Source organism: Rhizobium sp. X9, assembly GCF_018873185.1.
GTDB classification, from domain to species: domain Bacteria; phylum Pseudomonadota; class Alphaproteobacteria; order Rhizobiales; family Rhizobiaceae; genus Agrobacterium; species Agrobacterium oryzihabitans.
This window is the reverse complement of the sequence record NZ_CP071312.1, coordinates 634,386-691,245: the sequence shown is the minus strand read 5'-3', so window position 1 is coordinate 691,245 and position 56,860 is coordinate 634,386. Positions and strand designations below refer to the sequence as shown.

At 60.2% G+C, this 56,860-nt stretch carries 52 protein-coding genes (1 of these 52 running past the window's edge); 23 read left to right on the top strand and 29 right to left on the bottom strand.

The annotated features are described in order from the left end of the window. The 5 genes from JZY08_RS18085 to JZY08_RS18065 form a co-directional block, all read left to right on the top strand. Nucleotides 1-754 carry the 3' portion of an enoyl-CoA hydratase/isomerase family protein gene (locus tag JZY08_RS18085; RefSeq protein ID WP_216332977.1) on the top strand. 317 nt of this gene lie to the left of the window's left edge, so 754 of the gene's 1,071 nt are visible here — the last part of the coding sequence; the start codon falls outside the window, past its left edge; its stop codon occupies nucleotides 752-754. Nucleotides 755-1,074: 320 nt separating this feature from the next. Continuing rightward, on the top strand, nucleotides 1,075-2,061 hold the full coding sequence (gene cysP / locus JZY08_RS18080) for a thiosulfate ABC transporter substrate-binding protein CysP (RefSeq protein WP_216332976.1): 987 nt from the start codon (nucleotides 1,075-1,077) through the stop codon (nucleotides 2,059-2,061). Between the two features lie 74 nt (nucleotides 2,062-2,135). Next, entirely contained in the window at nucleotides 2,136-2,957 is an 822-nt protein-coding gene (gene cysT, locus JZY08_RS18075) for a sulfate ABC transporter permease subunit CysT (RefSeq protein ID WP_216332975.1), read from the top strand. A 3-nt stretch (nucleotides 2,958-2,960) separates the two neighbouring features. Then, nucleotides 2,961-3,848 carry a sulfate ABC transporter permease subunit CysW gene (gene cysW / locus JZY08_RS18070; protein ID WP_216332974.1) on the top strand — a complete coding sequence of 296 codons (888 nt, stop codon included), beginning with the start codon at nucleotides 2,961-2,963 and terminating at the stop codon, nucleotides 3,846-3,848. A gap of 5 nt (nucleotides 3,849-3,853) precedes the next feature. After that, complete coding sequence (locus JZY08_RS18065; protein WP_216332972.1) at nucleotides 3,854-4,879, top strand: sulfate/molybdate ABC transporter ATP-binding protein; 1,026 nt, start codon at nucleotides 3,854-3,856, stop codon at nucleotides 4,877-4,879. Nucleotides 4,880-4,894: 15 nt separating this feature from the next. Here the strand turns inward: JZY08_RS18065 and JZY08_RS18060 are convergent, their stop codons facing one another. Together JZY08_RS18060 and JZY08_RS18055 are read right to left on the bottom strand one after the other, a co-directional pair. Beyond that, nucleotides 4,895-5,992, bottom strand: coding sequence for a DNA alkylation repair protein (locus tag JZY08_RS18060; protein ID WP_216332970.1), 1,098 nt, complete (start codon nucleotides 5,990-5,992; stop codon nucleotides 4,895-4,897). A gap of 326 nt (nucleotides 5,993-6,318) precedes the next feature. Beyond that, nucleotides 6,319-7,755: an NAD-dependent succinate-semialdehyde dehydrogenase gene (locus JZY08_RS18055; protein ID WP_035243597.1), complete on the bottom strand. Its 1,437-nt coding sequence runs from the start codon at nucleotides 7,753-7,755 to the stop codon at nucleotides 6,319-6,321. A 628-nt stretch (nucleotides 7,756-8,383) separates the two neighbouring features. Here JZY08_RS18055 and JZY08_RS18050 point away from each other — a divergent pair. The 4 genes from JZY08_RS18050 (at nucleotide 8,384) to JZY08_RS18035 (ending at nucleotide 12,797) form a co-directional block, all read left to right on the top strand. Further along, nucleotides 8,384-8,890, top strand: a complete 507-nt coding sequence (locus JZY08_RS18050; protein ID WP_082185603.1) for an oxidoreductase — start codon at nucleotides 8,384-8,386, stop codon at nucleotides 8,888-8,890. 21 nt (nucleotides 8,891-8,911) lie between these two features. Continuing rightward, a complete protein-coding gene (locus JZY08_RS18045; RefSeq protein ID WP_003500272.1) occupies nucleotides 8,912-10,834 on the top strand; it encodes a bifunctional diguanylate cyclase/phosphodiesterase in 1,923 nt (640 codons plus the stop codon). 157 nt (nucleotides 10,835-10,991) lie between these two features. Continuing rightward, nucleotides 10,992-11,687: an FkbM family methyltransferase gene (locus JZY08_RS18040; protein ID WP_216332968.1), complete on the top strand. Its 696-nt coding sequence runs from the start codon at nucleotides 10,992-10,994 to the stop codon at nucleotides 11,685-11,687. A 273-nt stretch (nucleotides 11,688-11,960) separates the two neighbouring features. Further along, nucleotides 11,961-12,797 carry an alpha/beta hydrolase gene (locus tag JZY08_RS18035; RefSeq protein WP_216332967.1) on the top strand — a complete coding sequence of 279 codons (837 nt, stop codon included), beginning with the start codon at nucleotides 11,961-11,963 and terminating at the stop codon, nucleotides 12,795-12,797. Between the two features lie 197 nt (nucleotides 12,798-12,994). On the opposite strand, the gene JZY08_RS18030 is transcribed toward JZY08_RS18035, so the two are convergent. From JZY08_RS18030 to JZY08_RS18000, 7 genes are all read right to left on the bottom strand, one after another. Beyond that, nucleotides 12,995-14,377: an FGGY-family carbohydrate kinase gene (locus JZY08_RS18030; RefSeq protein ID WP_216332966.1), complete on the bottom strand. Its 1,383-nt coding sequence runs from the start codon at nucleotides 14,375-14,377 to the stop codon at nucleotides 12,995-12,997. Continuing rightward, the gene (gene rhaM / locus JZY08_RS18025) at nucleotides 14,374-14,697 is read right to left on the bottom strand and encodes an L-rhamnose mutarotase (protein WP_216332965.1); all 324 of its coding nucleotides are present in this window, start codon (nucleotides 14,695-14,697) and stop codon (nucleotides 14,374-14,376) included. The genes JZY08_RS18030 and rhaM overlap by 4 nt, the downstream gene beginning before the upstream one ends. Nucleotides 14,698-14,700: 3 nt before the next feature. After that, on the bottom strand, nucleotides 14,701-15,711 hold the full coding sequence (locus JZY08_RS18020) for an ABC transporter permease (protein WP_216332964.1): 1,011 nt from the start codon (nucleotides 15,709-15,711) through the stop codon (nucleotides 14,701-14,703). Next, the gene (locus tag JZY08_RS18015; protein ID WP_216332963.1) at nucleotides 15,708-16,709 is read right to left on the bottom strand and encodes an ABC transporter permease; all 1,002 of its coding nucleotides are present in this window, start codon (nucleotides 16,707-16,709) and stop codon (nucleotides 15,708-15,710) included. Before JZY08_RS18015 ends, JZY08_RS18020 begins: the two co-directional genes overlap by 4 nt. Nucleotides 16,710-16,721: 12 nt before the next feature. Beyond that, nucleotides 16,722-18,257, bottom strand: coding sequence for a sugar ABC transporter ATP-binding protein (locus JZY08_RS18010; protein WP_216332962.1), 1,536 nt, complete (start codon nucleotides 18,255-18,257; stop codon nucleotides 16,722-16,724). A 210-nt stretch (nucleotides 18,258-18,467) separates the two neighbouring features. Further along, nucleotides 18,468-19,478: a rhamnose ABC transporter substrate-binding protein gene (gene rhaS, locus JZY08_RS18005; RefSeq protein WP_216332961.1), complete on the bottom strand. Its 1,011-nt coding sequence runs from the start codon at nucleotides 19,476-19,478 to the stop codon at nucleotides 18,468-18,470. A gap of 46 nt (nucleotides 19,479-19,524) precedes the next feature. After that, nucleotides 19,525-20,355, bottom strand: coding sequence for a DeoR/GlpR family DNA-binding transcription regulator (locus tag JZY08_RS18000; protein ID WP_003522575.1), 831 nt, complete (start codon nucleotides 20,353-20,355; stop codon nucleotides 19,525-19,527). Between the two features lie 212 nt (nucleotides 20,356-20,567). Here JZY08_RS18000 and JZY08_RS17995 point away from each other — a divergent pair, with 212 nt between their 5' ends. Both JZY08_RS17995 and rhaI read left to right on the top strand, forming a co-directional pair. Continuing rightward, complete coding sequence (locus tag JZY08_RS17995; protein ID WP_216332959.1) at nucleotides 20,568-22,664, top strand: bifunctional rhamnulose-1-phosphate aldolase/short-chain dehydrogenase; 2,097 nt, start codon at nucleotides 20,568-20,570, stop codon at nucleotides 22,662-22,664. A 188-nt stretch (nucleotides 22,665-22,852) separates the two neighbouring features. After that, nucleotides 22,853-24,145 (top strand): L-rhamnose catabolism isomerase, encoded by a 1,293-nt coding sequence (rhaI, locus tag JZY08_RS17990; RefSeq protein ID WP_216332958.1) that lies wholly within the window; start codon nucleotides 22,853-22,855, stop codon nucleotides 24,143-24,145. 198 nt (nucleotides 24,146-24,343) lie between these two features. On the opposite strand, the gene panB is transcribed toward rhaI, so the two are convergent. From panB to JZY08_RS17950, 8 genes are all read right to left on the bottom strand, one after another. Next, the gene (panB, locus tag JZY08_RS17985; RefSeq protein WP_216332956.1) at nucleotides 24,344-25,180 is read right to left on the bottom strand and encodes a 3-methyl-2-oxobutanoate hydroxymethyltransferase; all 837 of its coding nucleotides are present in this window, start codon (nucleotides 25,178-25,180) and stop codon (nucleotides 24,344-24,346) included. Beyond that, nucleotides 25,177-26,055, bottom strand: a complete 879-nt coding sequence (panC, locus tag JZY08_RS17980) for a pantoate--beta-alanine ligase (RefSeq protein ID WP_216332955.1) — start codon at nucleotides 26,053-26,055, stop codon at nucleotides 25,177-25,179. The genes panB and panC overlap by 4 nt, the downstream gene beginning before the upstream one ends. Nucleotides 26,056-26,173: 118 nt before the next feature. Beyond that, complete coding sequence (locus tag JZY08_RS17975; RefSeq protein ID WP_216332954.1) at nucleotides 26,174-26,950, bottom strand: enoyl-CoA hydratase-related protein; 777 nt, start codon at nucleotides 26,948-26,950, stop codon at nucleotides 26,174-26,176. After that, entirely contained in the window at nucleotides 26,940-27,866 is a 927-nt protein-coding gene (locus JZY08_RS17970; protein WP_216332953.1) for a hydroxymethylglutaryl-CoA lyase, read from the bottom strand. Before JZY08_RS17970 ends, JZY08_RS17975 begins: the two co-directional genes overlap by 11 nt. Nucleotide 27,867: 1 nt before the next feature. Continuing rightward, the gene (locus JZY08_RS17965; RefSeq protein ID WP_216332952.1) at nucleotides 27,868-29,853 is read right to left on the bottom strand and encodes an acetyl/propionyl/methylcrotonyl-CoA carboxylase subunit alpha; all 1,986 of its coding nucleotides are present in this window, start codon (nucleotides 29,851-29,853) and stop codon (nucleotides 27,868-27,870) included. Nucleotides 29,854-29,860: 7 nt separating this feature from the next. After that, nucleotides 29,861-31,462 carry a carboxyl transferase domain-containing protein gene (locus JZY08_RS17960; protein ID WP_216332951.1) on the bottom strand — a complete coding sequence of 534 codons (1,602 nt, stop codon included), beginning with the start codon at nucleotides 31,460-31,462 and terminating at the stop codon, nucleotides 29,861-29,863. 8 nt (nucleotides 31,463-31,470) lie between these two features. After that, nucleotides 31,471-32,643 carry an isovaleryl-CoA dehydrogenase gene (locus JZY08_RS17955; protein WP_216332950.1) on the bottom strand — a complete coding sequence of 391 codons (1,173 nt, stop codon included), beginning with the start codon at nucleotides 32,641-32,643 and terminating at the stop codon, nucleotides 31,471-31,473. 81 nt (nucleotides 32,644-32,724) lie between these two features. Further along, on the bottom strand, nucleotides 32,725-33,198 hold the full coding sequence (locus JZY08_RS17950; protein ID WP_003500312.1) for an Lrp/AsnC family transcriptional regulator: 474 nt from the start codon (nucleotides 33,196-33,198) through the stop codon (nucleotides 32,725-32,727). Between the two features lie 307 nt (nucleotides 33,199-33,505). On the opposite strand from JZY08_RS17950, the gene JZY08_RS17945 reads away from it, so the two are divergent. From JZY08_RS17945 to gpmI, 6 genes are all read left to right on the top strand, one after another. After that, complete coding sequence (locus JZY08_RS17945; protein ID WP_253204167.1) at nucleotides 33,506-34,621, top strand: acetyl-CoA C-acyltransferase; 1,116 nt, start codon at nucleotides 33,506-33,508, stop codon at nucleotides 34,619-34,621. A gap of 12 nt (nucleotides 34,622-34,633) precedes the next feature. Further along, the gene (locus JZY08_RS17940) at nucleotides 34,634-35,761 is read left to right on the top strand and encodes an acyl-CoA dehydrogenase family protein (protein ID WP_216332948.1); all 1,128 of its coding nucleotides are present in this window, start codon (nucleotides 34,634-34,636) and stop codon (nucleotides 35,759-35,761) included. Between the two features lie 44 nt (nucleotides 35,762-35,805). Then, on the top strand, nucleotides 35,806-37,044 hold the full coding sequence (locus tag JZY08_RS17935) for a 3-methyl-2-oxobutanoate dehydrogenase (2-methylpropanoyl-transferring) subunit alpha (RefSeq protein ID WP_253204135.1): 1,239 nt from the start codon (nucleotides 35,806-35,808) through the stop codon (nucleotides 37,042-37,044). A gap of 1 nt (nucleotide 37,045) precedes the next feature. Then, complete coding sequence (locus tag JZY08_RS17930) at nucleotides 37,046-38,059, top strand: alpha-ketoacid dehydrogenase subunit beta (protein ID WP_137039023.1); 1,014 nt, start codon at nucleotides 37,046-37,048, stop codon at nucleotides 38,057-38,059. 2 nt (nucleotides 38,060-38,061) lie between these two features. Beyond that, nucleotides 38,062-39,309, top strand: coding sequence for a dihydrolipoamide acetyltransferase family protein (locus JZY08_RS17925; protein ID WP_216332947.1), 1,248 nt, complete (start codon nucleotides 38,062-38,064; stop codon nucleotides 39,307-39,309). 373 nt (nucleotides 39,310-39,682) lie between these two features. Then, nucleotides 39,683-41,200 (top strand): 2,3-bisphosphoglycerate-independent phosphoglycerate mutase, encoded by a 1,518-nt coding sequence (gene gpmI, locus JZY08_RS17920; protein WP_216332946.1) that lies wholly within the window; start codon nucleotides 39,683-39,685, stop codon nucleotides 41,198-41,200. Between the two features lie 68 nt (nucleotides 41,201-41,268). Here the strand turns inward: gpmI and JZY08_RS17915 are convergent, their stop codons facing one another. The 7 genes from JZY08_RS17915 to JZY08_RS17885 all read right to left on the bottom strand — a co-directional run bounded on the left by JZY08_RS17915 (nucleotide 41,269) and on the right by JZY08_RS17885 (nucleotide 46,077). Beyond that, nucleotides 41,269-41,706, bottom strand: coding sequence for a YeeE/YedE family protein (locus JZY08_RS17915; protein WP_137039020.1), 438 nt, complete (start codon nucleotides 41,704-41,706; stop codon nucleotides 41,269-41,271). Next, a complete protein-coding gene (locus JZY08_RS17910; RefSeq protein WP_216332945.1) occupies nucleotides 41,703-42,110 on the bottom strand; it encodes a YeeE/YedE family protein in 408 nt (135 codons plus the stop codon). Before JZY08_RS17910 ends, JZY08_RS17915 begins: the two co-directional genes overlap by 4 nt. Beyond that, nucleotides 42,107-42,460 carry a sulfite-sensing transcriptional repressor BigR gene (bigR, locus tag JZY08_RS17905; protein ID WP_137039018.1) on the bottom strand — a complete coding sequence of 118 codons (354 nt, stop codon included), beginning with the start codon at nucleotides 42,458-42,460 and terminating at the stop codon, nucleotides 42,107-42,109. The genes JZY08_RS17910 and bigR overlap by 4 nt, the downstream gene beginning before the upstream one ends. After that, nucleotides 42,454-43,749 (bottom strand): bifunctional sulfur transferase/dioxygenase Blh, encoded by a 1,296-nt coding sequence (gene blh / locus JZY08_RS17900; RefSeq protein WP_216332944.1) that lies wholly within the window; start codon nucleotides 43,747-43,749, stop codon nucleotides 42,454-42,456. Before blh ends, bigR begins: the two co-directional genes overlap by 7 nt. Nucleotides 43,750-43,932: 183 nt before the next feature. Then, the gene (locus tag JZY08_RS17895) at nucleotides 43,933-44,418 is read right to left on the bottom strand and encodes a hypothetical protein (protein WP_216332943.1); all 486 of its coding nucleotides are present in this window, start codon (nucleotides 44,416-44,418) and stop codon (nucleotides 43,933-43,935) included. Between the two features lie 13 nt (nucleotides 44,419-44,431). Further along, the gene (locus JZY08_RS17890; RefSeq protein ID WP_216332942.1) at nucleotides 44,432-45,223 is read right to left on the bottom strand and encodes an SDR family oxidoreductase; all 792 of its coding nucleotides are present in this window, start codon (nucleotides 45,221-45,223) and stop codon (nucleotides 44,432-44,434) included. 26 nt (nucleotides 45,224-45,249) lie between these two features. Next, nucleotides 45,250-46,077: an alpha/beta hydrolase gene (locus tag JZY08_RS17885; RefSeq protein ID WP_216332940.1), complete on the bottom strand. Its 828-nt coding sequence runs from the start codon at nucleotides 46,075-46,077 to the stop codon at nucleotides 45,250-45,252. 128 nt (nucleotides 46,078-46,205) lie between these two features. Between JZY08_RS17885 and JZY08_RS17880 the strand changes: the two genes are divergently transcribed. Beyond that, nucleotides 46,206-47,192, top strand: coding sequence for a GlxA family transcriptional regulator (locus JZY08_RS17880; protein WP_216332938.1), 987 nt, complete (start codon nucleotides 46,206-46,208; stop codon nucleotides 47,190-47,192). 97 nt (nucleotides 47,193-47,289) lie between these two features. Continuing rightward, a complete protein-coding gene (locus JZY08_RS17875) occupies nucleotides 47,290-48,021 on the top strand; it encodes a FadR/GntR family transcriptional regulator (RefSeq protein WP_003500343.1) in 732 nt (243 codons plus the stop codon). Between the two features lie 17 nt (nucleotides 48,022-48,038). Here JZY08_RS17875 and JZY08_RS17870 read toward each other — a convergent pair whose 3' ends face one another. After that, the gene (locus JZY08_RS17870; protein ID WP_216332936.1) at nucleotides 48,039-48,674 is read right to left on the bottom strand and encodes a LysE family translocator; all 636 of its coding nucleotides are present in this window, start codon (nucleotides 48,672-48,674) and stop codon (nucleotides 48,039-48,041) included. A 330-nt stretch (nucleotides 48,675-49,004) separates the two neighbouring features. Here JZY08_RS17870 and JZY08_RS17865 point away from each other — a divergent pair, with 330 nt between their 5' ends. The 4 genes from JZY08_RS17865 to JZY08_RS17850 are packed head-to-tail and all read left to right on the top strand — an operon-like array spanning nucleotide 49,005 to nucleotide 52,513. After that, entirely contained in the window at nucleotides 49,005-50,027 is a 1,023-nt protein-coding gene (locus JZY08_RS17865) for an ABC transporter permease (protein ID WP_003500347.1), read from the top strand. Then, nucleotides 50,027-50,914, top strand: coding sequence for an ABC transporter permease (locus JZY08_RS17860; protein ID WP_003500348.1), 888 nt, complete (start codon nucleotides 50,027-50,029; stop codon nucleotides 50,912-50,914). The genes JZY08_RS17865 and JZY08_RS17860 overlap by 1 nt, the downstream gene beginning before the upstream one ends. A 4-nt stretch (nucleotides 50,915-50,918) precedes the next feature. Beyond that, nucleotides 50,919-51,755, top strand: a complete 837-nt coding sequence (locus JZY08_RS17855; protein WP_216332934.1) for an ABC transporter ATP-binding protein — start codon at nucleotides 50,919-50,921, stop codon at nucleotides 51,753-51,755. Then, a complete protein-coding gene (locus tag JZY08_RS17850; protein ID WP_020012029.1) occupies nucleotides 51,755-52,513 on the top strand; it encodes an ABC transporter ATP-binding protein in 759 nt (252 codons plus the stop codon). Before JZY08_RS17855 ends, JZY08_RS17850 begins: the two co-directional genes overlap by 1 nt. 172 nt (nucleotides 52,514-52,685) lie before the next feature. On the opposite strand, the gene JZY08_RS17845 is transcribed toward JZY08_RS17850, so the two are convergent. The 4 genes from JZY08_RS17845 to JZY08_RS17830 form a co-directional block, all read right to left on the bottom strand. Next, the gene (locus JZY08_RS17845) at nucleotides 52,686-52,913 is read right to left on the bottom strand and encodes a hypothetical protein (RefSeq protein WP_216332932.1); all 228 of its coding nucleotides are present in this window, start codon (nucleotides 52,911-52,913) and stop codon (nucleotides 52,686-52,688) included. A 106-nt stretch (nucleotides 52,914-53,019) separates the two neighbouring features. Then, nucleotides 53,020-54,618, bottom strand: coding sequence for an ABC transporter substrate-binding protein (locus tag JZY08_RS17840; protein WP_216332930.1), 1,599 nt, complete (start codon nucleotides 54,616-54,618; stop codon nucleotides 53,020-53,022). Nucleotides 54,619-54,697: 79 nt separating this feature from the next. Then, a complete protein-coding gene (locus tag JZY08_RS17835) occupies nucleotides 54,698-55,327 on the bottom strand; it encodes an SGNH/GDSL hydrolase family protein (RefSeq protein ID WP_216332928.1) in 630 nt (209 codons plus the stop codon). 3 nt (nucleotides 55,328-55,330) lie between these two features. After that, nucleotides 55,331-56,479, bottom strand: a complete 1,149-nt coding sequence (locus tag JZY08_RS17830) for a mandelate racemase family protein (protein ID WP_216332926.1) — start codon at nucleotides 56,477-56,479, stop codon at nucleotides 55,331-55,333. Nucleotides 56,480-56,860: the final 381 nt, after the last annotated feature.

Sequence of the window (56,860 nt, the reverse complement as noted above, 5' to 3'; positions counted from 1 at the left end):
GCCCTATGTGGCGCTGATGGACGGCATCGTCATGGGTGGCGGCGTCGGCATTTCCGCCCATGGCAGCCACCGCATCGTCACGGAGCGGACAAAGCTCGCCATGCCGGAGACGGGTATCGGTTACTTTCCTGACGTCGGAGGCTCCTGGCTTCTGCCGAAAGCGCCGGGCGAATGCGGCACATGGCTGGGATTGACCGGTAATGCCGTCGCTGGCGCCGATGCGATCTATGCCGGTTTTGCCGACTATCTCGTTCCTTCGGACGGTCTCGAAGCCTTGGTGGGGGATTTGTCGCGGGCGACGGATATCGAAGGTCTCGAAGCGGCGATCACGGCCTATGCCGTCGATGCGGGTAAAGGCGTCCTGGCTGTAAACCGTGATATCATCGACGCGACATTCCGTTTCGACACCGTGGAGGAGATTTTCGCAGCACTTTCGGCGCGCGACGATCCGTTTTCGCGCGAGACCCTGGAAGCCCTTCAAAAACGCTCACCCACCAGTCTGAAACTGACCCTGAAATTGCTGCGCCTCGGCCGGGAAAGCGCGAGCCTCATCGAATGCCTGGAGCGCGAATTTGCCGCCGGCACGGAAATATTGCGGGGCCATGATTTTTATGAGGGCGTGCGTGCTGCACTGGTCGACAAGGATCGCAATCCCCACTGGCGACCGTTGCTGCTGGAAGAAGTGCGCGAAGAAGACCTGTCGCCGTATTTTGCCGCACATTCCGGCAATCTGTTTCCCGATCATCGCCTTTAGATCAGGATGGGTTCGTATCGGGCTTGCTGCTTCAAAACTGGCGAATCTCCCCTCATTCCTGTGCTTGTCACAGAAATGAGGGCTGCGCTCGATATGAATATATGTTTCGGGCGCCATGAATTTCATGTTTCTCCTCGAGATTTTTGGGAATGGTGGCGCAAAAGAAATCCGGCTTCTCGCCCTATATGAAATCATCACCTTTTGAACTTCTGTTGTTTGGGTGAAATTTCCAATCCCTGCCCCCCTAACGCACGGCTGTTTCTCGCGGGCGTTGCCGCCGGCCGCTATGTTGGCGACCATTCGATTTTCCGGGGGTATTCATGAAACGTCTTCTCATTATCGGCACTGCCATTGCCGCTCTTTTTGCAGGTGCGGCGCAGGCGCAGTCTCCGACCACCATTCTCAATGCCTCCTACGATGTTGCCCGTGAGGTTTTTGCCGCCGAGAACGAGGCTTTCATCAAGTTGCATCCTGGCATCACTGTCGACCAGTCGCATGCCGGCACCTCCAAGCAGGCGCGTGCCATCGTTGAGGGACTGGAAGCCGACGTCGTTACCTTCAACCAGGTGACCGATGTGGATTTTCTGGTGAAGCAGGGTTTCGTTTCCGCCGACTGGCAGAAGGATTTCCCGAACGATGCCTCGCCGTTCTATTCCTTCCCGTCCTTCCTCGTGCGCGCCGGCAACCCCAAGCACATCAAGGACTGGGACGATCTTGCCCGTGACGATGTGAAGGTGGTTTTCCCCAATCCGAAGACCTCGGGTAATGCCCGTTACACCTATCTTGCCGCCACGGCCTACGCCAAGGAGAAGTTCAACGGCGACGAGAAGAAGGTTCAGGAATTCGTTAAGAAAATCTTCGACAACACCCCGGTTTTCGATACCGGAGGCCGCGCTGCCACCACCACTTTCGTTGAGCGTGAGATCGGCGACGTGCTGATCACTTTTGAGGCCGAGACCCGCGGCATTGCCAAGCAATATGGCGCCGACAAGGTTGAAGGCGTCGTGCCCTCCGTCAGCCTGCTCGCCGAATTTCCTGTGGCCGTGGTGGACAAGGTGGTCGACAAGCGCGGTTCGCGCGATCTGGCGAAAAGCTACCTCGATTTCCTCTATACCGAAGAGGGCCAGCGCATCGCTGCCGAATTCGGCCATCGCGTCCACAATGAAAAGGTCGTCGGCGAGTTCAAGGACAAGTTCCCGGCTATCCGTCTCGTCAACGTCAATGATGCCTTCGGCGGCTGGAATAAAATCCAGAAAGAGCATTTTGCGTCCGGCGCGACGCTTGATACGCTCTACGGCAGCCGTTAATCACGACGATATACAACAGGTAAAAGACCCGGCGGGAAACTGCCGGGTCGCTTTATGATGAATGGGGGCGGGGTTTGAAGCGGAATGTTCTGCCGGGGCTTAAATTATCCCTCGGCGTTACCCTCACTTACGTCGCCATCATCGTGCTTCTGCCGCTTTCAGCGCTGGTGTTCAAGGCGGCAAGCCTCGGGCCTGCCGAATATTGGTCCATCATCTCTTCGCCGCGCGCCGTCGCAAGTTATCGCGTCACCGTGCTCTGCGCGCTGGCCGCCACGCTGTTCAACGTCATTTTCGGACTGGCGCTCGCCTGGGTACTGACGCGCTACCGTTTCCCCGGCTGGCGCATAGTCGATGCCATTGTCGATCTGCCTTTTGCGCTTCCCACCGCCGTTGCCGGTATCGCGCTGACGACGCTGTTTGCGGGCAATGGCTGGTTCGGCTCGCTGCTTGCCCCGCTCGGCATCAAGGTGGCCTATACGCCGCTCGGCATCATGGTGGCGATGGCCTTTACCAGCCTGCCCTTCATCGTGCGTACCGTTCAACCGGTGCTGGAGGATCTCGATCCGGCGCTGGAAGAGGCGGCGCAATCGCTCGGCGGTTCCGATCTCGAGATCTTCCGCAAGGTCATCCTGCCGCTTCTGACGCCGGCGCTGCTGGCCGGTCTTTCGCTCTCCTTCGCACGCAGCCTCGGCGAGTTTGGGGCAATCATCTTTATTGCCGGCAACCAGCCGTTCTCGACGGAAATCACCGCACTGCTGATCTTCATCCGGCTTGAGGAATATGATTATCAGGCCGCCGCCGCCATTGCCTCGGTGCTGCTCATCGCGGCCTTCGTGATGCTGGCGGTGACCAACGCCCTGCAGGCACGCGCGCTTCGTTATACGGTGAGGAGCTGAGACATGAGCGCCTTTTCTTCCCGCCGCAAGCCGCCACGCGTTGGTGACGCACCCTGGGTTCGCCGCAGCCTGATTGCTTTCGTGCTCGTCATCGGCGCGTTTCTGGTGGTCGCTCCTCTCACCATCATCGGTGTCGAGGCATTTTCGCAAGGCTGGAAGGTTTACTCAGCCACGATCACCCACCCCGATACCCGCCACGCCATCATGTTGACGGTGCTGACAGCGCTGATCGTCGTGCCGATCAACACCGCCTTCGGCGTCGCGGCCGCATGGGCGATCACCAAGTTCGATTTCCCCGGCCGGCGCTTCCTGCTGGTGCTGATCGAGATACCCTTCTCCATCTCGCCCATTGTCGCGGGTGTCGCCTATCTCTTCGTTTACGGGTTGCAGGGGCTTTTCGGGCCGTTCCTCGACGCGCACAACATTAAGATACTCTTTGCGCTTCCCGGCATCGTCATTGCGTCGATGTTCGTCACAGCACCCTTCGTGGCGCGCGAGCTGATCCCGCTGATGCAGGCGCAGGGGCGTGATCTGGAGGAGGCGGCGACGTCGCTTGGCGCATCCGGCTGGCGCACTTTCTTTTCGGTGACGTTGCCGAATATCAAATGGGCGCTGCTTTACGGTGTCGTGCTGTGCAACGCCCGCGTGATGGGTGAATTCGGCGCGGTATCGGTCGTGTCAGGCAATATTCGCGGCCAGACCAATACGCTGCCGCTGCATATCGAGCTGCTTTATCACGATTATCAGACGGCGGGCGCCTTTGCGTCGGCCTCCATCCTCGCTCTGCTCGCCGTCATCACCATCATCGCCAAGGTGGCGCTGGAAGGGCGTGGCGCCGGGCGCGGGGCCAAGAAGACCAACGGCGATGCCGCCATCGCCACGGAGACCTGATTCCCATGAAAATCCGCCTCGAAAATGTGGTGAAGACCTTCGACACCTTCCGCGCGGTACGCGATGTCTCGCTGGATATCGAAAGCGGCGAGCTTCTGGCGCTGCTCGGGCCTTCCGGTTCCGGCAAGACGACGATTTTGCGCATGGTCGCCGGTCTGGAATATAGCGATGGCGGCCGTATCTTTTTCGGGGATGAGGATGCCACCAATATTCCGGTGCGCGACCGCGGCGTCGGTTTCGTGTTCCAGCATTACGCGCTTTTCCCGCACATGACGCTCAACGAAAACATCGCTTTCGGTATGAAGGTCTCGAAGGTGAAGCGCGACAAGGCGGCGATCGATGCGCGGGTCAGGGAACTGTTGAACCTGGTCAAGCTCGACGGTCTGGGCGACCGTTTCCCGGCGCAGATTTCCGGTGGGCAGCGGCAGCGCGTAGCGCTGGCGCGCGCGCTTTCGGTCGATCCCAAAGTGCTTCTGCTTGATGAGCCTTTCGGTGCGCTGGACGCCAATGTGCGCCGCGATCTGCGCCGCTGGCTGCGTGAAATTCACGGTGCGCTGGGCATCACCACGATTTTCGTGACACATGATCAGGAAGAGGCGCTCGATCTCGCCGACCGTGTTGTCATCCTCAATCAGGGTGAGATCGTTCAACAGGGCACGCCGAAGGAAGTCTGCCGCCAGCCGAACAGCGCTTTCGTCATGCGCTTTCTCGGCGACGCCAACCGTGTGTCCGGCGTGGCGCGCGGCGGCAAGGTCTATGTCGGTGACAACGAGTTGCCTTTTTCCTACGGTCAGGCGGATGGTGCCGTCGAGATCTACGCCCGTCCCTCCGATCTGGAGTGGGAGGATCTGCACGAGGGCATTCCGGCCTCCGTGGCACGGGTTCTCGACCGGGCGGGTGAGCGGCGGGTGATCGCCAGCACCGATGGCGGCGATCTTCTCGAATTCGACGTGCCGCCGGAAAATGATGTCGCGGCAGGTGACCGCGGTTCCGTCATCATCCGCCGGGCGAAGATTTTCCCGGCGGCGTAACTCGCCTCGCCGGTCTCAGATCAGAAGCTCGAAAGAGGCCTCGGCCACAAGCCTGCCATTGACCAGGAGATCAACCTTGTGGACACCCGCATAGTGCTTGCGGGTGGTGAAATCGCGCATGGCGCGGCTTATCGACAGCCCACATGTTTCGCCCGGCTGAAGTTCGATCTCCTTCCATTTGAAGACTTTCGCCGAGGCGTCACCGCTCTTCTTCACGTAATGGACGGCATAATCGATCACCAGCTTCTGCGGGCCTTTCGCTGTCGAGGTGAAAGCGGCTGAAATCCGCACCGGATTACCGAGAGCAACCTTGTCAGGCGAAACCTCAAACGTTTCCAGCGCGATCTGCGCTGCTTCATGCGCGCCGAGATGGGCGAGTGCGGCGGCGTCACCCTTCTTGATCAGCGTGCGCAGGGCCTGCCGCACGATCCAGCGCGTATGCGGGTTCTCCTTAGGCCATGAGTCGATGAGCGTCAGCACGAAAGCGGGATTGTCCTTGGTGATGTCGTTCAGATGATTGGCGACGGATTTGCGCACGTAAAGCGCATCATCGGCTTTCATGGCATCGAGGATTGCCGTGACCGGGGAGGGATCATCGATGAGGGGTTTGAGCTGGAACGACCAGGGCAGGCGTGGCCGGCAGCCCTCGCTCGCCAGTCGCCGTACATGCTCGTTGTCGTGGCGCGACCAGGTTTCCATCACCGCAAGGGTGCGGGCGATATCCTTTTGCAGAAAATGGCGGATGGCGAATTCCGACGAGCCGAAACGGGTGAAAAATTGCAACGCCTGCATGGAAAGATCGAAATCGTTGAGCCCATAGAGCGCAACATATTCCGGCAGCGAGATGGACGCGAAACCGTTGCCGATGCCGGGGGCTGCGGCGGTCAGAATGTCGATATTGCGGGCGTAGTCACCGGGAAGCGTGGCGTGCAGGCTCGTCGCCACCTGCCGCATGCGCTGCATGATGCCCAGAGCCTCGAGATTTTCCGTGGCGAGCGACATGAAGGCGGAGACATCGAAAGGCGCATGAACGGCTTTGGTCTGATCGGCTATATGCTGCAGTTTTTCACGGTTGAAGATTTCCTTCAGCGCCGGTGCCGCTGTCTCGCTCATGTCTGCCCTCGAAAGTTCACTTTTTGTTCTTTTAAGGGAAGAAGAGGTTTGAGGCAAGCAGGGGGAGGGCATTGGCAAGGAGAAGACGGGCAAATTTTCCCCATCCTCAGACGTAGGAGGAGGGATTCGTACTTTCCTCCGTCATGCCGGACTCGATCCGGCATCCAGACACGGCGCGTCTGCGCCGTGAAACGACTTTTTCCCGATCACTTGATCGCACTGGACCCCGGATCGAGTCCGGGGTGACGGAGTATGGGTACTCCAGGTTCGCCAAACTCAAGCGTTTGGCGGATATTGTCATCCACCCAGAGCCGGAGCCAAGGCCTTCAGCTCATCTGGCTGACGAATTTCGTTTCCAGATAGGCCTGAACCGCTTCCGAACCGCCTTCCGTGCCATAACCGGAATCCTTGATGCCGCCGAAGGGGACTTCGGGAAGGGCAAGGCCGTTATGATTGATGGTCAGCATGCCGGCCTCGACCTGATGGCCGAGCGCATGCGCGGTCTTGACCGAGCCGGTGAAGGCATAGGATGCAAGGCCGAAGGGCAGGCGGTTTGCTTCGGTGACCGCGTCATCGAAGGTCGAGAAGCGGTTGATGATGGCAACGGGACCGAAGGGCTCGTCGTTCATGATCTTTGCCGTGGTCGGCACATTGGCGAGAACTGTCGGCTCGAAGAAGTTGCCCTTGTTGCCGATGCGGCGGCCGCCGGTCTTCAGCTCGCCGCCATGGGAAACGGCGTCGCTGATAAGGCCTTCGAGCGCCGGGATGCGGCGTTCATTGGCGAGCGGGCCCATGATGACGCCGTCTTCCATGCCGTTGCCGACCTTGATGGCCTTCGTCGCTTCCACGAAACCTTCAAGGAAGCGGTCCGCCACGCCGTCCTGCACGAGGAAGCGGGTGGGGGCGACACAGACCTGGCCGGCGTTGCGGAACTTGGCGAGCGACGTCACCTCGATTGCCTTTTCGATATCGGCGTCATCGAAGATCATCACCGGCGCATGGCCGCCGAGTTCCATCGTGGCGCGCTTCATGTGCTTGCCGGCCAGCGCCGCGAGGTGCTTGCCGATCGGCGTGGAGCCGGTGAAGGAAATCTTGCGGATGACCGGATGCGGGATCAGATATTCCGAAATCTCGGAGGGAACACCGTAAACCAGACCGATGACGCCCGCTGGCACGCCCGCATCCACAAAGGCGCGGATGAGCTCGGCCGGTGATGCCGGCGTTTCCTCAGGCGCCTTGACGATGATCGAGCAGCCGGTGGCGAGCGCCGCTGAGAGCTTGCGGACGATCTGGTTGATCGGGAAGTTCCAGGGCGTGAAGGCTGCAACGGGCCCTACGGGCAGCTTGATGGCAAGCTGGGAAACGCCGGTCGCACGCGCGGGAATGACCTGGCCATAGGTGCGGCGCGCTTCTTCGGCAAACCAGTCGATCGTGTCGGCGGCGCCCATGACCTCGGTGCCCGATTGTGCCAGCGGCTTGCCCTGTTCGCGGGTCATAATATAGGCGATCTTGTCCTTGCGCTCGCGCAGGATATCGGCCGCCCTGCGCATGATCTTCGAACGCTCGAAGGGCGAGGTGTCGCGCCACACCTTGAAACCGCGCTCGGCGGCAGCAAGCGCCAGATCGAGGTCTTCCTTTTCGGCGTGGGCGATTGCGCCGATGATCTCGTCGGTTGCCGGATCGGACACGGCGATCGTCTTGCCGGAAACGGCGTCTCGCCATTCGCCATCAATGAGAAGTTTGATGTCGGGATAGGTGTGCATGGGAACTACCTTCATGATGCGGCCGATACGGCGAGCTGCCGTTTGGCCCGGAGACGTGAACAGAATTTTCCTGGCCGGACGATATCCGGCATCGCGGCTTTCGCTGCGCGGAACGGGTGTCTGGGTATCCCCGGCAAAGAGGCTTCTGGAATTGCCGGAAACAGAAACGACAGTCTTTATATTAAGTTCCGGGCGGTATGTTTCAACCGTCCGCTGCGGCAATCGCCATGATTTTTCTGCGACATGGAACTTGTTTTCGGTCATTCCGGTTTGCAACGCATGCGATGCTAAATTGCCGATGACCTCGCCCGGTCCGCGTGCGAATCACGCATTTCTGTCCGTTCGCGGGAAAGTGTCTGCCTCAATTCGGCCCTTGTCGCGCCTGACGGATTGACGGGAGGAGGCAAAGTGGGCTGCCGCTTGCGTCATAACAGTGCGCGAAACATGAAAAAGTACAATAAGACGGAAAAATTATCCAAAGGGTTTACTCAAAACCTAGAGAAAATACGGATAAAATCTCAGTGAGGATATAACATCCATTCCTGATATATATTGCGGGCGTCGGTTCCCTTGACCTTCTGAGGTTGGCGAAAACCCTCGACCCGAACGTTATCGATGGAGAAAAAGTATGAGTTTCGCCCGGGTACTTCTCAGTGCGTTCTTGTCACTCGTGTGGCTTTCCTGTGCCGAAGCCGGAACGATCGCCAAGCCGCAAGGCAAGCCGATATTAACCATATCCGGAAACATCACCAACACCAACGCCGAGGGCGCCGCGCAATTCGACCGCGACATGCTGGAAGCGCTTGGAATGGTGACGGTGGAGACGACAACACCCTGGCACGATGGCCGCGTCCGATTCGATGGTGTTTCGCTGGCGAAATTGATGGATATCGTCGGCGCAAAAGGCACCACGGTCACGGCAGTCGCGCTCAACGACTATGTCAGCACCATACCGGTTGAGGATTTTAAGAAATTCAACGTTATCCTCGCGATCAAACTGGATGGCAATTACATGACAGTTCGCGAAAAAGGCCCGTTGTTCGTCATCTATCCCTATGACAGCGACCCGGAGCTGCAGAAGCAGACTTATTATTCGCGGTCTGCATGGCAAGTTGCCAAACTGATAGTGGAATAAAGGTGCCGTTTGCGAAAACTTGTGGCGGTGATCATCTGTTGCTTCGTCCTGGCAACGGGCTATATCGCTTTCGTCATTGCCGAGCGACAGACCGCTCTGCAGAAATTCGCCCGCTATAACGATTCGTGGGCGGTCAGCCAGACCGTGGCGGAATATCTGCGGCTTCAGAACAAGCTCGCGGTTTTCGCGCTCAGTCCCGGCAAGATTGACCGGGACGAACTGCAGCTGCGTCTGGACATCATGCTGAGCCGTCTTGAATTGTTGAAGCAGGGCAATCTGGGGGCTTTCATCAATGAAAAGCAGCAGTGGCGGGACCTTGTAACGCAGCTCAATGCGGTTCTGGCCGATCTGGAGCAGCGGGTTAATCGTCTGGAGCCCGCCGATGTTCCGGCAATGCTTTCGGCGATGAGCGCGCTCGATGCACCGATGACGACGCTCGCCTCGTCTTCCGTCGCCTATGACGTCAATCTGATCGATACCGCCCATGAGGACGTGCGCAAGCTGCATATCGTCTATACCGCGCTGGCCGGGGGCCTGATCCTGTGCGGCATCGCGCTCGTCATATTGCTGCTCCGGCAGAACGATCTTTTGAACCGCGCGCAAAAAAGCATGCGCGGCCTGACGGACGACCTGCGCGCCGCCACGCTGGAATTGCAGGCGAAGAATGTCCGGCTGGAGCATGATGCCTATCACGATGCGCTGACGGGTCTGCCCAACCGCTCGCTGTTCCGGCAGGAGCTGATCGAGCGGCTGCGACGATCCTTCGGCGGCAGCGGCACGACGGCCATCCTTCTGCTCGATCTCGACGGCTTCAAGGACGTCAACGACACGCTCGGTCATGATGCGGGCGATGCCCTGCTTCAGGCCGTCGCGCAGCGCCTTTCAGGCATCAGCGGCGATTACGATATGGTCTGCCGCCTGGGCGGCGATGAATTCGCCGTCGTCTCCGACGATCTCAACGAAGATGCAGCACGCCGTCTCGCCTCCAAGCTCATCGACCAGATCAGCCGGACCTACCAGCTCGGCGAGCAGGAGGTCAAAATCGGCACCTGCATCGGTATTGCCATCTCGCACGGCGCCGTTGATGCGGACGAATTGTTCAAGCGCGCGGATCTGGCTCTTTACGAGGCCAAGGCCATCGGCCCGGGCCGGGCGAGCGTTTTCAAGGTCCGCATGCAGAAGCAGCTGACCGAGAAGAAATCCTTCGAGGCCGATCTGCAAACCGCGCTGCAGAACGACGAGATGGAGGTCTATTACCAGCCGCAGGTGGCGACGCAGACCCGCGAACTCTGCGGCTTCGAGGCGCTCTTGCGCTGGAAGCATCCGGTGCGGGGCGATGTGCCGCCCAGCGTATTCATTCCCGTCGCGGAAAGAACGGGCCTTATCCACTCGCTCGGAAAATGGGTGATGGAAACCGCCTGCCGCGAGGCGATGCGATGGGACGAGGACATGAAGGTGGCGGTCAATCTCTCGCCGGTTCAGTTTCACAGTACCAACCTCATCCAGAACGTGATGGGCGCGCTGGAAAAAAGCGGGCTGGAGCCAAGCCGGCTCGAGCTTGAGATCACCGAATCCATCCTGCTCAACAAGAGCGATCAGACGATCAACACGCTGACGCGGCTGAAGGATGTCGGCATCCAGATCGCCATGGACGATTTCGGCACCGGATATTCGTCTCTCGCCAATCTGCGCGGCGTGCCCTTTGACAAGATAAAGATCGACCGCTCCTTTCTGCGCGATATCACCAGCGACCGAGACGCGCTGGCGATCGTTGAGTTCGTGGTCGGTGTCGGCCGCAGCCTGCGGATGACCACGATTGCCGAAGGCATCGAGACGGAGGAACAATATGAATGTGTCAGACGTCTGGGATGTGATCAGGTCCAGGGATATCTGATCAGCCGGCCGTTGCCGGCCAAGGAGCTGGTGGCCTGGAGCTCCGTCTGAAAACGGGCGGCGTTGGCGAAGGCGTGTCCTATTTCAGGAAGATGCATCGCTCTTTGCGAAAACCGATACCGGTTGGCGTGCCGATGTTGTAGAGCATTCCCGGTCGATACGGGATCATTCTGGCGAAGCGACCGGGTTTTGCGAAAAGGTTTGAGACATGGAAATAATGGACGTGCATGGCGTAGCTCTTCCCCTCTCTTCCCATGAGGTGTCGCCCGTCATCTGGCAGGCGTTGACCGATGGCAGCTATGAGGCGAAGGAGGCCCGCAGCGTCCTGAAAGCCATCAAGCCGGGCGACCGCGTGCTGGAACTGGGATCCGGTATCGGGATCATCACCTCGATCATCGCCGGCATAAAGGATGTGTCGGTATGGGCCTTCGAGGCCAATCCCTCCACGGCGGCGCTGGCGGAGCGGGTGATAAAAGCCAATTGCCGCGGCAATGTCGAGTTTTCGCAGGGGTTGCTTACCGCCGACGAGCCGCGCTCCTATTCGTTTTATGTCCGCAAGGATCTCTGGATGTCGTCGATGGACGAAAATCAGGGTCCCTATGAAAAACGCATCGAAATTTCGTCCGAGAATATCGACGAATTTGTTGCAAGCAAGGGCATCACCGCACTGGTCATGGATATCGAGGGCGCGGAACGCGATCTGCTCGGCAGGGCCGAGCTTGCCGGCGTGGAGCGGATATTCGTCGAACTGCACGATCACCTTTATGGCCTCGCCGGCGTCCGCGACATCATGCGGTCGCTGACCGCCAAGGGATATGCCTATGATCCGCGTGGTTCGCGCGGTCCCTGCGTGTTGTTCTCCAAGGACGAAAGCCCGAGGGAATACGATCCCGACGTGGATTGACCGCCGTCTCGCAGCCCCAAAAGTTCACAGCGAATTCGCGGAACCGTCTGCGCATCATCTCGTTCTTTCCCGGGAATGAGAATGTGCGGGAGCAGGGCGGCGTATGCCCTGAGGTGGGTTGCGGATCGTCATGATAATTTCATAAACGGCAATTCAATCGCAATTATTATTGCAATTGTCGCAATCGCTCTCCTGCGTCATCATCACTCCATCAGACCGGCGCAGAATTCAGACCACGCTGGACGATGCCACCGCAACCGAAGGAGAACGATCATGGGCTTTGTGACAACGACAGACGGAACCGAAATCTTCTACAAGGACTGGGGCCCGAAGGATGCTCAGCCCATCGTGTTTCACCACGGCTGGCCGCTGAGTTCCGACGACTGGGACGCGCAGATGCTGTTTTTCCTCTCGAAAGGATATCGGGTCGTCGCCCATGATCGCCGTGGCCACGGCCGGTCTGCCCAGGTGGCTGGAGGTCACGACATGGATCACTACGCTGCCGACGCCTTTGCCGTCGTTGAGGCGCTCGATCTGAAGAATGCCGTCCATATCGGCCACTCCACCGGTGGCGGCGAAGTTGCCCGTTACGTTGCCAGACATGGCGAGCCCGCTGGCCGCGTCGCCAAGGCGGTTCTGGTTTCCGCCGTGCCGCCGCTGATGCTGAAGACCGAGGCCAACCCGGAAGGTCTGCCGATGGAGCTCTTCGACGGCTTCCGCTCGTCGCTTGCCGCAAACCGCGCGCAGTTCTTCCGCGATGTGCCCTCCGGCCCATTCTACGGCTTCAACCGAGATGGAGCGACCGCCCAGGAAGGCGTGATCCAGAACTGGTGGCGTCAGGGCATGATGGGCGGCGCAAAGGCCCATTATGACGGCATCAAGGCCTTCTCGGAAACCGATCAGACCGAAGACCTGAAGGCGATCGGCGTTCCGACGCTGGTGCTGCACGGCGAAGACGACCAGATCGTGCCGATTGCGGACTCCGCGCTGAAATCGGTGAAGCTTTTGAAAAACGGCACGCTGAAGACCTATCCCGGCTTCTCGCACGGCATGCTGACGATCAATGCCGATGTGCTGAACGCCGATCTGTTGGCCTTCATCAAGGCTTGATCTTTGGGCGAAACGGGAATGCGGCCTGATATGAGGCCGCATTTCGTGATTGGTCGACGACCTCTCCCCGCACTTGGCGTCATCCTCGGGCTTGTCCCGAGGATCCATTGTTTCGCGCGGGAGTGGATCCTCGGGTCAAGCCCGAGGATGACGTTGCTTGTGTGGGGACGGCGGAGGCCACTTCCCGCATCATGTCGTCAGACTAGCTTTGCTTTCCAAACCTGGCGATAGGAACCAAGTCCTTCAATAGCGCCGGGAGCGAAATAACGCTCGCGGCCCGCAAGCGGCTTGATGCCTGTGAGGAGCGCTGCCCCGGCGCTGGTGCCGGTGGAGCCGCTGACGGCGATCACATCCGTATCGGCAAAAACGGCAAGCGCCTTGAGATAAAGAGCGTTGCTGGCAAATGGGCCTTCAACCAGCACCGGGCCCTTCCTCCCGATCAGCGAAAGACTAAACTCCGTCATCAGGGCAAGATACAGCGCCGTTGCCGCGTGTCGTTCCGCAACCGTGGCATTGTCGTCGGCGATCCAGCGCGCTGTTTTAGCGGGGAAGGGGCCGGAGCCTCCAACGATGCTTGGAAGCAGCATCATGCCTTTGGCAATTGCGCTGCCGAGCGCGGCTTCGATTTCCTCGTCCGGCGCTGGCCCGAATTGCTGTGTCAGCTTTTCATACTCCCTGCCGCCCATGAAGCGGGAGGAAGGAACGGGACGTCCGAGAGCATCGACATTCAAAAGTGTGTCACGGCCGGGATCCAGCCCATCCGCCATGCCGCCAATTGCGAAATTCACCACCCAGGTGCCGGTGGAGACGACGGAAAAGTCACCCTCCCGCCGCAGCAGATGCGGCAGGAGCGACGCATTGGAATCGTGAATGCCGCAATAGACCGGCATGTCTGGCGACATACCTGTTTCCTGCGCCACCGATTTGCGGACTGGTCCGAGCACATCGAAGGCCGAGCGCACCGGCGCCATCAATTGCTCGATGCCAAGACGCGTCACCAGCGATGAAAACGTTTTACGTCGAGGGTTCCACAGGTCGGTGTGGCAACCAAGCGAGGTCGTTTCGGTGGCCTGAACGCCGGTCAGTCGCCCCGCCCAATATTGCGCATAGGTGACGATGCTGCGCACCGTCGCGAATTCCTGCGGAAAGGCGGTTTTCTGGAAATGGATTTGCGCGCCAAGGTTCAGCCCGGCAGGAAGCGATGGCGAGCCGGTCTCGGAGAAGTCGGGCCGGATGCCAAGATAGGCCTCACGTATCTCAACGGGATAGCTGTGCTCGTAGTCCAACACCGGCATGGCAAGATCGCCGTTTTCATCGAGAAGTGCCGCTGACGCGCCATGGGTGGTGATGGAGATCGCGTCGAAACCCGGCTCTTGGGCGAACTGCCGTAGAGAGGCGAGAATGAAACTCCACAGCATCTCCACATCGTAATGCGGATAGATACCATCACGAAGGACAGGGTTCGAACGCCTGTCGCCGGCGATCTCTTCGCCACTTCTGGTGTCGATGACGACGACCTTGGCGTTGGTCTTGCCGATATCGATGACCGCGACGCGGCGTGGCTTTGTCATGTCGGTCATGGCAGATGGAACACCGTCACGAGGTCCGTCGCGATTGGCGAATTATCCGGATTGCTCTCCATGATATCGGCCATGTGCGCCCACCATTTCTTCATCACGGGATGCTCGGGTAATGCCGCCATACCGTGGTTCTTCGGGCGCGTCAGCACGCCGAACAGGATGTTGGTTTCCGGATCGAGATGGATCGAATAGTCGCTCACACCTGCCTCGTGCAGCAGCGCCACCAGTTCCGGCCATATCTCATCATGGCAGCGTTTGTACTCTGCCTCCTTGCCGGCGAAGAGCTTCATCTTGAAGGCGTGTTTTTCGAATTCCGGCATGGCTCAGCTTCTCATGGCGCGCAGACGGCGTACAACGATTGGAATGGCGATGGTGATGATCAGCAGCAGGCCGACGAAGATCGACATGACGATACCCGGCACGTTCAGAAGCCCCAGCCCGAAGGTGACGAGGCCCATGACGAAAGCCGCGATGACGACGCCCGCAATGGTGCCGGCGCCGCCGAGAATGGAAACGCCGCCAAGCACCACCATGGTCACCACCTCAAGCTCCCATCCTTGAGCAATCGAGGGGCGGGTGGAGCCGAGCCGCGAGGTGAGGCAGACGGCAGCGATGCCGCTCATCAGGCCGGTCAGAAGGAAAAGGATGAACTTCACCCGTTCGACGGGAATACCGGAAAAACGGGCAGCAAACGGGTTGTTGCCGATCACATAGACCTGCCGGCCAAAATTGGTGGCGTGCAGCAGAATGGCGAAGAGAACGGCCATGGCGATGAACAGCACAAATTCGAAGGAGATGACCGAGAAAACGTAACCCTGACCGAAATAGGCGAAATCCGCCGGATATTTGCCATAGGCCTGATCACCCAGCACCATGTAGGAAACGCCGCGAAACAGGCTCATCGTGCCGATGGTGACGACGATGGATGGCAGCTTCAGGCCAGCGACGAGAAAGCCGTTGAAAGCCCCGCAGAGAAGGCCGGTGCCGATGCCGATGGCGACGAGGCCCGGCGTACCGACGCCCATCTGCACCGCAGCACCCATGGCGGTGGAGGCGAGCGCGATAATGGCGGCAACGGAAAGATCGATTTCACCGGCGATGATCAGGAGTGCCATGGCAAAGGCGATGATCGCCTTTTCGGTGAAGTTGAAGGTCGCGTCCGACAGGTTCCAGGCATTGAGGAAATAGGGCGAGGCGAGCGAATTGGCGATGAAGATGAGGATCGCGACGCCAAGCAGCAGCACTTCCCAGCTAGCCAAAAGACGGCGCAGCGGCGTGCCGAGCTTGTCTGGAATGATGCGCGGCTTCTGAGCCGGTTGAGAATTCGTGCTCATACTGTGGCCTCCTTGGCCTGGTCGCTTGCCGCCCGGTCGCGCAGGATGATGCGACCTTTTCGAGCTTCGGCGCGGGCGTTGAAGACGACGGCGAGCACGATAACCACGCCGGAAATCGCCATCTGCGCGAAGGGCGAGATGCCGATGACGGGCAGGGCATTCTTGATGACACCGAGAAACAGCGCGCCGAGCACGGCACCCGCCACCGAGCCGATGCCGCCGGCAATGGAGATGCCGCCGATGACATTTGCCGCCACGCTGTCCAGTTCGAAACCGGCGGCGATATCCACATAGGCGACGGCATAACGTGAAACCCAGAGGTAGCTCGCAAGTCCAGCAAGCGCACCCGACAGCACGAAAGCGAGAAAGCGCGTGCGGCCGACATCGATGCCCGCATAGACCGCAGCGCCCGGATTACCGCCGGAGGCATAGGCGGAGCGGCCGAACGAGGTCCGGCTGAGCACGAGCCAGGCGCCGGCGATGATGAGGATGGCCACCCAGGAAAGAACTGGCATGCCGAGGATCATGGTGCGCGGCACGTTGAGGAAGGTGGGTGAAAGCTGGTGCGCATTCACCCAGCCGCCGCCCGAAAGCACGAAGGCCATGCCGCGATAGATAGTGAGCGTGCCGAGTGTGACGACGATGGGCGGAATGCCGAGCCACCAGACGAGAATGCCGTTGATCGACCCTAAAACCGCGCCGATGCCGACCGCCATGGCGATGAGAAACGGCAGTGGAATGCCCGGAAAGGCGGCATTGGTCATCGCCACCGCCATGCCGGTGAAGGCGAGGTTGGCGGCAACCGAAAGATCGATGGATTTGGTCAGAATGACCGCCATCTGGCCAAGCGCCAGAATGATGAGGATGGAGGTATCGTTGAAGATATTGACCAGATTGGCGGGCCTGCCGAAACCGGGCGCGCGCAGCGCAAAGCCAGCGATCATGATAACGATGATGCCCGCCAGCAGCCATTCGCGATTCTTGAGAAAACGTTGCATGGTTTGCCCCTCTCAGGCGTTGCCGGTGGCGGCGCGCACCAGCTTTTCCGGAGAAAAATCGGCGCGTTCGAACAGGCCCGCCATCAGGCCTTCGCGCATGACGATGGCGCGGTCGGACATGCCGAGGATTTCGGGAAGTTCGGATGAAATCATGATGATGGAGAGACCTTCGGCCGCAAGCTCGCTGATGAAGCCGTGCACGGCGGCCTTGGAACCGATATCGATGCCCTTGGTCGGCTCGTCGAGAATGATGACTTTCGGCTGCGTGGCGAGCCATTTGCCGATCACCACCTTCTGCTGGTTGCCGCCCGAAAGCGTGCCGACCGGCACCGACAGCGCGGCGGCGCGCAGGTCGAGACGCGAGGCATATTTGCGCGCCAGCGCGAATTCATTGGCGGCGGCGAGAAATCCCTTGCGCGAGGTGCGTGTAAGGGAAGGCAGCGACATGTTCTGGTAGATCGGCATTTCCAGCGCCAGCCCATGGCGTCCGCGCTCTTCGGGCACATAAACGATGCCGGCGCGGATCGCATCTTCCGGCGAACGGATGAGGATCGGTTCGCCATTGAGTGTAATCTGTCCGGAGGCCGGGCGGGTGATGCCGAAAAGCGACTGGCAGAGTTCCGATCGCCCGGCGCCGATCAGCCCGTAGAGGCCGAGAATCTCGCCCTTGCGCAGATCGAGCGAAATATCGCGAAACTCGGTCTGGTGAGAATAATTGCGGATCGACAGAACCGTCGGGCCGAGCATGACCGCTTGCTTCGGAAAGGCATTCGTCACGTCGCGGCCAACCATCAGACGCACGATCTCGTCCTGCGGGGTGGCGGTAAGATTGCCCGCGCCGACCATCTTGCCGTCCCGGAACACCGCGTAGTTTTCGGCGATCTCATAGACTTCATCGAACTTGTGGCTGATGAAGAGGATCGCCTTGCCCTGCCGCTTCAGATTTTCGACGATGCGGAAGAGATCGTCGATCTCCTTGCGGGAAAGGGCGGCTGTCGGTTCGTCCATGATGACGATGCGCGCCTCGACGGAAAGCGCCCTCGCTATTGCCACGAGGTGGCGTTGCGCGATGGAAAGGTCCCTCAGCCGAATGGACGGATCGATGGTGCTTTCGAGTTGTTCCAGCAGAGCCTTGGCGCGCGCATTGATGGTCTTCCAGTCAATGAGGCCGAAACGGCCTTTTGGCGCATGGCCGAGGAAGATGTTTTCACCCACCGAAAGCTCGTCGAACAGTACGGTTTCCTGATGAATGGCGGTGACGCCGGCATCGATGGCATCCTGCGCGCCGTGAAAATGGACGGGCTGGCCATCTAGAAGGATTTCGCCTTCGTTCGGGCGGTAGATGCCGGTGAGGATTTTGACGAGCGTGGATTTTCCCGCACCGTTCTCACCGATTAGCGCGGTGACCTTGCCGGGATAAAGCGCGATATCGACGCCATCCAGCGCTTTGACGCCGGGAAATATCTGGCTGATGCCGCGCATTTCGAGAATGGGCGCGCCGCTGGAAGTCGCTGGGATGTCTATGGTTTGGGTTTCAGCACGCATCATTCCGTCTTACCGGTCAGTTTTGATTGAAGCGGCGAGGGGCACCCCCCTCTGCCCTGCCGGGCATCTCCCCCTCAAGGGGGGAGATCGGCAAGCGGATAGCGCCCCGCTTTATGGAACGAGCGAGTGGGGCATATCGATCTCCCCCCTTGAGGGGGAGATGCCCGGCAGGGCAGAGGGGGTGCCCTCCGCACACTGCCGTCACTTCTCAGATCAAAAAATCTTTGAGAACTGATCGATATTCTTCGCATCATAAACGAATGGATCGGCCATCGCCGCTTCGCTGTTTTCGCCAACCTTGATCTTGCCCATGCGGCCCGCTTCGATTTCCGAGCCCGGCTTGCCGTCGGTTTCGCCCTTCACGAGGCGATAGGCAATCTGGGTGGCGGAGTAACCGAGGTCGATCGGGTTCCAGATGGCGAATTCCTTGGTGGCGCCCGACTTGATGGCGCCGGCCATTTCAGACGGCAGGCCAAGGCCGGTCACATAGACCTGACCGATCTTGCCCGCATCCTTCACGGCCTGCGAGGCGGCGAGAACGCCAACCGTCGTCGGCGCGACGATGACCTTCACATTCGGCTGCGAGGAGAGCAGGCCCTGCGCTTCGCGGTAGCTCTTGTCGGCAAGGTCGTCGCCGTAAACCGTGGTGACGAGGTTGAGGCCGGGGAAATCCTTCAGCTGCTTCTTCATCTCGTCGATCCAGATATTCTGGTTCGTGGAGGTGGTGGTGGCTGAAAGAATGGCGAAATCGCCCTTGCCGCCTTCCAGATGCGATGCGGCGAGCTGCAGGCACATCTTGCCGATCAGCGCGTTGGATGACGGATTGAGCTGAAGAATACGGCCTTCAGGTGCGACGCCCGAATCCCAGGAGATGACCTTGATGCCGCGCTGGGTCGCCTTCTTAAGCACCGGAACCACGGCATCGGGGTCGTTGGCGGAAATGGCGATGGCGTCGACGCCCTGCGCGATCAGCGAATTGATGACTTCGATCTGGCCTTCCGCCGTTGTGCTGGTCGGGCCGGTATAGATGATCTCGACGCCGCCGAGGTCCTTTGCGGCCTCCTGCGCGCCCTTGTTGGCGGCTTCGAAAAAGCCGTTGCCGAGCGATTTGACCACCAGTGCGATCTTTACATCGGCGGCCTGGGCAACGCTGCCCAGTCCTGCGACGGAGAGCGCCGCGCTGAGCGCGAGAGCGCTCGTCAATGTTCTGCGTGTAAGTTTCATGTCCCTTTTCCTCCCGTTTTGAACCTTTTCCTCCCTCCGGTGCTCCTCAGGCGACCGAAGAAGAATCCTCTTCATCCGGAGGGGCGGCTGTCTTGCCATCCCTCACCGCGCCGACGACCAGCAATTCGACGCCGGCATCTTCCACCATCCTCGCCGCCTCATCGGAAATCCCGTCATCGGTGATGATGGTCGAGACATTTTCGAGCGGGCATAAGATGAGGCTGGATCGCTTTCTGAATTTCGAAGAATCGACCATCACGATCAGCTCTTCCGCCTGCCGCATCAGCTTCTGCTCGCTCTGGATAACCAGCGCGTCGGATTCCATGATGCCGAGCGCGCCCACGCCTTGCGCACCAAGAAAAATCCGCCGCGCATAAAAATTGCGGATCGCATCATTCTCGAAAGGCGACAGGATAAGGCTCTGATCCCGATAGATCGCGCCACCCGGCACGCTGACATTGCACTTGGAATGCTTGACCAGATGCTCCGCAATTGCGAAAGAATTGGTCATCACCTGCAACCGTCGCGCCGCCATGTAATGCACCATCTGGAATGTGGTCGTGCCGCCATTCAAAATGATCGCATCGCCATCGTTGCAGAGATCGACCGCCTTGCGCGCAATTGCGCGTTTCTTGTCGATATTGACCGATTCGGACACGCGGAACGGCCTTGCGGCCAGATTGCCGAGCTGCGGCGGATGCACCGCTTCGGCTCCGCCACGCACGCGCCGCAACTTGCCCTGAACATGCAGGGACGCGATATCCCTGCGGATCGTCGCTTCCGACGCATCCGTCAGTTCGGCAATATCCTGCACCGTCACGACAGCTTTTTCCTGTGTGGCGCTCAAGATGATGCGATGGCGTTCGCGTTCGTGCATGGGGTCCTCCTGATTGTGATTATTCGCAATCTCTTTACGTTGTCAATCAAGAACGATCAAATTATTCAATATCGCGCTGCAACATGAAAATTTATGATCGTTTTTGATTGACATTGTGCTTTTGGATGCGCGATACCTGCCGTCAAAGGAGGCGGGCCGATATCGGTTCCGCGAATGCAGACATATCTGGCCAGATTGATAGGGAGGAAGACATGACGGGAAAATCCCGCCTTCTCGAAAGCCGTTGGGACGACGCCTATGCCAAAACGCTCGATGAGCCGGGCAAGCTGCTTTACCGCTCCAATCTGCTGGGTGCAGACAAGCGCATCACCAATTACGGCGGCGGAAACACCTCCGCGAAAGTGCTCGAAACCGATCCGCTGACCGGCGAAAAGGTTCGCGTCATGTGGGTGAAAGGGTCCGGCGGCGATGTCGGCACCATCAAGCTCGATGGTTTTGCGACGCTCTATCTCGACAAGCTGGAAGCGCTGAAGGGCATTTACAAGGGTGTCGCGGATGAAGACCGCATGGTCGGCTTTCTGCCGCATTGCACCTTCAACCTCAACCCGCGCGCCGCCTCCATCGATACGCCTCTGCACGGTTTCGTGCCTTATGAGCATGTCGATCACATGCATCCTGATGCGATCATCGCCGTCGCCGCTTCGAAGAATTCGAAAGAATTGACGCAGCAGATTTTCGGCGAGGAGATCGGCTGGTTGCCCTGGCGTCGTCCCGGTTTCCAGCTCGGTCTCGATCTGGAGGCTTTCGTCAAGGCCAACCCCAGAGCCAAGGGCGTTGTGCTGGAAAGCCACGGCCTGTTCACGTGGGATAATGACGCCAAGGCGTGTTACGAACTGACGCTCGCCATCATCAACAAGGCGATTGAATGGTTTGCCGCTAAGTCCGAAGGCAAGACGATTTTCGGCGGTGCTGTTGCCAAGAGCCTTCCGGTTGCCGAACGCCGCGCCATTGCTGCCCGACTGATGCCGGAAATCCGCGGTCGCATCGGTCATGAGGAGCGCAAGCTCGGCCATTTCGACGATCAGGATGCGGTTCTCGAATTCGTCAACTCCAAGGATTTGAAACCGCTCGGAAATCTCGGCACATCCTGCCCGGATCATTTCCTGCGCACGAAAATCCGCCCGCTGATCCTCGATCTCGATACGGCAAATCCCGATGTGGATGCGTTGACGGCCGGTCTCAACAAGGCGCTAGAGGCCTATCGCGCTGACTACAGCCGCTATTATGAGGCCTGCCGTCACGACAATTCGCCAAAGATGCGCGACCCTAACCCGGTTATCTTTCTGATCCCCGGCGTCGGCATGTTGTCCTTCGCCAAGGACAAGGCCACCGCCCGCATTGCCGGCGAATTTTACGTCAACGCCATCAATGTCATGCGTGGTGCTTCCACCGTGTCCGAATATCAGGGCCTTCCCGAACAGGAAGCCTTCGACATCGAATATTGGCTGCTGGAAGAGGCGAAGCTTCAGCGCATGCCGAAGCCGAAAAGCCTTGCCGGCCGCGTGGCTTTCGTTACCGGTGGCGCCGGCGGCATCGGCCGGGCGACGGCGGAAAGGCTGGCGGCCGAGGGTGCCTGCGTTGTGCTCGCCGACATAGATGAGGCCGCACTTGAAGCCGCCAAGGGCGATTTCGTCAAGCGTTACAGCGCGGATGCGGTGCGCAGCGTGAAGCTGGATGTGACGAAGGAAGATGCTGTCATTTCGGCCTTTGCGGAAGCGAGCGTGGAATTCGGCGGCGTGGATATTCTCGTCTCCAATGCCGGTATTGCTTCCTCCGCACCGGTGGAAGACACCACGCTTGCCATGTGGAACAAGAATATCGACATTCTCGCTACGGGTTATTTCCTCGTTTCGCGCGAAGCGTTCCGTCTGCTGCGGCGTCAGAATCTCGGCGGCAACGTGGTGTTCGTCGCCTCGAAAAACGGTCTTGCCTCTTCGCCCAATGCGTCGGCCTATTGCACGGCCAAGGCTGCGGAAATCCATCTTGCCCGTTGCCTTGCTCTCGAGGGAGCGGAGGCGGGCATTCGCGTCAATACCGTCAATCCCGATGCCGTGTTGCGCGGTTCGAAGATCTGGAACGGCGAATGGCGCGAGCAGCGCGCGGCCTCGTCCAAGATCGAGGTGACCGATCTGGAGGAACATTATCGCAAGCGCTCGATGCTGAAGCTCAACGTGTTCCCGGAAGACATCGCCGAGGCGATCTACTTCCTGGCGTCCGACGCTTCCGCCAAATCGACCGGCAACATCATCAACGTCGATGCCGGCAACGCGCAGAGCTTCACACGATAGGATGTTCGGCACGTTCTAACTTCCGTCATTCCGGCCTTGTGCCGGAATCCAGCCAGCCCAAGTCCTTGGGCTGAAAAGACTCTCTCCGCCGCACAGACGTGCGTCGACTGGATTCCGGCTCAAGGCCGGAATGACGGAAGTGAGCGGGATGAACTAACATGCACTGGACCGATTCCGGGGAGGAAGAGATGGCCGAGACGAAAATCGCCGTTGATGTGATTGCGGCAGAAAACGATAAGTGCGCCGCCGCGCTGAAGGATGATTATGACGCGCTGGGCAACCAGCTTGCGCGCCGCAATATCGATATCGATGCCATCACCGCCAAAGTTGCGGAATTCTTCGTCGCAGTCCCATCCTGGGGCGTAGGCACCGGCGGCACCCGTTTTGCCCGTTTTCCGGGTGCGGGTGAGCCGCGCGGCATTTTTGACAAGCTGGACGATTGCGCCGTCATCAACCAGCTGACGCGTGCGACGCCGAATGTTTCCCTGCATATTCCATGGGACAAACAGGACCCGAAGCGCTTGAAGGCTCACGCCGACGCGCTCGGTCTCGGTTTCGACGCCATGAATTCGAACACCTTCTCGGATGCGCCGGATCAGAGCCATTCCTACAAATACGGTTCGCTTAGCCACACGGATGCCGCAACGCGCCAGCAGGCTGTCGAACACAACATCGAATGTATCGAGATCGGTAAAGCCATCGGTTCCAAGGCGCTGACGGTGTGGGTGGGCGATGGTTCCAACTTCCCGGGCCAAAGCAACTTCACCAGAAGTTTCGAGCGTTATCTCGCCGCCATGGCCGATATCTACAAGGCGCTGCCGGATGACTGGCGCATTTTTTCCGAACACAAGATGTTCGAACCGGCCTTCTATTCCACCGTCGTGCAGGATTGGGGCACCAACTACCTCATCGCCAATACACTCGGCGAAAAGGCCTTCTGCCTCGTTGATCTCGGCCACCATGCGCCGAACACCAATATCGAGATGATCGTCGCCCGGCTCATCCAGTTCGGCAAGCTTGGCGGTTTCCACTTCAACGACAGCAAATATGGCGATGACGATCTGGATGCCGGCTCAATCGAGCCTTACCGCCTGTTCCTCGTCTTCAACGAGCTGGTGGATGCCGAATATCGCGGCGTGAAGGGGTTCCATCCCGCCCATATGATCGACCAGTCGCACAATGTGACGGACCCGATCGAAAGCCTGATCTCCAGCGCCAACGAAATTCGCCGCGCCTATGCGCAGGCGCTTCTGGTCGATCGTGCGGCTCTGGACGGTTACCAGCAGGACAATGATGCGCTGATGGCATCCGATACGCTGAAACGGGCCTATCGCACGGATGTCGAGCCGGTTCTCGCCAGGGCGCGGCAACTGGCGGGCGGTGCGATTGATCCGATTGCGACCTACCGGGCGAGCGGTCATCGCCGCCATGTTGCGGCGGAACGCCCGGCTTCGGTGGGCGGCAGCGGCGGGATTGTATAGTCGTTAGCTTTGCTGGATGTGCAATGCCTGTGGTCAGGCCGAGTATACTGCTGAGAGCTGATAGCATCGCCTCAACCTTTCCACCGTCATCCTCGGGCCTGACCCGAGGATCCACAACCCCACGCCATGGATCCTCGGGTCAAGCCCGAGGATGACGTCGAGTTTTTGGCGAGGCGTTGTTCCATCAGCACGGCTCACTCACTCTGAAGGCGCTTGTCGACGAACCTGAAACGTATGCTCCGGCCCCGGAAACGCGCCGGAGCGCACCTCATCGGCGTAACTTGCCGCTGCCTCAGAAACGGTCGCCCCCAGATCGGCGAAACGCTTTACGAATTTCGGTTTGAAATCGGTGAAGAGGCCGAGCATGTCGTCGGAAACCAGCACCTGCCCGTCACAGGCGGGCGATGCGCCGATGCCGACCGTAGGCGCGGCGAGTTTTTCTGTCAGTTCGCGGGCAAGCGGCTCGACGGTGCCTTCCACGACGATGGCGAAGGCGCCTGCCTGATCAACCGCAATCGCATCGCGCCAGATTTTCTGCGTTTCGGCATCCGAATGCCCGAGAGAGCGGAAGCCACCGGCGGTGTGGACCAGTTGCGGCATCAGCCCGACATGGCCGAAGACCGGAATACCGCGCGCCACGAGGAAGGCGATCGTCTCGGCCATTTCCTCGCCGCCTTCCAGCTTCACGCCATCACAGCCGGTCTCCTGCATCAGCCGCACGGCGTTGCGGAACGCCTGCTCCTTCGATTCCTGATAGGTGCCGAAGGGAAGATCGACGATGACGCAGGCGTGGTCGACGCCGCGCATGACCGCGCGGCCATGGGCGATCATCATATCCAGCGTGACGCCGACCGTCGTGTCCATGCCGTAAAGCACCATGCCGAGGGAATCGCCGACCAGCAGCAGGTCGCAATGCGGATCGAGCAGGCGGGCAATCGGCGTTGTATAAGCGGTCAGGCAAACGATGCGCGCACCGCCTTTCATCTGCCGGATGGAGGCCGTCGTCAGCCGCTTTTGTTTCCCGTGCGTGCTCATGATGCAGCCTCCTGTTTGCCGGTTTTATCACGTCCGATGACGCGGTTGTCGAGAAGGCGGGTGCTGCCCACCCGCACGAACAGCGCCACCAGCACAGGCCCCGCCTGCAGCGAAGCGACGGGAGCCAACGTATCCGGATCGCGCACCGCCACGACTTCGGGCGACGCCAGCGTCTCGGCGGCGATGAATTTTTCTATTGCCGCTTCGAAAGTGGCCGGGTCGTCGCAGCCGTCATGATACAGCCGCTGCGCCTCATCGAGTGCGTGCGGCACGATCACGGCGGCGGCGCGTTCCTCAGGGCTCAGATAGACATTGCGCGAGGAGCAGGCGAGCCCATCCGCCTCACGCACGGTGGCGACCGGGACGACGCGGACCGGCTGGGCGAGATCTTCGACCATGCGGCGGATCAGCGTTACCTGCTGGTAGTCCTTTTCGCCGAAATAGGCGGCATCCGGCTGCACGAGATTAAAAAGCTTGGTCACGACGGTCGTCACACCGGCGAAATGCCCAGGCCGTACCGCACCTTCCAGCTGGCTCCCCAGTTCTGGCACATCCACCACCGTCTGCATCGGGCGCGGATACATCTCGGTAACCTCGGGTGCGAAAAGAATATCGACGCCTGCCTCTTTCAGCAATGCGCTGTCGCGAGCGAGATCGCGGGGGTAACGGGCGAGGTCTTCATTCGCACCGAATTGTAGCGGATTGACGAAGATCGAGACCACCGTGATGTCGTTTTCCGCCTTCGCTTTGGCAACGAGTGTCAGATGACCAATATGGAGAAAACCCATGGTCGGCACGAAGCCGACGGTCTTGCCATCGCGGCGAAATGTGGCGGTCAGGCCGCGCAATTCGGCGACGGTTTTTACAAGGCGCATGGGCTTTCCTCCGGCTCCCCGATCGCCCTCCGGCGAAAGGTGCTGGATAGAACTCGATTTGCCGAACGGGGTCAACGCGGCTGCGGGCATTATATCGATTAAGACCCTGAGCGGTGGTTCAGGACCCGTCAGCCCAGATCGGCGGGTGTTTCCCGGCGAAGGCGTCTCTGCCTTCGCGTGCCTCGTCGCTGCTGCTGATCTTCGCGATGACGCTTTCGGCAAAGGCGAGCCGCTCGCTGGCCGGCATGTCGCGCATTGCCAGCAGCGCTGCCTTTCCGGCTGCGATTGCGCCCGGCGCGTTCTGCCGCAAGCGGGAAAGGACCTCCTCGATCACGCCATCGAGTTCGGCGGATGGCACCGTGCGGTTGATAAGGCCAATGCGTTCGGCTTCTGCGGCAGTGATCGATTGCCCGAGATAAGCCATTTCGTGCAGACGGCTCAGCGGTATTTTGGCCAGAAGTGTCGCCGCCACCATGGCCGGGAAAAGCCCGACCCGCACTTCCGGCAGGCCGAATTGCGTTTGATCGGCGGCATAAGCGAGATCACAGGCGGCGACAAGGCCGAGTCCGCCCGCCAGCACGCGCCCGTTGATGCGGGCAATGACGATCTTGCCGCAGGTCTCGATGGCGCGTATCACATCGGCGATGGGGTTTGTTCCGTCTCGCGAACGGAACATGCCGCCGGCGCTTTCCTTCAGGTCTGCACCAGAACAGAAGCTGCGGTCGCCCGCGGCCGTTATGACCACGGCACGAAGGCTGCCATCGCTGGAGGCCGTCCGGATCGCATGCGTCAAGGCGTCCGTCATCGCAGCGTTCATGGCGTTGTGGACGTCCGGTCGGTTGAGCGTGAGCCACAGAACGTCTTTTCGCTTTTCGCTCAACAGCTCATCCGCCATGCGCATCATCCTCCCTTTTTGCGGCAAGCAGCGCTTTGCCGGCGCGGGCTGCATTTGCCCTGCCGAGATGGCGGCTGATCCAGTCCCCGGTTCTCGCCACCGCCATCAGGTCGATGCCGGTTTTAATACCAAGTCCGTGCAGCAGATAGACAACGTCTTCGGTAGCGACATTGCCGCTGGCGCCCGGCGCAAAGGGGCAACCGCCCAGCCCGGCGACGGAGCTGTCGAAAACGGAGATGCCTTCCTCAAGCGAGGCCAGCACATTGGCGACGCCCTGGCCATAGGTGTCGTGGAAATGCATGGCGAGTTTTTCGCGCGGGATTCGCGTCGAAATATGTTCGATGAGCTTGCGGATCTGGCCGGCCGTGCCGACGCCGATCGTATCGCCGAGCGAAATTTCGTAACAGCCGAGAGCGACTAGCGCCTCGGCCATCGCCGCCACATCATCGGGCGCAACCGCGCCGTCATAGGGGCAACCGGCGATGCAGGAGACGTAACCGCGCATACGGACATCGCGGTCGGTGGCGGCCTCCGCGACATCGCGCAGTCGCTCGAGGCTTTCCGCGCGCGAGCAGGCGATATTGTGCTGGCTGAAACCTTCGGAGGCGGACACGAAAACGGCGATCTCCGTCACGCCGGTCTCGATGGCCGCCTCGAAACCTTTCATATTGGGAACGAGGGCCGGATAGGTGGTGCCGCGCCGGCGTTTGAGGCCCTGCAAAACATCCCTCGAACCGGCCATCTGCGGAACTTTTTTGGGTGAAACGAAAGCTCCCGTCTCCACCGCCGTCAGTCCCGCCGCCGCCAGCCGCTCGATCAACTCGATTCTGATGGCGGTGGAAACCTCGCCACTTTCGTTTTGCAGGCCATCGCGTGCACCCACCTCGACGATCTTGACGGTTTGGGGCCAAGCCATGTCACGCGCCCTCCGGCTCGAAATCCACCAGCACCGCACCGGCCTCGACCATATCGCCTTCGGCGCAATTGATGGCGCTGACAGTACCTTTTGCCGGTGCGCGGATCGTGTGCTCCATTTTCATCGCCTCCATCACCACAAGCGCCTCACCGGCGGAGACGGTCGCGCCGTTCTCGCTCAGTATGGCGCGGATGACACCGGGCATGGGCGCTTCCAGACCACCGGCATGGGTGGCGGCATCAGCGATGTCGACGGGGTCTGGCTGGCTGACACGATATTGCTCGCCATCCAGAAACAGTGCGGGGCCGTTATCGCTGGCGAAGAAATGGCCCCGCTTTTGCCAGCCATCGATAGTCGCACTGAGTGTGCCGTCTTGTGAGATGCTGCCATGAGCGCGGATGGCCCGCGTGCCGATTGCCAGCGAAAAACCGTCTGGCTCATGCGTAACGTTGACCTCGGTCGGCTGTTGATCGAGGGCAAAACGCAGGGTTTCCCGCGCCGGCGCGTTGAGGCGGAAAGCGTTCGTCTTGTTCCACGGGCTATAGGGATCGGCCTGTGGCCCAGGCCCGTTTCGGCCTGAAAGGAGCAGGCCAAGCGTGGCGAGAGCGATTTCGTTGTCCCCCGTGGCTCCGGGGGCAAAAAGCGTGGCCTCGTTGCGGGAAATGAAGCCGGTATCGAGATCGGCATCTGCAAACGCATCCAGTCCCGCAAGCCGCGTCAGAAAGGCGGCATTGCTGGTGACGCCGCAGATCGCCAGTTTTTCGAGTGCAAGCCGCAGACGCCGCACGGCCGAGGGGCGATCGTGATCCCAGACGATCAGCTTGGCGATCATCGGGTCGTAATGCACGGTAATGGCGTCGCAGGCGCGAATGCCGCTGTCTATCCTGAGATGAGGTCCTTCGTCGGGAAAGACGAGATGGTCGATCGTGCCGATTGACGGCAGAAAATCATGCGCCGGGTCTTCCGCGTAAATCCGCGCTTCGATGGCATGGCCGTTGATGCGCAGATTGCCCCAGTCTTCCGGCAGGGTTTCACCGTTCGCGACACGGATCTGCCATTCCACCAGATCGAGCCCGGTAATATATTCCGTGACCGGATGTTCGACCTGCAGCCTTGTGTTCATTTCCATGAAATAGAACTCGCCGGAAGGGTCGAGCAGGAATTCCACCGTTCCCGCGCCGCGATAATCAATGGCGCGGGCGGCGGCGACCGCCGCGTCATACATGCGTTGCCTGAGCGTATCGGGCAGGCCGGGGGCCGGGGCCTCCTCTATGACTTTCTGGTGCCGGCGCTGGATGGAGCAATCGCGCTCGAAAAGCGAAACACAATTGCCTTGGCCATCGGCAAAGACCTGCACTTCCACATGACGCGGCCGTTCCAGATATTTTTCGATCAGCATGCGGTCGTTGCCGAAGGCGGCAAGCGCTTCGCGTTTGGCGCCGGTAAGTTCGGCTGCGAATTCGCGTTTCTTGCGCACGATGCGCATGCCCTTGCCGCCGCCGCCGGCCGAGGCCTTGATCAGCACCGGATAGCCTATGCCTTTGGCTTCGTCGGCAAGCCGCTCCTCCGCCTGGTCCTCACCATGATAGCCCGGAACGACGGGAACGCCCGCTTGCGCCATCAGCGCCTTCGCCTCGCTTTTTCCGCCCATGGCGCGGATGGCATCGGGCGTCGGGCCGATGAAAACGAGACCTGCGGAAGCGCAGGCTTCGGCGAAACCGGCGTTTTCAGAGAGGAAGCCGTAACCCGGATGAATGGCCTCTGCGCCGCTCGCGTGCGCGGCGGCAATGATCTTTTCCGCGTCGAGATAGGACGAGCGCGCCGGCGCAGGGCCGATGCCAATGGCCTCGTCGGCCAGCGCCACATGCATGGCGTCGCGGTCGGCGTCCGAATAGACCGCGACGGTGCGGATGCCCATCCTGGCGGCGGTGCGGATGATCCGGCAGGCGATTTCGCCGCGATTGGCGATCAGTATTTTTGAGAACATGGTCGCCTCACATCCTGAATATGCCGAAACGGGTGGTTTCAATCGGCGCGTTCAACGCGGCCGACAGTCCAAGACCAAGTACGAGGCGGGTGTCCTTCGGATCGATGATGCCATCGTCCCAAAGTCTCGCGCTGGCGTAATAGGGATGTCCCTCCCGCTCGTATTTTTCCCGGATCGGCTGTTTGAACGCCTCTTCCCCTTCCTTGGACCAGTGGCGGCCATCGGCCTCGATGCCGTCCCGCCGGATTTGCGCCAGAACGGATGCCGCCTGTTCGCCGCCCATTACGGAAATGCGGGCATTCGGCCACATCCACAAAAAGCGCGGCGAATAGGCGCGGCCGCACATGCCGTAATTGCCGGCGCCGAAGGAGCCGCCGATGATGACGGTGAATTTCGGCACTTTAGCCGATGCGACGGCGGTCACGAGCTTTGCGCCATCCTTGGCGATGCCGCCCGCCTCATAGGCTTTGCCGACCATGAAGCCGGTAATATTTTGCAGGAAAACCAGGGGAATGCCGCGCTGGCAGCAGAGCTCGATGAAATGCGCGCCTTTCAGCGCCGATTCCGAAAACAGAATGCCGTTATTGGCGATGATGCCGACGGGATAACCGTGGATATGGGCAAAGCCGCAGACCAGCGTCGTGCCGTAAAGCGCCTTGAACTCATCGAATTCGGAACCATCCACCAGACGCGCGATGATCTCGCGCACCTCGAAAGGCTTGCGCGTATCGGCGGGCACGATGCCGTAAAGTTCTTCCGGCGGATAAAGCGGCTCCGTTGGCGGGCGGATATCCAGCTCCACCTGTTTGCGGCGGTTGAGGGTGGAAACGATCCGCCGGGTCAGCGACAGCGCGTGGCGGTCGTCATGAGCGTAGTGATCGGTAACGCCGGACTGTCGAGAATGTACATCCGCGCCGCCAAGTTCTTCCGCGCTCACCACCTCGCCGGTCGCGGCCTTAACCAGCGGCGGGCCGCCGAGGAAGATCGTGCCCTGATTTTTGACGATCACGGACTGGTCGCTCATGGCAGGCACATAGGCCCCGCCCGCCGTGCAGCTGCCCATCACCACGGCAATCTGGGCGATGCCTTCCGCCGACATATTGGCCTGATTGTAGAAGATGCGGCCGAAATGATCGCGGTCGGGAAACACCTCGTCCTGATTGGGCAGGTTGGCACCACCGGAATCCACCAGATAGATGCAGGGCAGGCGATTCTCCGTGGCGATTTCCTGCGCGCGCAGGTGTTTCTTGACGGTCAGTGGATAATAGGTGCCGCCTTTTACCGTCGCATCATTGGCGACGATGACGCACTCACGACCCGAGACCCGGCCGATGCCGGTGACGATGCCGGCGGCGGGAACGGGTTCGTCATAGACCTCATAAGCTGCGAATTGCGAAAATTCGAGAAATGGGCTGCCGGGATCGAGAAGCGCCTCGATCCGGTCCCGCGCGAGCAACTTGCCGCGTGAGAGATGCCGTTCGCGTGCCTTGTCGCCGCCGCCCCTAGAAATTTTTTCGACGTGCTGCCGCAGGTCATCCACCAGCCCCGACATGAAGGTGGCGTTGTCGGAAAAGGTGGGGTCGCGGTTCAGACTGGATGTAAGCTTCATCGCGTTCCTCACCCGTTGCCTTTGACCAGTTCGCGGCCGATCAGCATCCGGCGGATTTCGCTGGTGCCTGCGCCGATTTCATAAAGCTTGGCATCCCTGAGCAGTCGCCCGGCCGGGCTTTCATTGACATAACCGGAACCACCGAGAAGCTGGATCGCATCCAGCGCCACCTGCGTAGCGCGCTCGGCGGCAAAGAGGATCGCGCCCGCCGCATCCTGTCGTGTGATGCGGCCGTTGTCGCAGGCCCGCGCCACGGCATAGACATAGGCGCGCGACGCATTCATGGCCGAATAGATATCGGCAAGCTTTCCCTGCACCAGCTGGAATTCGCCAATCGGCTTGCCGAATTGCTTGCGCTCACGCGCATAGGGCAACACCAGATCGATAGCTGCCTGCATGATGCCAACAGGGCCGGCGGCCAACACGGCGCGCTCGTAATCCAGCCCGCTCATCAGCACCGTCACGCCGTCGTTCAAGCGCCCGAGAATGTTCTCCTCCGGCACCTCGCAATCCTCAAACACCAGCTCCGAGGTTGGCGAGCCGCGCATGCCGAGCTTGTCGAGTTTCTGCGCGGGGCGAAAACCCTTGAAGCCTTTTTCGATCAGGAAGGCCGTGATGCCGCGTGGGCCGGCAGACATATCCGTCTTGGCATAGACAACCAGCGTATCCGCCTCGTGGCCGTTGGTGATCCACATCTTCGTGCCGTTCAACACATAAACGTCACCCTTGCGTTCCGCCTTCAGCTTCATCGAGACAACATCCGATCCGGCTTCCGTCTCGCTCATGGCGAGCGAACCGACATATTCGCCGGAAACGAGCTTCGGTAGATATCTGCGTTTTTGCTCTTGCGTTCCCCAGCGGTGAATCTGGTTGATGCACAGGTTGGAATGGGCGCCATAGGAAAGGCCGATGGAAGCCGATGCCCGGCTTATCTCCTCCATTGCCACGCAATGGGCGAGATAGCCCATGTCAGCACCGCCGTACTCTTCCGAAACGGTGATGCCGTGCAGGCCGAGTTCGCCCATCTGCGGCCAGAGCTTGCGCGGAAACCGGTCGTCGCGATCGATTTCGGCGGCGAGTGGCGCTATTTCATCGTCGGCGAATGCACTTGCGCTGTCGCGCAATGCTGCGATTTCCGGGCCGAGATCGGCGTCGAAAATGGCGGCGAGGTTCAAACTCATCGCGTCTCCTCCTCCGGACGGCCGTTTGTCTCCGTCCCTCTCATCAGCGGCCAGCACCTCCTCCGTGCTGGCAACCCTCATTTATGGCGCGTCACCCCCGGTGAAGGCGGCGGAACGGCGCACGAATGTCTTGATGGCGAAATTGGACTGGATGCGCGACACGCCGGGAACCGTGGTCAGGAAATCCAGAAGCTGCTGATAATGCGGTAGATCCCGCACCATGGCATGAATGAGATAATCGGAACTGCCGCTCGTCTGGTAGCCGCCCACCACTTCCGGAATGGAAGCGACATGGTGCTCGAAGGTCGTCAGCGCTTCCTTGATCTGCCGTTCCAGCGTGACGGAAATGAAGACGCCCATATTGCCGAGCAGCCGGTTCTCATCGAACACGGCGGTATAACCGCGAATGATGCCTTCCTCTTCCAGCTTGCGCACGCGGCGCAGCGTCGGCGTGAAGGAGAGGCCGATCCGGGCCGCCAGATCGCGCCAGCTCACCCGCCCGTCATCGCCGAGCACATGAAGAATCTTCTGGTCGAAACTGTCGAGCTCAATCATGGATCATTTGCTCTATGATATGACTAATTGTTGGATCAAAGATATCGTCAATCAAAAAACTGTCAATCAAAATAGCTTTGAAATGAATTCGAGATAGTGATAGCGTTCACCTAGAACGATGGGCCGCTCTAGGTTTTGCTTGGCATCGGATTATCCGAAAAGCGCGGCACACTTTTCGGTCCGATGCTCTTGTCGCAGTCTGGAGGAGATTGCGATGACGGTCGTTCTCTCGGTGGGAGGATGGCCAAGGGAGGTGAATTTGGCTGTGCATGACCCTGTCGTTATCGTCGGGGCCGCCCGTACTGCTATGGGTGGGTTCCAAGGCGAATTCAAATCGGTGGCCGCGCCCGATCTCGGTGCGGCGGCGATCCGCGCGGCCGTCGAACGGGCCGTAATTTCACCCGCTGATATTGACGATGTGCTGATGGGCTGCGTGCTCTCGGCCGGGCAGGGGCAGGCTCCGGCGAGACAGGCGGCCATTGCCGCCGGCATTCCCAACTCGGTTGGCGCGACGACCATCAACAAGATGTGCGGCTCAGGCATGAAGGCGATCATGCTGGCGCATGACCAGCTTGCCGCGGGAAGCTCTTCCATCGTGCTTGCGGGCGGTATGGAAAGCATGAGCAACGCGCCCTATCTGCTGGATCGCGCCCGCAATGGCTATCGTCTCGGCCACGGCAAGCTCACCGACCACATGTTTCTCGACGGTCTCGAAGACGCCTATGAAAAGGGCAGGCTGATGGGGACTTTCGCGGAAGATTGCGCGCAAGACTACCAATTTACCCGCGCCATGCAGGATGACTTTGCGCTTGCCTCACTGGAGCGCGCTCGTCGCGCCATAGCGGAAGGTGCGTTCGAAGCGGAGATAGCGTCCGTCGGCGATATTGCCGTGGACGAGCAGCCAGGCAAGGCGCGGCCGGAAAAAATACCGCAGCTGAAGCCCGCATTTCGTGACGGCGGAACGGTGACGGCGGCGAATTCCAGTTCTATCTCCGACGGTGCGGCCGCTCTTGTTCTCATGCGTCGCTCCGAAGCAGAAAGGCGGGGTCTTTCACCGCTGGCAACCATTATCGGTCAGGCCTCCTATGCGGATGCACCCGCCGGATATCCCACGGCTCCCATCGGCGCGATGAAAAAGCTGTTCGAAAAAACCGGCTGGTCGGCAAAGGATGTCGATCTGTTCGAAATCAACGAGGCTTTCGCGGTTGTGGCGATGGCGGCGATGCGCGATCTGGATCTGCCGCATGAGAAGGTGAATGTGCATGGCGGCGCCTGCGCACTCGGCCATCCCATCGGGGCTTCAGGCGCGCGGATCGTCGTCACCTTGCTTGCGGCCTTACAGCGTCATGGGCTGAAGCGCGGCGTGGCCGCCGTCTGCATCGGCGGCGGCGAAGCGACGGCGCTTGCTGTCGAGCGGCACTGAAGGGAGGCGGTGATGATCCTGAATGACGCCCAACAGCAGATCAGGGACATGGCCCGCGATTTTGCCCGTGAGCGGCTCGCCCCCGGTGCTGGCGCGCGCGACCGGGAAAGCCGGTTTCCGAAAGACGAGCTGAAAGAAATGGGTGAACTCGGCTTTCTCGGCATGCTGGTCTCTGAGGATTATGGCGGGTCGGAAACCGGTGCCGTGGCCTATGCCCTGGCGCTGGAGGAGATCGCCGCCGGTGACGGCGCCTGTTCCACCATCATGAGCGTTCACAATTCGGTCGGTTGCGTGCCTATCCTCAAATTCGGGACCGAAGACCAGAAACAGCGCTTCCTGCCGAAATTGTCTTCCGGCGAGTGGATCGGCGGCTTTGCCTTGACCGAACCGCAGGCCGGGTCTGACGCCTCTAATCTGAAAACACGCGCCCGGCGAGACGGCGACCGATACATTCTGGATGGCGCGAAACAGTTCATAACATCAGGCAAAAATGGCGATGTCGTCATCGTTTTTGCCGTCACCGATGCGGCAGCGGGCAAGAAGGGCATCACGGCCTTCATCGTGCCGACCGATACGCCGGGTTACGAGGTAATCAGGGTCGAGGAAAAACTCGGCCTGCATTCGTCCGATACCTGCCAGATCGCTTTCACCGACATGGCGGTCCCGGCAGAAATGCGGCTGGGCGAAGAGGGGCAGGGTTATCGCATCGCGCTCGCCAATCTGGAAGGCGGACGCATCGGCATTGCCGCGCAGGCCGTCGGCATGGCGCAGGCCGCCTTCGAGGCGGCGCGGGATTATGCCCGGGAGCGCAAGGCCTTCGGACAGGCAATCATCGAGCATCAGGCGGTGGCGTTTCGCCTCGCGGACATGGCGACGCGCATTGAGGCGGCGCGGCAGCTGGTGCTGCATGCAGCGGCGCTGAAGGAAGCGGGTGAGCCCTGCCTTTCTGAAGCCTCGATGGCAAAACTCTTCGCGTCCGAAATGGCCGAGCGCGTCTGCTCGGACGCCATCCAGATTCACGGCGGTTACGGTTACATGGCGGATTATCCGGTGGAGCGGATCTATCGCGATGTGCGCATCTGCCAGATTTACGAGGGAACCAGCGATGTCCAGCGCATGGTCATCGCGCGAAACCTCTGAAAATTGTTTCGTCGTCTGGAGGAGATGGCGATGGGAGGAGTAGAATGGATATTACCGAAACCACGCATCTCAGCCTGCATGTGCCGGAGCCCGCGGTGCGGCCCGGCGACCAGCCGGATTTCTCCAATGTGAAAATACCCAATGCCGGCTCCGTGCCGCGCCCGGAGGTGGATGCCGCGCCCGAAAGCATGCGCGATCTCGCCTATTCCATCATTCGCGTCCTCAACCACCAGGGCGAGGCCGTCGGGCCATGGGCAGGGCTGCTCTCGGACGAGGAATTGCTGGTGGGCCTTAGAAACATGATGCGGCTTCGCGCTTTCGATGCCCGCATGCTGATGGCGCAACGGCAGGGCAAAACCTCCTTTTACATGCAGCATCTGGGCGAGGAGGCGGTCAGCTGCGCCTTCCGCAAGGCGCTTTCCAAAGGCGACATGAATTTCCCGACTTACCGGCAGGCGGGTCTCTTGATCGCCGACGACTATCCGCTCGTCACCATGATGAACCAGATCTATTCCAACGAGCTGGACCCGCTGCATGGGCGGCAAATGCCGGTTCTCCATTCCTCGAAGGAGCACGGCTTCTTCACCGTGTCCGGCAACCTTGCCACGCAATATGTGCAGGCGGTCGGATGGGCGATGGCCTCGGCCATCAAGGGCGATACGAAAATCGCGGCCGCCTGGATCGGCGACGGCTCGACGGCGGAATCGGATTTCCATTCCGCGCTCGTCTTTGCCTCCACCTACAAGGCGCCGGTGATCCTCAACATCGTCAACAACCAATGGGCCATTTCCACTTTTCAGGGCATTGCGCGCGGCGGTTCCGGCACCTTTGCGGCGCGTGGACTTGGTTTCGGCATTCCCGCACTTCGGGTCGACGGCAATGATTATCTCGCCGTCTATGCCGTGGCGCGATGGGCGGTGGAGCGCGCACGCCGCAATCTCGGCCCGACGCTGATCGAATATGTGACCTACCGCGTCGGCGCACATTCCACCTCCGACGATCCGAGCGCCTATCGTCCCAAGACCGAATCCGAGGCCTGGCCGCTGGGCGACCCGGTTTTGAGACTGAAGAAGCACCTCATCCTGCGTGGTTTCTGGTCCGAGGAGCGGCACCGGCAGGCGGAAGCGGAAATCGCCGATGAGGTGATCGAGGCGCAGCGCGAGGCGGAAAGCCACGGCACGCTGCATGCGGGCGGCAAGCCGCCGACCAAGGATATTTTCGAGGGCGTATATGCCGAGATGCCGCCGCATCTCGTCCGTCAACGCCAGAAAGCCGGGTACTGACATGACGAGAATGACGATGATCGAAGCCGTCCGCAGCGCCATGGATGTATCCATGGAGCGCAACGACGATGTGGTGGTGTTCGGCGAGGACGTGGGTTATTTCGGCGGGGTCTTCCGCGCCACGCAGGGGCTGCAGGGAAAATATGGCAAGACGCGCTGTTTCGACGCGCCCATCAGCGAATCCGGCATTGTCGGCACCGCCATCGGCATGGCCGCTTATGGCTTGCGCCCCTGTGTCGAAATCCAGTTCGCCGATTACATGTATCCCGCCTACGACCAGATCACCCAGGAAGCGGCCCGCATTCGCTATCGCTCCAATGGCGATTTCACCTGCCCCATCGTTCTCAGAATGCCCACTGGTGGCGGCATTTTCGGCGGGCAGACCCATAGCCAGAGCCCCGAGGCGCTTTTTACCCATGTCTGCGGGCTGAAGGTGGTGGTCCCCTCCAACCCTTACGATGCCAAGGGGCTGCTGATCGCGTCGATCGAAGACCCGGATCCGGTGATGTTCCTGGAGCCGAAGCGACTTTACAACGGTCCTTTCGACGGCCATCACGACCGACCGGTAACGCCCTGGTCGAAGCATGACATGGGCGAGGTGCCGGAAGGCCACTACACCATTCCGATCGGCAAGGCGGAAATCCGCCGCGCCGGGCAGGATGTCACCGTCATCACCTACGGCACCATGGTGCATGTGGCGCTGGCGGCGGCGGAAGAGACCGGTGTGGATGCCGAGATCATTGATCTTCGCAGCCTGCTGCCGCTTGACCTCGACACCATCGTGAAGTCCGTTTCCAAGACCGGCCGCTGTGTCATGGTGCATGAGGCGACGCTCACTTCCGGCTTTGGCGCGGAAGTCGTGTCGCTGGTGCAGGAACATTGCTTTTATCATCTCGAGGCTCCCGTCGTCCGCGTTGCCGGTTGGGATACGCCTTACCCCCATGCGCAGGAATGGGACTATTTTCCGGGACCTGCCCGTGTCGGGCGCGCCCTCGTCGAAGTCATGGAGGCCTGAAGATGGCGGAATTTGTTCTCACTATGCCCGATGTCGGTGAAGGTGTGGCGGAAGCCGAACTGGTGGAATGGAACATCAAGCCCGGTGATCCCGTGCATGAGGACATGGTGCTGGCTGCCGTGATGACCGACAAGGCGACTGTCGAAATCCCCTCACCGGTTGCTGGCATCGTCACATGGCTGGCGGCGGAAGTGGGGGACACGGTGGCGGTGAAGGCGCCGCTTGTGCGTATCGAAACCGATGTGGCTGCTGCCGCTCCGGCCGGGGATGTGGCGGAACCGGAAGCGCAATCCGACATGACGGAAGAGCCGCCAGCAGCTGAAATCCAGCCGGCCCGTGAAATCGACGATGCACCGCCGTCTCCGGAGGTCGAACACCATAAACCTCTGGCGTCCCCTGCCGTGCGCCAGCGCGCCGACGATCTCGATATCGATCTCGCACAGGTGCGGGGAACGGGGCCGGACGGGCACATCACCCACGCCGATCTCGATACGTTTCTCACCGCAAGGTCTCAGCCTGAACGTCCCGTGGTGCCGAGGGCGCCGCGCGATAGCGCCGTAGAAGAGGTGAAGGTGACGGGGCTGAGGCGCAGGATCGCCGAAAAGATGACGCTGTCCGTCTCCCGTATTCCCCACATCACCTATGTCGAGGAAATCGACGTGACCGATCTGGAGGATTTGCGAACCACCATGAACGCCAACCGACGTTCCGGACAGCCGAAGCTGACGATCCTGCCGTTCCTCATGCGCGGGCTTGTGAAAACGGTCGCGGATCATCCCGGCATGAATGCAACCTTCGATGACGAAAAAGGGGTCGTCAGCCATTATGAAGCGGTTCATATCGGCATCGCCACGCAGACGCCGGCGGGATTGACGGTACCGGTCGTTCGCCACACGGAAGCGCTCGGCCTTTGGGAATGCGCAGAGGAAGTGGCCCGCGTTGCCGAGGCGGCCCGCACCGGCACGGCGCAGCGCGACGAGCTGACGGGCTCCACCATCACTATCAGTTCGCTCGGCGCATTGGGCGGTGTCGTGTCAACGCCCATCATCAACCATCCCGAGGTGGCGATCATCGGCGTCAACAAGATCATGACGAGGCCGGTCTGGGATGGCAGCCGTTTCGTGCCGCGCAAGATGATGAACCTTTCCTCCAGCTTCGATCACCGGGTTGTCGACGGCTGGGATGCCGCCGTCTTCATCCAGGCCCTCAAGGCGCTGCTGGAAAAGCCGGCGCTGATCTTCATCGATTGAAAGGCGACTCGCGACCGATCCATCACACCCCCCTCATTCCTGTGCTCGTCACAGGAATCCAGTCAGCCCAAGTCTTTGGGCTGAAACGACTCTTCCCGCCACGCAGATGCGTGTCGGCTGGATTCCTTCGACGAGCAGAGGAATGAGGGGGAGCGAGCATCGAGCAAATGATCGTCGTTTTTGAGGGGGTCGTTTTCGACCTTCACGGAACTGTTTCGGTGTCGGTATAGGCTTGCGTTCGCGATCTTCGGGTATAGAAGAGAAAGAACGAGAAGCCGTGTTTTCTCATCATGATCATAGTGGCGGACGGGGGCGCTCCGGTGCCCAGCGCTTCGCTGTTCGTCGGCAACCGAATGAAGAAGAAGGTCCTTTCATGAGCATTCCCAAACCTGTTGTCCTGACTATTCTCGATGGCTGGGGGCTAAGCGAGGACAAATCCAGCAATGCGCCGGTGCTGGCGAACACGCCCACCATGGATCGGCTTTTTGCCACCTGCCCGAATGCGACGCTAACCACCTTCGGCCCGAATGTCGGCCTGCCGAGCGGCCAGATGGGCAATTCCGAAGTCGGGCACACCAATATCGGTGCGGGCCGCATCGTCGCCATGGATCTCGGCCAGATCGATCTGGCAATCGAGGATGGCAGCTTTTTCCAGAATGCCGAGATGCTCGATTTCGCCGCCAAGGTGAAGGCGGCAGGCGGCGTGGCGCACCTGATGTGTGTCATCTCGGACGGCGGCGTTCATGGCCACATCGTCCACGGTCAGGCGGCGGTGAAGCTGGTGACCGATCTGGGGCTGAAGGTCGTCGTACATGCCATCACCGATGGACGCGATGTCGCGCCGCAATCGGCGGAAGGTTTCGTCACCGCTTTTTCGCAGAGCCTGCCCGAAGGCGCCAGCATCGGCACGGTAATCGGCCGTTATTACGCGATGGACCGCGACAATCGCTGGGAACGCGTTGAAAAAGCCTATGACGCCATGGTTCTCGGCAAGGGCGAGCATGCGCCGGACGCGGTGAGCGCTGTGGCCGCAAGCTACAAAAACAACGTCACCGATGAATTCATCCTGCCGACGGTGATCGGCGACTATCAAGGGTTCAAGGCCGGTGATGGCCTCTTCTGCCTGAATTTCCGCGCCGACCGCGCCCGCGAAATCCTGCTCGCCATCGGCGCGGATGATTTCGACGGGTTCGCGCGCGAAAAGCCCGTGCTTTCGGCCTTGCTTGGTATGGTGGAATATTCCACCCGCCACAGTGCCTTCATGACGACGGCTTACCCCAAGCGCGATATCGTCAACACGCTGGGCGCCTGGGTGGCCAAGAAAGGCCTGCGGCAGTTCCGGCTGGCCGAGACGGAAAAATATCCGCACGTCACCTTCTTCCTGAATGGCGGCAAGGAAGAGCCGGAAGTGGGCGAAGACCGCTTCATGCCCAAGTCTCCGAAGGTTGCGACCTATGACCTGCAGCCGGAAATGAGCGCGCCGGAAGTGACGGAGAAATTCGTCGAGGCGATCGGCAAAGGTTACGACCTCATCGTCACCAATTATGCCAATCCGGACATGGTGGGCCATACCGGTGATCTGCAGGCCGCAATCAAGGCCTGTGAAGCCGTGGATCGTGGGCTTGCCGCCGTCGTTGCGGCACTGGACAAGGTGGGTGGCGCCATGCTGGTGATTGCCGACCACGGCAATTGCGAAACCATGGTGGATCCGGTGACCGGTGGCCCGCACACGGCGCACACAACCAATCCGGTGCCGGTGATCCTGTATGGCGGACCGGAAGGTGCAAAGCTGCATAACGGTATTCTCGCTGATGTCGCTCCGACCCTGCTGCAACTGATGAACGTGCCGTTGCCGGCGGAAATGACGGGCAAGAGCCTGATCGACCTGTAATAGGGCGCGCCTGCGCGGGAGTTTTTCGCTTCCGCGCAGGCCGTTTCATGCGCATCGAATTAAGAGGCCTATCGCTGTTTGGCGTAGATGCGGTCGTGGATGAGCATGCCGGTAATCATCGCCGCCACGAAGAGCATGACCGGTAGTAATCCCAGAGCAAAGGCCGAGATTGCAGGGCCGGGGCAAAAGCCCGCAAGCCCCCAGCCTGTGCCAAAAATAGCCGAACCCACGACCAGCGGCCTGTCGATGCGCGTTTTCGAGGGAAGGCTGAAATCTTCCCCGAGGACGGGTTTGGCAAGGAAACGGCGTAGCTGAACGCCCGGTACCGCGACCAGGAGCGCGCCGCCGAGAACGAACATCAGGCTCGGATCCCAATGGCCGCTCGCCACGTCTAGAAAACCTGACACGCGGGCCGGATCGATCATGCCGGAGAGGGAAAGGCCGAAGCCGAACAGCGCCCCTGCCGCGAGTGCCAGCGCGACACGCGCAATGACCGGATTTTTCATGAGAGGGCTCCCGTTATCGTCGCAGCGAGCATGCCGGTGATCAGGAACGTTACGGTCGCGACGATGGAGCGCCGGGAAAATCGCGCCAGCCCCATGATGCCGTGGCCGGAAGTGCAGCCGGAGCCCATGCGTGTGCCGAAACCCACCAGCAGACCGGCAACGAGGATCAGCGGCCACGGTGTGGTTATGGTAAGGGCGGGAAATTGGCCGGATGCGGTGGCATAAAGATAAGGCCCGGCCAGCAGGCCGGCAACAAATGCCAGATCAGTAAAATGCCGCTCTCTTCCAAGCACATTGCCCATGATGCCGCTGATACCGGCAATGCGGCCGTTAAAGAGAAACAGGAGGATGCTTGCAAGACCAAGCAGCATGCCGCCGAAAAGGGAGGGCCAATAGGGCGTCACGGGTTTTCCTCCGGCGCACAGAAAATCGCATAAAGAGCCTCGATCAGCTGCGCTGCCTTTTCCTCCGTCAGCCGGTAAAAGATTTGTTTGGCGTCACGCCGGGTCTCGACGATGCCGGCTTCCCGCAAGACTCCGAGCTGCTGGGAAAGCGTCGGTTGGCGAATGTCCAGCTTGGTCTCCAGTTCGCCAACGGAAAACTCTCCCTGCGCCAGCGTGCAGGCGAGCATCAGCCGCGCCGGATGGGCGAGTGTCTTCAAAAGTATCGCAACCTCGACGGCACGTTCCTCCATTTCGGGAAGGGGGATTTCGGTGATGTGCAGAGGCTGTTTCAGCGTGTTTTGCTTCACCATGTGCTGCCCTCCAGCACATCGAGCGGGAATTTCAGATAACGCTTGCCGTCAGCCTCCGGCTCCGGCAGGCGGCCGCCGCGAATATTGACCTGCAGGGCGTGCAGAATGAGCTTCGGCATTGGCAGGGTGCGATCCCGGGCCTCGCGCAGCTGGATGAAGCCTTCTGCCGTCATGCCGGCCAGATGCGGATTGCTGCGCTTCTGTTCGCCAACCGTGCTTTCCCATTTCGGGGCGCGGCCACCGGGCTGGTAATCATGGCCGGTGAAAAGCCGCGTTTCGTCTGGGAGGGCGAGAATGTTCTGGATGGAGGCCCAGAGTTCTCTGGCGCTTCCGCCGGGAAAATCGGCCCGCGCCGTGCCAGAATCGGGCATGAACAGCGTATCGTGCACGAAGGCGGCGTCCCCCACCACATAAGTAACGGAGGCCAGCGTGTGCCCGGGTGAAAACAGCACGCGCGCTTCAAGCGAACCGATGCTGAAACGCTCTTCCGCTTCAAACAGCCGGTCCCATTGCGAGCCATCGGTCTCAAGGTCGGGCCAGTTGTATTTCTCCTGCCAGAGTTTCTGTACGCCGCTGATTCTGGCGCCGATAGCCGTTTTCGCGCCGGTTTTTTGGCTGAGATAGTGGGCGGCGGAAAAATGGTCGGCATGGGGATGCGTATCGAGAATCCACTCCACCGTCAGGTTCTGTTCTTTCACATAGTCCAGAATGGCTTCGGCATTCATCGTTCCGGTCGCGCCGGATTTTTCGTCGAAGTCATAGACGGGATCGATGATGGCGCAGCGTCCGGTCGAAGGATCCGAAACGATATATTGTACGCTCGATGTACGCGGATCGAAGAAAGCCTTCACATGCGGCTTTGCCACAGCCCGCCGCTCCAGCCAGCGAACGGCGCCGGAAAGGTCGAAGCCATGTTCCTTGCCGAAAGCGCCGATCTCGGATGGCTCCATGCGCCCGTCCAGCGTTTCGCCGAGAACGTAGAGCGTGAGTGCACGGGTGCCGCCCTTGCAATGGGCGAATATCGGGCCCTTGGCTTCGGCCATCGTCTGTTGGAAAGCACGAATATCGGCCTCTGTCATTGTCGGGCCGCTGACCGGAATGAAACTATAGGCCAGACCCGCCGCGCCGGCGGCGCTTCGTTCATGCGCATTGCCCGGCTGGCCGGGCTCTTCGCCATCCGGTCGGGCATTGATGATGGTTTTGTATCCTTGAGCGGAGAGCGATGGAAAGTCGGTGATCTCCGGCTGGCCTGCGACTGTCAGACGTTCGTTGATCCTGACGGCGTTCATCGGCATCTCCTGTTGTTCTAACTTAATATACGTTATTGTATAATGTATATTGAATGGCCGCAAGAGGCGCATTTCATCGGAAATGCCTATCGGAAAACACACCCCATGCCCGACGCTGTGCGGGCATGGGGTGTGTTTGCCTGAAGCCGGTTTGCCTGAAGCCGGTTTGCGTGGCGGCTGGTCTCAGGCGACGAGCCTGCGGCGTGTCGCCTTCCAGCCGAGACAGATCGCCGCGATGAACAGAACCGTCTGGGCGACGAGAAACGGTGGCTCGTTGCCGTTCGGCGCCAGGGCGTTCAGCGTTTCGACTTTGAGGAACGCCTGAACGATCAGCACGAACATGTTCAGATAGAGGCCCATCGTGGCGGTGATCGTATAAATGATGCGCGCCCTGCCATTGAGACCGTATCCATAGAGCGCCACCAGCGCGATCGCCAGAATGGCGGTCGAAATGATGCCGACGCCGAGTGCAGGCGTGAAGTTGCCGATCGGAAACAGAAAGCCGGTGAGCGTGGTGGCGAGCGTCGTGACGAGAAAAAGCGCCATCATGCGCGGCATCCACCGCCCCGCCGCATAAGCCGGCAGGGCGATCAGTCCGGTTGCGATGCCGATGAAGCTTAAGGCAACGTGCAATGCAGTGAATTGGGGAATGGTCAGTCCGAGGATCATGATGCGTCTCCCTCTATTCGGTTTGAGTTGCACGATACCGGCTGGCGGCAAGTGCATGCGACAGATTGGGCCTCAATGCCGCGCGGGCGGCAAGGAAATTTTCAAGATCGGCCGTATCAGGCAGGGAAGGAATGGTCAGAACCTCGCCGAGATCCAGACCGGCCAGGGCCGCATCCACCATCTCGTAAACATCCATGACCATGGCGGCCGGAATGGCGTCCAGCCGTTCCTCTTCCCAGATCGCCGTGCGGGTGATGCCGGGCAGGACGCCCTGAACCCGCACACCGGAAGGCGAAAGCTGCGCATGCATCGCTTCGGTGAAGGCGAGCACGAAGGCCTTGGTCGCCGGATAGACGGCGGTAAAGGCCTCAGGCATCAGCGCCGTGACCGAGGTGATGTTGATGATCGTGCCCTTTCCATCGGCGGCAAGGCGCGGTGCGATGGCCGCCGCAAGCCGGGTGACGGCGAGAATGTTGAGGTTGATCATCGTCGTCACATAGGCCGGCTCCAGCGCCGTTATCGCGCCTTCACCGGCAATGCCGGCATTGTTGACGAGGCCGGTAATCTGCCGGTCCTCACGCAGCCGTACCTCTACCTTTTCGAGGTCTTCCGCCCTGGAAAGATCGGCGGAGAGAACCTCGACTGCGATGTGATGATCCTTTTCCAGCTGTGCTGCCAGAGCCTTCAGCTTTTCGGCACGCCTTGCCACGAGAATGAGATCATGGCCGCGTTTTGCCAGACGTTCGGCATAGACCGCGCCAATGCCATCGGATGCGCCGGTGATGAGAAATGTATTCCGTGTCATGTCCGTGTCTCCTGTATCTGGTGGTTTCAGGTGTTGATGAAGGCGAGAAGGTCGGCGTTGAACCGGTCCTGATGGGTCTGAGTCAGGCCATGGTCGGCGCCCTCATAGATTTTGAGAACCGCATGTTTGACGATTTTGACCGTGGAAAGCGCGGAAGCGCCGATCGGCACGATCTGGTCGTCATCGCCATGCAGAACCAGCGTCGGTTTGTCGAAGGCCTTCAGGTCCTGATGGAAATCGCTTTCCGAAAAGGCGCGAATGCTGTCGAGCTGACCTTTCAGGCCGCCCATCATGCCCTGCCGCCAGAATTCCTCGCGGATGCCTTCGGATATCTCGGCGCCTTCGCGGTTGTAGCCGTAAAAGGGAATGGTCAGGTCCGTGAAGAACTGGCTGCGATTGTCATAGGTGCCCTTACGGATACCGTCGAAAACATCGATCGGGAGACCGATGGCATTGTTTTCCGTCTTCAGCATCAGCGGCGGAACCGCGCCGATGAGGGCGATTTTCGCGACGCGGGCCGTGCCGTGGCGGCCGATATAGCGGGTGACCTCGCCGCCGCCGGTGGAATGGCCGACCAGAATGATGTCGTGAAGATCGAGCTGTTCGATCAACTCGGCCAGGTCGTCGGCATATTGATCCATGGTATTGTTGTGCCAGACCTGATCGGAGCGACCGTGGCTGCGGCGATCATGGGCGATGGTGCGGAAACCGTTGTTAGCGAAGAACACCATCTGCGCATCCCAGGCATCGGCGCTGAGCGGCCAGCCATGGGAGAAGATAATCGGCTGGCCGTCTTTCGGGCCCCAGTCCTTGTAGAAAATATGCGTTCCGTCTCTGGTGGTGATCGTTGTCATGGCTCTCTCTCCTGTTGCGGGTGGTTTGCTTGCGTCCCGTGGGAATAGAGATACTCTGGAGATAGCGGGGCTGGATTGGCGCTTCTGACAGAAAACGAGCCGAAACTGACAAAACGGGGGTGCGGGGCATGGCGGGTGTAACGGGAAGCGCGCTGGAAGTCGGTCTGGTCCTCTATCGGGACTGTCAGATTGCGATGGTGCACGGCATCACCGATCTTTTCGCCATCGCATCGGTTTTTTCAGAGGATCGCGGCGGACCGAAATTGCGTGTCAGCCACTGGAGCATAAGTGAGGGCGGTGAATTTTCGCGCTGTCATGACACCGAGCCGGGCAGGCCGGGGCATCCCGATATCTTCGTCGTACCCGGTCGGCTGACCGGGCCTGCCGAAATCGAGGAGGCCGCGCCCTATGCCCGCTGGCTGCTGGACCGCCACGCGCAGGGGGCGACACTGGCTGCCAGTTGCGGCGGCTCCTTCATCATCGCTGCGACCGGTCTCCTGTCCGGCCGCCCCGCCACCACCCACTGGCTGTTTGCCGAACGGTTTCGCGAGCGCTTTCCCGATGTGCGTCTGGAGATAGACAAGATCGTCATCGAGGACGGCGATATCATCACGGCAGGCGGGCTGATGGCATGGACCGATCTTGGCCTGCGTATCGTTGATCGCCTGCTTGGACCTTCGGTGATGATCGAGACCGGCAAATTCCTGCTGATCGATCCTTCCGGACGGGAGCAGCGACATTACAGCAGTTTCGCACCAAGGCTGACGCATGGCGACGAGATGATATTAAAGGTGCAGCACTGGTTGCAGGCGCGCGCGGGGCGGGCGACAAGCGTTGCAGATATGGCCGGCCATGCCGGACTGGAGGAGCGAACCTTCCTGCGCCGCTTCAAGTCCGCCACCGGCATGAAGCCAATCGAATATGTTCAGCATCTTCGTGTCGGCAAGGCGCGGGAACTGCTGGAGTTCACCCGTCGTTCGGTCGACCAGATCGCCTGGTCGGTGGGTTATGAGGATGCGGCCGCCTTCCGTCGCGTGTTTCACCGTATTCTCGGCCTTTCTCCGGGGGAATATCGAAGCCGTTTTTCCAGCAGTTCGGCCATGGCGGCTGCCTGAGGACAATCCCGCGGCTCCGGCGGCGGCGATGGCCGGCCCTTGCAATGTGGCGGGTGTTTGCTAACATGCCAGACAAGTTTAAAACAGGTGGGCCGGAATGGACGTTGAGAGCAGCACGAAGCCGGGAGTATCGCTCGCGGCGAAAATCAGCTCCGCATTGCGGCGGGATTTGTCAGAAGGCGTGTTCCGTCCCGGTGACCGGCTTCCGAGCGAAAGCGCGCTGACGCGGGAATATTCCGTCAGCCGGACGGTGGTGCGTGAGGCCATCGCCATTCTGCGCGCCGATGGTCTTGTTGAGGCCCGCAAGGGGGCAGGCGTGTTTGCCATTGAGGCGAAACCGGCCAAGGAAGTGCCTTTCAACGATCTCGCCGTGGGGCGGATCTCCTCGGTAATCGAACTGCTGGAACTGCGCACCGTTTTTGAGGTTGAATCGGCCGGGCTTGCGGCATCGCGCCGTTCCGCCGTGCAGGTTGAAGCCATCGTCGATGCGCATCGGCGTGTCGGCGACTGTCTCGCGGCCGGACTGCCGACGCGGGACGCCGACTTCGAGTTCCATCTGGCCATTGCACAGGCGACGCAGAACCGGCGGTTTCCCGAGTTTCTTCAACTCATCCGCTCCGGCATCATTCCGCGTGGCGAATTGCAGGGGGCAGCGCCCGGGTCGCGCCCGAAGGACTACAATCTTCACCTCCAGGAGGAGCATGCGAGGATCGTCGACGCCATCATCGAGGGTGATGCTGATGCCGCCCGCCAATATATGGCAGCGCATCTGCGCGGCAGTCTTGAACGCTACAAGGTGCTTCTGCGTTCCCGCACCGCTGCTGAATAACCCGCTTTGTCAATAGGTTACGCGCTCGCCCGTCGATAGAAGGCCAAGGAGGCGGCAAGCGTCAAAAGCGCGCCGCCGCAAATTCGGTCGAGCCATAGCGCCCCTGATTTCCGCAAAAGTCTGACAGCCTGCGAGCCAAGCAGGGCATACCCGAACATCACGATGAAATCGATGGCGGCGATAACCAGCGCAAGCACCGCATATTGCTGGATTTGCGGGGCTGCCGGATCGATGAATTGCGGCAAGAATGCCGAAAAGAACAAATATCCCTTGGGGTTGGTCACGGCCACAAGGAAGCTTTTGAGGAAAATCGAGCGGGCGTAAGTGGCCCCGACAGTGTCTGCCGATTGAAGAGCGCCATCGAGCGAGCCCCTGGAGCGCAACAGCATGACGCCGAGGAAGGCAAGATAACAAGCGCCGACCCATTTGACGACGCCGAACCAGAATTCCGAAGCGGCGAGCAATGCTCCCAATCCCAGCGCAACCGCGCCGATGAGGACGAAATCGGAGAGAACGGCGCCGGCCATGCCGGTCAAGGCGCGGCGGACGCCGAAGCGTGAGCCATTCGCAAGCGCCAGCAAAACGGTAGGGTCGGGCGTGGCAATGCCGATAAAGGCGACTATCGCAAATGCCAGAAGTGTCATTTCCGCCATTTTCTTCCTCTCCCTTGGGGTAGGAGATGGCAGGTATCGGACCGGCATCTCCGCAGGCATTTCGAAGCGAAAGAATACAGGCTTTTGCAATTGCGGCAATGTGTGTGGGTTCTTTTGCGGCAAGGCAAAGAGGGCTGGATTTCAGAAGAAACTTCGGCCTCGAAAGGCAGCGTTGTGTCCGGTTCCGTAATCTTCCTAGCTCTCCCGCAGCACCAATTTCACCGACATATGCTTGACAGTTTTCAACACCTGTGACAACTTGCGAATAGTTGTCAGACAGGATTGTGCCTTTGTTCTTTTGTACAATCGACTTCTGGCAAGGGAGGAACCATGCCAAAAAGACGCCTTTCGCTGTATGGCCTATCCGGCCAGATCGGAAGTATTGCGGTCACGCTGCTCGGATTGCTGCTGCTGACCTTTTTTATCGGCCGACTGATGCCGGCCGATCCGGTGCGGGCCATCGTCGGTGAGGACGCGACCCGCGAAACCTATGAGCAGGTCTACCATGCGCTCGGCTTCGACCGGCCGCTCTGGCAACAATTCATCTATTATCTCGGCGATGTCTTCACCGGCGATTTTGGAACCTCGATCCGCACGGGCCAGCCCGTCATCCAGGATATCATACGCGTCATGCCGGCGACGATGGAGCTTGCGACCTTCGCGATCCTGATCGGCGCCGGCCTTGGCATTCCCATGGGTGTTTACGCAGCAGTCAAGAAAGACCGCTGGCAGGACCATCTCGTGCGGGTGCTCAGCCTGTTCGGCCATTCCATGCCGATCTTCTGGACCGGCATGATCGCGCTGATCGTTTTTTACGCCCATCTAGGCCTTGTCGGCGGCGGTGGCCGTATGGACCAGTTCTATATCGGTCTCGTGGAGGAACGAACCGGCTTCCTGCTGATCGACAGCCTGCTTGCGGGTGATATGGAAGTCTTCTGGTCGGCCATCAATCACCTCATCCTGCCCGCCGCTCTGCTCGGTTATTCATCGTCGGCCTATATCACCCGCATGACGCGCAGCTTCATGCTGGACCAGCTCGGCCAGGAATATGTGACGACCGCCCGCGTTAAAGGCCTGTCGCAGCGACAGACGGTTTGGCTGCATGCCTTTGGCAATATCCGCGTGCAGCTCGTCACCATCATCGCGCTTGCTTACGGCTCGCTGCTGGAAGGCGCGGTTCTTATCGAGACCGTCTTCGCCTGGCCGGGTTTCGGCCAATATCTCACCAGCAATCTTATCATCGGCGACATGAATGCCGTGATGACCTGCGTGCTTATCGTCGGCGTCATCTTCATCGGGCTCAATCTCCTGTCCGACATTCTCTACCGCTTTTTCGATCCGAGGACCCGCTGATGACGGCCCGTGCTGAAACCTCCCTGCGTCTTCCCGTGCCGTTGAATGCACTGAAGAACATCATCGTCTTCCTGCTGAAAAGCCCGACATCGGCCTTCGGCCTGGCTATCCTGCTGCTTCTCGTCATTGCGGCGATCTTCGCGCCCTGGCTTGCGACGCATGATCCTTATGTGCAGGATCTCGCCAAGACGCTGCAGCCGCCCGGCAACGGTCATTTCTTCGGCACGGACGAGCTGGGGCGCGATATCTACAGCCGCCTGCTCTGGGGCGCGCGCATTACTCTCACCATCATTTCGCTGGTGTCGATCATCGTCGGCCCGGTCGGTCTTCTGGTCGGCACCGCGTCGGGTTATCTCGGCGGCAAGTTCGATACGGTGATGATGCGCATCACGGATATTTTCCTGTCCTTCCCGAGCCTCATCCTGTCGCTCGCCTTCGTGGCGGCGCTCGGACCCAGCCTCAACAATGCGATCATAGCGATCGCGCTAACCTCATGGCCGCCGATCGCACGGCTTGCCCGTGCCGAAGCCATGACCTTCCGCAAGGCGGATTACATCGCCGCCGCAAGGCTTCAGGGCGCCTCGCCGTTGCGTATCATTGTCAAATCGATCATGCCCATGTGCCTGCCTTCGGTGCTCATCCGCCTGACGCTGAACATGGCGACGGTTATTCTGACCGCCGCCGGGCTCGGCTTCCTCGGTCTCGGCGCGCAGCCGCCCTTGCCGGAATGGGGAGCGATGATCGCCACCGGCCGCCGCTACATGCTCGACAGCTGGTGGCTCGTCACCTTTCCCGGCGTTGCGATCCTTTCCGTCAGCCTTGCCTTCAACCTTCTGGGTGACGGCCTGCGGGATGCGCTCGATCCGAAGCAGATGAACCGGAAATAGGGCCATGGAAAAACCAATCCTCGACGTCGAAAATCTTCGCATCCGTTATGGCGGTTCGCCCACCGAGGCCGTGCGCGGCATCTCCTTCACCCTTGGCCGGGAACGGCTCGGCATTGTCGGCGAAAGCGGCTCGGGCAAATCCACCGTCGGCAGGGCCTTGCTGCGCCTCCTGCCATCGGCGACGATCACCGCCGACAGGCTTGATTTCGACGGTCTCGATCTTCTGTCTCTGAGTGAAAAGGAGATGCTGAAAGTTCGCGGACGGCGCATGTCGATGATCCTTCAGGATCCGAAATTCTCCCTCAATCCCATCCGCCGTGTCGGCGATCAGGTGACGGAGACCTATCTGCGTCATTTCAAGGCATCGAAATCGGAAGCGCGGGAAAAGGCGCTCGCCATGCTCGGTGCGGTGAAAATCCGCGACGCCGCACGCGTCTACGAGCAATATCCGCACGAGATTTCCGGCGGCATGGGCCAGCGCGTCATGATCGCCATGATGCTGCTTGCCGATCCCGATCTCGTCATCGCCGACGAGCCGACGTCGGCGCTGGATGTGACGGTGCGGCTGCAGGTTTTGAATATTCTCGACAGCCTCGTGCGGGATAGAGGCATCGGTCTGATCATGATCAGCCACGATCTCAATCTGGTGCGTAATTTCTGCGACCGGGTACTCATCATGTATGCCGGACGCGTGGTGGAAACGCTTGCCGCACGCGATCTCGATCAGGCGCAGCATCCCTATACGCGCGGCCTGCTTGCGGCGCAGCCGCGCATCGGCGGCACGCGCGCGCCGCTTGCGGTGCTGGATCGCCGCCCCGAATGGCTGGAGGAGAAAGTATAATGGCCGTTTCCGTTGAAACCCGCGATCTTTCCATCACCTTCGGCAGCGGCCACACGGCGCTGAAAGTGCTGCCTTCGGTTTCCTTTCGTGTCGAGCCGGGCGAGTGTTTCGGGCTGGTCGGCGAAAGCGGTTCGGGCAAATCCACTGTGTTGCGCTGCGTGTCGATGCTGAATGATTTCTGGAGCGGCGAAATACTCATCAATGGCAGGTCGGTTCGCGACATGCCGCTGATCGAGCGATGCCGCACCCTGCAGATGGTGTTTCAGGATCCCTATGGCTCGCTGCACCCCCGCCAGTCGGTGCGCACCGTTCTCGGGGAATCGCTCTCGATCCACAAGCTCGGCGACCGCGAAGAGCGCATGCGCAAGGTCATCACGGATGTTGGTCTGCCCGTGTCGTTCCTCGATCGCTTCCCGCACCAGCTTTCCGGCGGCCAGCGGCAGCGCGTGGCGATTGCGCGCGCATTGATCCTCGAGCCGTCGCTGCTTCTGCTCGACGAACCAACCTCGGCGCTCGATGTCTCCGTGCAGGCGGAAATCCTCAACCTGCTGCAGCGCCTGCGCGAAGAACGCGGCTTCACCTATATCATGGTGACGCACGATCTCGCGGTGGTCGACCACATGTGTGATCGCTTCGCCGTGATGCTGCGCGGCGAAATCACCGAAATCCTGCCGCGCGAAGCCATCGCCGGCAATGGCGCGACGCATCCCTATGCGCGCGAACTGATAGGCGCCTCGCTCGAATATGAAGGCGCGTGACAGCTCCCAAAGCGTGATCGTCCTCCTCCGGGGCGTCACGAATAATAAAATCCTCCTTCCTTGCCCGGCCTTCAGTGCCGGGCAATTTTTTGGACGGTTTTGGGGCAAGTTGGAAAGGCGGACCGGCAACTGCGCCTTGGCCTGTTAACGAAGTACGAAACCCTTCCTTCCGTCATGCCGGACTTGATCCGGCATCCAGCCACGGCGCGTCTGCGCCGTGAAAGCACTCTTTCGCGATCAAGGACTTGATCGCACTGGACCCCGGATCAAGTCCGGGGTGACGGAGTGTGGATGTCCCGATTTCGTCGAACGCATCGGCTTTGTAAACCTCGTTACCAGCAAAAAGGCGCGGGGTTAGCCGCGCCTTCGGTATCGTAAAACGAAATTTCTTCGCCGGCATCTTCGCTTCCCTCCGCCGTCATCCTCGCCCTTGAGGCGAGGATCCATAGACGGTTGGAGCCATGGCTCCTCGGGTCGAGCCCGAGGATGACGGCGAGTGGGATGCCTTACCGCTCCTTGCTCACCTCTTCAAAGCGCGAGAGCCAGGGGCTGACAATCATGCCCTTGATGTCGCTGCGGAAGGCGGCGGTGTCGATGACTTCGGAGAAGGGCTGAATGGACATGACGATTTCGTCCATATAGGCCTGCAGGTCTTCATAAAGCTTCGTCTGTTTCGCCACATCGCGTTCAACCAGCGCTTCCTCGATCATCTTGTTCAGCTTCTCATCGAAGAAGCTCGTGCGCCAGCTCTGATAGTTGGTCAGTTTGGCGTCGTCCGCATTGTTCGGATTATAGGCGATGGAGCGCAGGTTGTTGTCCGGATGCGGCTGCTGGCCGCCGCCGCCGCGGCCGAGAAGCAGTTCGAAGTTGCGCTCACGCATGGCGCCGTAAATCTGGTCGCCGGAACCGCTGATCAACTCGGCCTGAATGCCGGCCTGGGCCAGCGTGTTCTGGATTGCCGTTGCCGCTTTCATGAAGGGGTCTTCCGAAAGCACGCGCAGCGTCGTCTTGAAACCGTTTGGATAACCGGCTTCAGCCAGAAGCGCCTTGGCTTTTGCAATATCGAGCTTGTAACCCTGATCGGGTAGTGCGCCCATGACGCCGGTGCTGAGGGAGCGCTGATGCAGCTTGCCGTAATAGGGCATGACCGCCTTGTCGAGGCCGTCGTAATCGATCAGGTAACGCAAGGCCTCGCGCACCTTCCTGTTCGCGAATTTCTCGTCCTTCATCGAAACGCTGAGGTAATAAAAACCGGAGCCGGGTGTGGATTCGATGGCGATGGTCTTGTCGGCTTCGAGCGATTTCAGGTCCGGCGCCTGCAGGGAATAGGCGACATCGATATCGCCTTTTTCCAGCATCAGCCGCTGCGACTGCGATTCCGGTAGATGGCGCATCAGGATGCGCTTCATCTTTGCCTTCTCACCCCAATAATCATCGTTGCGGGTGAGGATGATATATTCGTTGGACTTCCATTGGGTGAGCTTGAAGGGACCGGAGCCTGCCGAATTCAGCGTCAGCCATGCGCCGCCGAGATCGCCGTCCTTTTCATTGACAAGCGCCGTCTGGCTGTCGATGATCGAGCCCGGACCATTCTGTGCAAGGATCATCAGCAGCAGATTGGGATCATCGGGCTTTGGAATATTGAGCACGAAGGTCTGGTCGTTTTCGGCAACGAAGAGCTTCTCGGCCTCTTCCAGCTTGAAACCGCGCGTTTTGAGGAAAGACGATTGCGCCAGATTGCGGGCGAGCAGCCGCTTCAGGCTCCACGCTACGTCCTTTGCCGTCACGGCGTTGCCGGAGGCGAATTTGGCGTCGCCGCGCAGGTGGAAACGGATCGATTTCCGGTCCTCGGCAATTTCCCAGCGTTCGGCAAGGCGGGGCTGGACGCTGCGATCTTCAGGGGAAAGCACCACCAGCGTGTCATAGACGTTGTTGAGAACCTGCACCGTCTCGCGGCCGGTAATGGCGGCGGGATCGAGGGTCAGGATATTGCTCATGGTCGTGGCGACGATGAGCTGGTCCTTCGGCGTTTCGGCAAAGACGCTGAGCGGCACGGCGCCGATCAGCAGTGCGCCCAGTGCGGCGGTTGCAAGAAAATGTCTCATTTTTCCTCCCATACGGCCGGTTCATACGGCCTTTCCACGTTTCGATCCGCGCGCCTGTTCCTCCACAGGCTGCGCATGATCAGCCAAGAATGTCCCTGACCGGAGCGGCGAGCGCCCGGCCGATCGCGGCCGTTGCCTGCGCCTCCAGATGCACGCCATCCACCGGTGAGGCGCTGGCGACCGATCCGGCATCGAAGAAGTGATGCCCAAGTTCGGCGGCGAGTTTGCGGTAGAGCGGCGCAAGCCGCATTGATTGTTCGATATCGCGACCGCCTGCGGGCTCTCCGCCGGGGCCTGCAACGCAGGGCGGCGGTGCGACGATCAGAAGTTTCGGCACCGCCTCTCGCGGCTTGTAGATGAAGGTCTCGACGATCTGCGCCAGCCGCCGCATGCCGGAAACGGCGGCTTCCGCGCGACCGCCATGCACCGGTTTGATGTCGTTGGTGCCGAGCATGACGATGACGAGATCAAGCGGCATGTGGCACGAAAGCGCGACTTCCAGCGCCCGCGCGCCGTTGCGGCAGGCCGGACCGGCATGGTCGTCGTAACAGGTGGTGCGCCCGCCGAGCCCTTCGGCATGAACCTTCGCCTTTCCGGAAAGCTCGGTTTCCAGCACCTCCGGCCAGCGATGCTCAGGCCGGTGCCTCAGACCTGTTGCCGGGTCTGCGCCCCAGGTGAGACTGTCTCCAAAGGCGAGCACCGTTTTCATCGCCTACCTCACCCGGTTATTGTCGATGAAGGTGAAATCGATATCCTCGCCAAGGCCCGGCCGGTCGGGAACGTGGACGAAGCCGTCGCGGTCCATCGGGTCCGACAGCGACTTCAGATAGTCGTGGCCGTCATCATATTCGAGGAAGGGGTGCAAGAGGCCGCGCTCATACCAGCGGCAATTCTTGGTGGCGGCGACCACATGTAGGTTCATCGCCGTGTTGCCATGCACCTCGCATTCCATGCCAAAGGCTTCGGCCAGATGCATGGTCTTCAGCGCCGGCGTGATGCCGCCGACATCGTTGACGCCGGTGCGAAGAATATCGCAGGCGCCGGCCTTGATCCATTCCGCGCGATGCCAGTGCTTGCCGGCCGCACTTTCCGGGCCGACGACGGGAATATCGAGATTGTCGGAAAGCCACTTGTAGGAGGAGAGCGACTGCTCATCCATCGGCTCTTCGATCCAGTCGAAGCCGAGCTTTTCAAGGCCGCGACCGAGCGTCAGCGCATCGGTGCGGGAATACCAGTGAAAGGCGTCGATCATCAGGCGAATATCGGGGCCGACCGCCTCGCGCACGGCCGCGCAGGCCTTGAGGTCCATCTTCACATCTGGCGCCCAGCTGACGGGCGGCATCCAGGTGTGGAGCTTGATGCCCTTGTAGCCGCGCTTCACCAGTGTTTCGGCAAACCGGCCGTAATCTTCAGGGGTTGCAAGGCCGCCTTCCAGCTCGTCGCCGCACATGATCGAGCCATAGGCGGGCACCTTGTCGCGATAACCGCCGATCAACTTGTATACAGGTTGCCCGAGGCTGCGACCGGCAAGGTCCCAGAGCGCGCAATCCACCACCGCCAGCGTGCGGTCCGTTAGCTGCGCCGCCGAGCCGCGTTGCCAGTGGGCAAGGTCCTGCCACAGACGTTCCCGGTCGCGGTGGTCTTCGCCGATCAGCACTTTCTTGACGAATTTTTCGATGACATGCGGGCGAACGATCTCCGGCGCGGTGAAGGAGTAGCCTTCCTGACCGTCTTCCGTGCGGATGGTCAACATGGCCTGTTCCACCTGATGCGCCGGACCCGGATGTGCGTGACCGGCACTGTCCGAGTGCCGACGGGTCGTTGTGCGGAAAACACGGACCTCGACGTCGGTGATGATCATAATTCCTCCCTCATGCAGGTATCGCGGCGCTTGTAGCTGCTGCAATGTCATACATGTCTGCGTTATTTGTCAACATGTATGATAATCTGTATTACATGTTGGTGCAGACAATCAAGGCCATTTGCGCACTGTGTCGCACAGCTCTTCAATGTGAGAGGGCAACAAAGGATATTTGCCTCTTCGGAAAAGAAAATCTGACTGGAGGCGTGAGTGCGGCCTATTCAAAGGAGGGGTACAGTAATCCATGATTTTAGTAGACTATTGAATCGCGCAATGATCTTTCAACAAAGGCCGGGACTATAAACGAACATGCCGTGCCAGCCGTGCCTGTCATCATGCATTCTGCGTGGGCATGCGCCGCATTGAACGGCTGTCCGGAAC

Coding starts and splice junctions, on each gene's coding strand:
- cysP (WP_216332976.1), top strand. CDS start 1,075: ATGAAACGTCTTCTCATTATCGGCACTGCCATTGCCGCTCTTTTTGCA.
- cysW (WP_216332974.1), top strand. CDS start 2,961: ATGAGCGCCTTTTCTTCCCGCCGCAAGCCGCCACGCGTTGGTGACGCA.
- JZY08_RS18065 (WP_216332972.1), top strand. CDS start 3,854: ATGAAAATCCGCCTCGAAAATGTGGTGAAGACCTTCGACACCTTCCGC.
- JZY08_RS18060 (WP_216332970.1), bottom strand. CDS start 5,992: ATGAGCGAGACAGCGGCACCGGCGCTGAAGGAAATCTTCAACCGTGAA.
- JZY08_RS18055 (WP_035243597.1), bottom strand. CDS start 7,755: ATGCACACCTATCCCGACATCAAACTTCTCATTGATGGCGAATGGCGA.
- JZY08_RS18050 (WP_082185603.1), top strand. CDS start 8,384: ATGAGTTTCGCCCGGGTACTTCTCAGTGCGTTCTTGTCACTCGTGTGG.
- JZY08_RS18040 (WP_216332968.1), top strand. CDS start 10,992: ATGGAAATAATGGACGTGCATGGCGTAGCTCTTCCCCTCTCTTCCCAT.
- JZY08_RS18035 (WP_216332967.1), top strand. CDS start 11,961: ATGGGCTTTGTGACAACGACAGACGGAACCGAAATCTTCTACAAGGAC.
- JZY08_RS18030 (WP_216332966.1), bottom strand. CDS start 14,377: ATGACCGACATGACAAAGCCACGCCGCGTCGCGGTCATCGATATCGGC.
- rhaM (WP_216332965.1), bottom strand. CDS start 14,697: ATGCCGGAATTCGAAAAACACGCCTTCAAGATGAAGCTCTTCGCCGGC.
- JZY08_RS18020 (WP_216332964.1), bottom strand. CDS start 15,711: ATGAGCACGAATTCTCAACCGGCTCAGAAGCCGCGCATCATTCCAGAC.
- JZY08_RS18015 (WP_216332963.1), bottom strand. CDS start 16,709: ATGCAACGTTTTCTCAAGAATCGCGAATGGCTGCTGGCGGGCATCATC.
- JZY08_RS18010 (WP_216332962.1), bottom strand. CDS start 18,257: ATGATGCGTGCTGAAACCCAAACCATAGACATCCCAGCGACTTCCAGC.
- rhaS (WP_216332961.1), bottom strand. CDS start 19,478: ATGAAACTTACACGCAGAACATTGACGAGCGCTCTCGCGCTCAGCGCG.
- JZY08_RS18000 (WP_003522575.1), bottom strand. CDS start 20,355: ATGCACGAACGCGAACGCCATCGCATCATCTTGAGCGCCACACAGGAA.
- JZY08_RS17995 (WP_216332959.1), top strand. CDS start 20,568: ATGACGGGAAAATCCCGCCTTCTCGAAAGCCGTTGGGACGACGCCTAT.
- rhaI (WP_216332958.1), top strand. CDS start 22,853: ATGGCCGAGACGAAAATCGCCGTTGATGTGATTGCGGCAGAAAACGAT.
- panB (WP_216332956.1), bottom strand. CDS start 25,180: ATGAGCACGCACGGGAAACAAAAGCGGCTGACGACGGCCTCCATCCGG.
- panC (WP_216332955.1), bottom strand. CDS start 26,055: ATGCGCCTTGTAAAAACCGTCGCCGAATTGCGCGGCCTGACCGCCACA.
- JZY08_RS17975 (WP_216332954.1), bottom strand. CDS start 26,950: ATGGCGGATGAGCTGTTGAGCGAAAAGCGAAAAGACGTTCTGTGGCTC.
- JZY08_RS17970 (WP_216332953.1), bottom strand. CDS start 27,866: ATGGCTTGGCCCCAAACCGTCAAGATCGTCGAGGTGGGTGCACGCGAT.
- JZY08_RS17965 (WP_216332952.1), bottom strand. CDS start 29,853: ATGTTCTCAAAAATACTGATCGCCAATCGCGGCGAAATCGCCTGCCGG.
- JZY08_RS17960 (WP_216332951.1), bottom strand. CDS start 31,462: ATGAAGCTTACATCCAGTCTGAACCGCGACCCCACCTTTTCCGACAAC.
- JZY08_RS17955 (WP_216332950.1), bottom strand. CDS start 32,643: ATGAGTTTGAACCTCGCCGCCATTTTCGACGCCGATCTCGGCCCGGAA.
- JZY08_RS17950 (WP_003500312.1), bottom strand. CDS start 33,198: ATGATTGAGCTCGACAGTTTCGACCAGAAGATTCTTCATGTGCTCGGC.
- JZY08_RS17945 (WP_253204167.1), top strand. CDS start 33,506: ATGGGTGGGTTCCAAGGCGAATTCAAATCGGTGGCCGCGCCCGATCTC.
- JZY08_RS17940 (WP_216332948.1), top strand. CDS start 34,634: ATGATCCTGAATGACGCCCAACAGCAGATCAGGGACATGGCCCGCGAT.
- JZY08_RS17935 (WP_253204135.1), top strand. CDS start 35,806: ATGGATATTACCGAAACCACGCATCTCAGCCTGCATGTGCCGGAGCCC.
- JZY08_RS17930 (WP_137039023.1), top strand. CDS start 37,046: ATGACGAGAATGACGATGATCGAAGCCGTCCGCAGCGCCATGGATGTA.
- JZY08_RS17925 (WP_216332947.1), top strand. CDS start 38,062: ATGGCGGAATTTGTTCTCACTATGCCCGATGTCGGTGAAGGTGTGGCG.
- gpmI (WP_216332946.1), top strand. CDS start 39,683: ATGAGCATTCCCAAACCTGTTGTCCTGACTATTCTCGATGGCTGGGGG.
- JZY08_RS17915 (WP_137039020.1), bottom strand. CDS start 41,706: ATGAAAAATCCGGTCATTGCGCGTGTCGCGCTGGCACTCGCGGCAGGG.
- bigR (WP_137039018.1), bottom strand. CDS start 42,460: ATGGTGAAGCAAAACACGCTGAAACAGCCTCTGCACATCACCGAAATC.
- blh (WP_216332944.1), bottom strand. CDS start 43,749: ATGAACGCCGTCAGGATCAACGAACGTCTGACAGTCGCAGGCCAGCCG.
- JZY08_RS17895 (WP_216332943.1), bottom strand. CDS start 44,418: ATGATCCTCGGACTGACCATTCCCCAATTCACTGCATTGCACGTTGCC.
- JZY08_RS17890 (WP_216332942.1), bottom strand. CDS start 45,223: ATGACACGGAATACATTTCTCATCACCGGCGCATCCGATGGCATTGGC.
- JZY08_RS17885 (WP_216332940.1), bottom strand. CDS start 46,077: ATGACAACGATCACCACCAGAGACGGAACGCATATTTTCTACAAGGAC.
- JZY08_RS17880 (WP_216332938.1), top strand. CDS start 46,206: ATGGCGGGTGTAACGGGAAGCGCGCTGGAAGTCGGTCTGGTCCTCTAT.
- JZY08_RS17875 (WP_003500343.1), top strand. CDS start 47,290: ATGGACGTTGAGAGCAGCACGAAGCCGGGAGTATCGCTCGCGGCGAAA.
- JZY08_RS17870 (WP_216332936.1), bottom strand. CDS start 48,674: ATGGCGGAAATGACACTTCTGGCATTTGCGATAGTCGCCTTTATCGGC.
- JZY08_RS17865 (WP_003500347.1), top strand. CDS start 49,005: ATGCCAAAAAGACGCCTTTCGCTGTATGGCCTATCCGGCCAGATCGGA.
- JZY08_RS17860 (WP_003500348.1), top strand. CDS start 50,027: ATGACGGCCCGTGCTGAAACCTCCCTGCGTCTTCCCGTGCCGTTGAAT.
- JZY08_RS17855 (WP_216332934.1), top strand. CDS start 50,919: ATGGAAAAACCAATCCTCGACGTCGAAAATCTTCGCATCCGTTATGGC.
- JZY08_RS17850 (WP_020012029.1), top strand. CDS start 51,755: ATGGCCGTTTCCGTTGAAACCCGCGATCTTTCCATCACCTTCGGCAGC.
- JZY08_RS17845 (WP_216332932.1), bottom strand. CDS start 52,913: ATGCCGGCGAAGAAATTTCGTTTTACGATACCGAAGGCGCGGCTAACC.
- JZY08_RS17840 (WP_216332930.1), bottom strand. CDS start 54,618: ATGAGACATTTTCTTGCAACCGCCGCACTGGGCGCACTGCTGATCGGC.
- JZY08_RS17835 (WP_216332928.1), bottom strand. CDS start 55,327: ATGAAAACGGTGCTCGCCTTTGGAGACAGTCTCACCTGGGGCGCAGAC.
- JZY08_RS17830 (WP_216332926.1), bottom strand. CDS start 56,479: ATGATCATCACCGACGTCGAGGTCCGTGTTTTCCGCACAACGACCCGT.